The following is a 57,671-nucleotide window of genomic DNA, read 5'->3' on the forward strand; positions in this document are numbered from 1 at the left end:
GGCCGGCAATTCTTTAACCTGTGAGATCGTAGTTTTTAGCGTGCTTACCGGCTTAAGTGAAGCGTCGTGTTTTCCTGTTACTTCCACGCCATAAAGCCCAATACCCAAACGCACCATGTCCATTTGGTAATCAGGATAGCGGATAATTCCTGCGGAGTTTAGGGCATGAATCAGTGGTTTGTAATCTAATATAGACTCCACTTCAGACTTCATGGACATAAACTGATCCAACTGCTGAATTGAAAAATCGTGGTGAACTTCTTCATCCGCTCCCACCAGATGCGTGTAAAGGCTAGCGATGTTCAACTCTGGAAATTCAGAAATCAGTTTTTTCAGATCTTGCAAGTGTTTTTGCTCAAAGCCTAAACGGTGCATTCCTGTGTCCAAATCGAGGTGAATCGAAAGTTGGATCTGATGATGTCGGGCATAGAGTCCAAGTTTTTTGAGAAACTCAGGGCTGAATACCACGGGTTCAAGGTCGAACTCCCTAAGCAAATCGAAAGATTCCTCAACAGGATTAAGCACCATGATGGGAAGGCGAATTCCCTGCTTTCTTAAAGCAACCCCTTCATCTGAAAAAGCCACTGCTAGGTAGTCTGCCCCCATGGTTTGGATGTGGTTGGCGATCTCGGCCGCTCCTCCGCCGTAGGCAAAAGCCTTGACCATGACCATTAGCTTAGTTCCGGGTTTGATTTGCTTTTTGTAAAAGTTGAAGTTATGGGTGAGTGCATTTAAATTGATCTCCAGGGTGGTGCCATGAATTCGTTGTTGCAGGCGATTCACGATTTTTTCGAAAGCAAATGAGCGCGCTCCTGTGATCAGCAGCAGGTCATTTTGGAAACTTTCGGGATCCACATTTTGCAAAAATTGCTCCGTGGAGGCATAGGTTTTTGATTTTTCGGGGAAAAGGTTTTCCAAGCGTTTCACCTCTAAACCTACTCCAATGATCTGGTCCAGGCCATAAGACTGAATTAATTCACCTACTTCTGAGTAAATCTTTTCGGGCAAGCCCTGCTGTAGCAAGTCTGAGATGATCAAGATCTTGGACCGCTTGGGCCGCTGCTGGCTCATGAATTCCAAGGCTACTTTTAGCCCCGCCAAGTCATTGTTGTAGGTGTCGTCAATGAGAAGCGAATCATTTAGACCCGGCTTTAGGGTCAGGCGCATATCCACCGGCTTCAAGTGGTTCAGACCTTCCTGAATTGCCAGTATATCCTCTCCCAAGGTCAGCGCTGCGATGATCACATGGGTGACATTTTCCAAGGATGCCTGATCCATAAATGGAACCTGAAAGGTCATGGTGTTCAGGTCGCTTTTCATTAAGGCGATCCGGGTTTTTCCTTCCAGCGTTTTCCAGGAGACACTGAAATCTGCTCCTGGTTTTTTGGACCAAGAGATCAGTTTTTCAGAAGAGATTTGTGATTCAATTTCTTTAGTAAGGTGCTGATGATCTTTGCAATAGATCAGAAGTTTTGATGCGCTGAATAGCTTCAGTTTTTCTTGGATTTTTTGTTGTAATCCAGAAAAACCTTCCTCATGCGCTGACCCGATGTTGGTGAAAATTCCCAAATCAGGTAAAATCATTTGGGACAGGGTCTCCATGTCTCCGGATTTGGAGACGCCTGCCTCCAAAATCGCCACTTGATGGTAAGGTTGGATACCAAAAATAGAGAGCGGTACCCCTACCTGCGAATTGTAGCTTTTCGGGCTTTTGGCCACCGCAAATCGTTGACTGAGCACTTGGCCCAGCCATTCTTTGATAATGGTTTTGCCATTGCTGCCGGTGATTCCTACGATGGGTTTGGAGAAATTGGATCTTTGAAAAGCAGCAATGTGCTGTAAAGCTTGCCGGGTATCCTTGGTGTAGATGAAGGTGGCACAATCCACCCAATTTTCATTAACCTTCCAATCTTCATGTACCAGAAATACCCGAATACCTTCTTCGATCAGCTCAGGGATAAAATCGGCACCGTCAGCTTTTGCTCCTCTCAGCGCCACAAAGAGGGTTTGCTCGGCATGCAGAATCTGTCTCGAATCAATGCTGATTTGAGAAATCAGCTGATCTCTTCGAGTTCCTTGGGCTTTTCCCCCGGTGATTTCTTCGAGTTGAGCGATGGAAAGTGAAGTGAGCATTTAGTCTTCTGCGTGTTTCTTTTTGAAAAAAACCTGCCGGATCCATCTAGGAAGGAAAATCGCTCCTAGAATCAGGTATGGATAATAGGAAAGTAATCTCCACACGATACTCGTCACGAAAGTGTATTTCCCCAAAAACTCGGCGAAAAACTGACCATAGAAAAATTCAGCGGTGCCACTACTTCCCGGTGTCGGTGAGATCATCATCACGATCCACATGATCACCTGTCTGGCAAATACGATGACGTGGTCAAATACATCCATCGGCACAAAAGCCCAAATCAATGCATTAAGCATCAGGTATCGAGATGACCAAATAAAAATGGTTGCCCCAATAATCGGCAGCCAATACGTATAGCTTTTCCCTGAAAGTTGCTTTGAGGCTTCGATAATTTGATTGCCGTATTCCTGTGCATCATGCTTCCATTTTCTAAGAAATTTGATGGAAAAGATTTTGATTAAAATCCACTTGAATACCCGAGGACGGTAAAATAAAGCAGCCGCCATGACCAAGCTGTACGAAGCATAGAGCGAATAGCTGATCCAGAAAATGGCTTGTAGACTATTGCCCAACTGAGATTCCAATAGTTTACTATCCGGGAAAATATTGCCTTGAGCAAAATAGAGAATAATCGGAGCTCCAATGACAAAGAAAAGGTTGTCCAAAATAGCCGTAACCATCACATAGGCAATTGCTCGGCCCATTTTGATGCCTTCCTTATTTAAAATGAACATGGCCACTGCAGTACCACCCACCACAGAAGGAGTCACTGCCGATGCAAATTCCCAAAGGATAATTACGTAAATCGCTCTGGTCCAAGTCAGCTTACGATCTGTGATTTCTCTGATTCGAAAGACATAACCAAAGTCTCTGAAAAAAATGACCAATATAGCAAGCGAGATGAAAATAGGAGATGCATCTACTACGACCTTCAGATTAGCTGAGGTCAGGTTTGGATCCATGTAAAACATGGCGAAAACGATAGCCAATCCGATAAAGACCGGAACCCAGATTTTGTTTGGGTTGAGAGTTTGAAGGATCTTTTTATTGTCCAATTTCATACTTAGACTGCTACAGGCTCGATTTTTTCCACCCAAAAATTATTATATCCTTCTCCGATAATGATGGTCACTTGAGAAAGTTGGAGGAGTTCGAGGATAGCCAAGAAAGTATAAATCACAAAGATTTTATCTGGTTTGTACGAGATAAACTCAGTAAATGGGACTTGTTGTTTGAAACTTATCTTTTCCAGAACAAAGTCTTTTTGCTGTTCGATCGTGTAGGGATACTGAATGACAGTATGTTTGGTTTCCTCTGATCTGGAGGCCATTCTCGCCATGCATTTCTGGAATACTTTCAAGAGCTTGTACAAATCCACATGCTGCAACTCAGCCTCCACATCTTCCAGCTTGCTCAATTCCTGAAGTTCTTTTGCCAGATTACCTCTTTTTTCTTTAGACATCCGATCGGACTCCAGCTGAGCGAGTTCTTCTACCACAGATTTGTATTTCTTGTATTCCAGAAGATTTCTGACCAGTTCTTCCCTGGGATCAACTTCTTCTCCATGCTCGTTGATTTCAGGCCGAGGTAAAAGCATCCGTGATTTGATCTTCATCAGGGTAGCTGCAAAAAGTATAAACTCACTTGCAACTTCGATTTCCATTTTTTCCAATTGATGGATATAATCCAGGAAGTCATTGGTAATCTTGGAGATCGGAATGTCATAAATATCCAGTTCATCCCGCTCGATGAAGAAGAGCATCAGGTCGAATGGTCCTTCGAACAAGGGTAATTTGATCTCGAAACTCACCGGATATTTAATTTAATGGGTTAATTTTGCCACCTCGTAGCCAAAGATATTCAATTAAGGTAAATTAATTGGAGGGAAACGAAATATTGGATCTTGACGACATTTCAGGCATTTAGCTTGCATGGCAAACAAACTTTCCAACTTGAAGTTATCCTTCTTTGACACCAACCACATCGAAAATGCAGATCACACCTGGTCCATTACTAGCCCAAATACAGACTCCAGAAGATTTAAAGAAATTTCCTAAAGAGAAGTTGGTCCAAATCTGTGAAGAGTTGCGCCATTTTATCGTGGATAATGTGTCTGTGTATGGTGGCCATTTTGGGGCAAGTTTGGGAGTGGTGGAGCTTACTGTGGCTCTTCATTACGTTCTCAATACCCCTCAAGATCAGTTGGTTTGGGATGTGGGTCATCAGGCTTATGGTCACAAAATCCTGACCGGGAGAAGAGAAAGATTCCATACCAATCGAGTGTATGGTGGGTTGTCAGGATTTCCAAAGCGAAAAGAAAGTGAATACGACACTTTTGGTGTAGGTCACTCGAGCACTTCGATTTCAGCAGCTTTGGGCATGGCTATGGCTTCCAAATACAAGGGTACCGATATCCAACATGTAGCCGTAATCGGAGATGGATCGATGACCGGTGGGATGGCTTTTGAAGCGATGAATCATGCCGGCGTCAGCGGAACTAACTTGCTGATCATCTTAAATGACAATTGCATGTCTATCGACCCCAATGTAGGGGCTCTGAAAGACTATTTGACAGATATCACGACTTCCCACACTTACAATAAGGTAAAAGATGAGGTGTGGAACATTTTGGGCAAGCTGAGCAAGTTTGGCAGCAGTGCACAGGAGATCATTTCCAAAGTAGAAGGTGCCGTTAAGTCAGCCGTGCTTAAGCAAAGCAATCTTTTTGAGTCGCTCAATCTCCGATATTTCGGTCCTGTAGATGGGCACGATGTGGATCACTTAGTGGAAATTCTCAAGGATATGAGAGATATCCCCGGACCAAAAATCCTTCACTGTGTCACGGTCAAAGGAAAAGGCTATGGCCCGGCAGAAAGCGGAAATAAAACCACTTGGCATGCTCCGGGTACCTTTGACAAGGTTACCGGTGAGATTTTCAAGAAAGTGCCAACTACCCCTCAAGCACCCAAATACCAAGATGTTTTTGGTCACACCTTAGTCGAATTAGCTGAAAAAGATTCCCGCATCATGGGAGTCACGCCAGCGATGCCTTCCGGATCATCCATGAATATCATGATGAAAGCGATGCCGGATCGGGCTTTTGATGTGGGTATCGCTGAGCAACATGCGGTGACTTTCTCTGCCGGCATGGCAACCCAGGGACTGGTTCCATTCTGTAACATTTATTCCTCGTTCATGCAGCGGGCCTATGATCAGGTGATTCATGACGTCTGTCTCCAAAACTTACCGGTGGTATTTTGTCTTGACCGTGCTGGTTTTGCCGGTGCAGATGGGCCTACTCACCATGGAGCATATGACATTGCCTATTTCCGCTGTGTGCCAAATCTGGTAGTCGCATCACCAATGAATGAGGAAGAGCTTCGAAATATGATGTTTACCGGTTCTACCTACGGTGGACCGTTTTCAATTAGATACCCAAGAGGAAATGGTGTAATGCCCCAATGGAAGACTCCTCTAAGAGAAATTCCAGTAGGACAAGGTCGTATCATTCGCGAAGGTGAAGACATTGCTATCCTTACCCTTGGACACATGGGCAATTACGCCATGGAAGCTTGTGCATCTCTTGTCAAGGAAGGCTTGAATCCTGCACACTACGACATGCGTTTTGTGAAGCCGTTGGATAGCGACTTGCTGCATGAGGTATTTTCTAAATTCAAGAAAATAGTCACTGTAGAGGACGGATGTCTGATGGGAGGATTTGGGTCTGCGGTTCTGGAATGGATGATGGATCATGGCTATCAAGCTCAGGTTAAACGTTTGGGGATTCCTGATGACATCATCGAGCATGGTGAGCAGATCGAGTTGCACCGAGAGTGCGGTTTTGATCCGGAAGGAATTGCTGCCACAGTCAGAAGCCTCGCTGAGCACGTTCACGTTTCTTAAATTCAATCTTCGTATGATTCATTTTTTTGAAAAAGGCAGCGGTCAGCCTTTAGTGCTTATTCATGGGTTCTGCGAAAGCGGAAATATGTGGAATTACTTTGCAGAAGAGCTATCAGATAATTTTCGTGTGATTTGCCCTGACCTTCCCGGATTTGGAAATTCACCGATTTCTGGAGATCAGATCACTTTGGAAGAAGTTGCGGTGCGGTTGGAAGAATGGATGGAGGAAAATCACATTGCTGATCCGATTGTCATTGGTCATTCCTTGGGAGGCTATGTGACGTTAGCCCTGCTAGAGCTAATGGGCAGTCGAATCAAAGCTGTCGGATTGTTTCACTCTACTGCGTTTCCCGATGATGAAGACAAAAAAGAAATGCGAAATCGAACCATTACTTTTTTGAAGAAAAATGGGGTTGAAAAATTCGTTACTTCCTTTGTACCTCCGCTTTTTCCCGAAAAAAGAAGAGAAGAACTAGCTGCAGAAATAGAATCAGCAATCGAAGATGCCAAGCGCTCCTCTTTGGACGGTCTGATTGCCTATGCGGGAGCGATGCGAGACAGAAAAGATCGACTGGAAATCCTGAAAAATTTTGCTGGACCCAAACTCCTGATCGCAGGAACTGAAGACGGGGCAGTGAAAATAGAAGCGAGTCGAGCGCAACAAGATGCCTTTTCACACTACATCGAACTCCAAGGTGTAGGCCACATGGGAATGATAGAAGAAAGGGAAAAGACCTTGGAGGTAGTCAGGGAATTTGGTGTCTTCTCCAGTTAATCAAAACCAATAAATACTATAAAAAAAGCCCTGCCAGTTGTTGAAAATCTGGCAGGGCCGATCAGTTATGGGGTTTTTAATACCTCCATTACTTTCTATTCTTCACATATTTTTCCAACCAAGTATCCATTTCCCACAGGGTGTGCAGGACAGATTCTTTAGCAGCGTAGCCATGGCTTTCGTGAGGGAGGAAGACCAATCGGGTAGTTGCCCCGTGACCTTTCAATGCATTGTAATAACGCTCGGATTGGATCGGGAAAGTACCTGAGTTATTGTCGGCCTCACCGTGGATCAGAAGGATTGGAGTCTTTACTTTGTCTGCAAAAGAGAACGGAGACATGTTGAAATAAACCTCCGGAGCCTCCCAATACGTACGTTGCTCGTACTGGAATCCAAATGGAGTCAAGGTACGGTTGTAAGCACCGCTTCGAGCAATTCCTGCTGCGAAGATGTTGGTATGTGAAAGCAAATTGGCAGTCATAAATGCTCCATAGGAATGGCCTCCCACGGCGATTCTATTTCTGTCTCCAACTCCCAATTCCACAATATGATCGATGGCTGCCTCGGCATTGGCCACCAGCTGCTCAATGAAGAAGTCGTTTGGTTCCTGATCGCCTTCCCCTACTATTGGCATTTCAGTTTGATCCATGATGGCATAGCCTCGCGTCACCCAATAGATCGGTGAGCCCCAACTCAGTCTGGTAAAGGTATATTTTGACCCGCGAACCTGTGCGGCATCAGCAGCTGATTTGTATTCTCGAGGATAGGCCCACATCAGCACAGGTAGCCTTCCGTCCTTGGCAGGATCGTACCCCTCAGGAGTGTAGACCACAGCCGAGAGATTGAGTCCGTCTTTTCGCTTATAGGTTACCAATTGCTTTTTGATTCCCTTGATCGACTCATACGGATGGGCAAAAGAGGTCAATTGGATTGGGGCAATTCGCTTTTTGGTATTAATCAACCAATAGTTAGGCTGAAGGTCGGTGCCTTCTTTGATGGTAATGAACTCGGTGGCATCAGCAGCCAATACTTTTGACACTCTTTCGTAATAAGGTGCCTGAGATCTCCAAAGGATTTTCTGTTCCTTGGTAGATGTATTAAAGGTTGAAAGAAAAGGCATACTTCCCTCCGGTCCGGCACCTTCGGAAGTCATAAAGACCAACTCACCCTTTCTCATCAAAACATTCCTTCCAAAAGCGTTTCTTGTGAAAAGAGGGTTTCCTGGGTCATTGTACAAGTCATCGGAAGATCGTTCGATGATGACTTTCGGAGCTTGTGCAGGATTGGATGGATTGATTACCGATCGCTTTTCCACTCTGCTTGCAAACCAACGTTCATTCAGGATCGCAAAGGAATCATCTGACCAGTTAATTCCTCCAAATCGAAGGGTTGTTCCAACTAGTTTCTTCTTGTCTCCGGTAAAGGGTGCCGAAAGCGTGTACACGATATCCCGCTCAACTACTTTTACTTTGGGATCACCTTTGTCCTGAGCTTCTGCCCAGTACAAGGTGGCCGCCTGATCTGCTCTCCAACTTATTCCTCTTGGTCCGGTCACAGTGGCATCAAAACCTGTCGGACGAACTTCATCCAAGGGAATCTGTGCCAGTGTTTTTACAATCTCTCCTGAAGTGGTCCAAATTTCTACGGAGTACGGAAATCGGTCAGCGGGCACCAAGTAAGAGAATGGCTTCTGAATGGATTCAATCAATAAATAATTTCCGTCCGGACTGATATCCATAGATTTGATCATGGCTGGTTTGCCAATGGGTGATTTACTCCCGTCTAAGCTCACTTTCATCAATTGGGAATCCATGAAGTAAGCAAAAAGTGTCTCATCATACGGGTTGGCCAGGAGATCTTGGTAGGTTCGGCTTGGGGCTGCATTGCCTGAAGTCTCTTGAATGACTGGTCCCGCTGGGGCCAAAGGAGCTTTCGGCATAGCTCCACGCGATGGATTGACTGCCTTGATGATGATGCTATTATCAGGAAGCCAGGCGACTGAATTTCCGAAAACCTGATTGAGGATAGGTTCAGTCAGTTTTTTCGCCTCATAGGTAGTCATATCTACTACCCAAAGGCTAATGCCATTGCTTTCTGTTTGGGTAAATGCCAAGTACTTTTCATCCAGTGAAAGTGAAAAGCCATTCATTTTGGGATTCGATGGAAGTCCCTTGATTTGGATTTCTTCTCCGGATCGGGTCTTTTTGATTTTGATGTTGGTAAATCCTCCTGCCCGGCTTGGACCGGAAATGGCAGGATTGATACGAATACCACCGATTCTTAGCTCAGGCTGGGCTAAGTCCTCTATCGATGGGGCCTCTGTTCTATCCAGAATCATCATCATCGAACCATCTTTATTGAAGGTCACCGAAGGTGTAGCTGGCGCAGTAAATAAATCAGCAATTGATTTGGGAGGTGTCTGGTAGGTGGTCTGTGCAAAAATTGGCTGCGCAAAAGCCAAGGCCACCAAAACCAATCCTTTGAAGAAGGTCTTGTAGATCATAAATGATTTGGGTTAATTCTATTGGAAGGTAGGAGAATTGATACAAATCCTAAAGCCAAAAATCCTTCAGTGGTCAAACCAAAACGCTAAAACAAAAAAAACCCAGCTGAAAAGCTGGGTTTGAGTAGATTTAATAAAACCTTATTTGCCTTTATTTCCGATAGAGATCATCGCACATCTGAAGCCGATATTGTTGGTGGCCGAATCTTGGTGCATAAATCTTCTTGTACCTGGGGCTAACCAGTAGGCCACATCTTTCCAAGAACCGCCTTTGTACACTCTCATTTCATCTGTGAACAAAGAAGTCTCATAATTTTCCTCCTCGTCATAGACACCGTCTTTTCTCAGCGGATTGAGATCATCTGCATCTTGGAAGGTGAGCGGGCGATACACGTCATACACCCATTCATTCATGTTACCTGCCATGTGGTAAAGTCCAAAATCATTTGGAGCCATATCGTACACGTTGGTAGGAAGGATTTCACCGTCATTTCTTTGGTTACCTGAGATACCGGCGTAGTCACCTCGTCCTCTTTTAAAGTTTGCCAAGAAGTCACCTTGCTTACCTTTTCTTTTCACGTTGTAAGGATTTCTGATGCCTCTTCCGTCCCAAGGATAGATCCGGCCATATTCTTGATTTTCGTCCAAATATTGGGTTCCAATCATTGCTTTTGCAGCATATTCCCACTCTGCCTCATTTGGTAGACGGAAATCAGCCATTACCACCCCACGCTCGATCAATTGAGTTTTGGTCATGGTTGAATCCAATCCTCTGTCTTTTCGGATAAGTTCTTGGACAAATTCAGTTCTCCATTTGGCATAAGCAGAAGCTTGCTTCCAAGAGACACCTGCTACAGGATAGAAATTGAAACCTGGGAATCTGAAATAATAGGACTGATAGAGGTCATTAAAAGACATTGCTCCAGACCAAACATTTTCAGAAGGTTCTAATTTTTTCAGAGAGTCTGCGCTGACTCTTTTTTTCATGTCAAAAAGAAATTCCCGATAGTCATTATTGGTCATTTCTGTTTCGTCCATGTAGAAGGAGGCGATGGAGACTGTTCTTTCTAAGTTATCTCGAAATGCCATCACATCCTCTTCTTGAGAGCCTAATACGGTACGACCACCTTGGATAAATTTCAAGTTTGGCCCGGGGATTTGCTCTGCATTTTTTGACACAAAAAATTGGGTTGTGTCTTGTTCGTCAAAGGAAAAGTCTGCACCTGTTGTCGCACTGCGCTTTCCGGGATCGTTGGCCGTTCTACGACCATATCCAGGAGATTTTTGACAGGAAGACAGAAAGGAGGCAGAAGCCAGCATCATTGCCGTGGCAAATATTCCCCAAGATTTGTTGTTTAGACGCATAGGTTCAAATGTTTTGGTCTATTTCAGTTGCTAATATAGGGTCGTTGGACTCTTCATCCAACGTAATAATTTTAACCTTTTTCGATAAATCCACTTCACGCCAATCAAATGGCTTGGTTTTACAAAATCGGTTGGCTGAAGTACAATATTTATGCCAGTTAAATTTTATTAAAACCCTCAAGATTTCATCTCCTCAAGTACTTTTAGAGATTTTTGAATCGTTGAAACTCCCTCGATGGTCAGTATCAAACGGTTTTTGTATTCTTTTATTTTACAGACCTTAGCATGTACTTGTGCAAACTTCATGATCTTGCCAAAAACAGGCGAAGAATAGAAGTCATCCCGATTGGCAGGCAAAAGGTAACACTTCATTTGCTTTCCTTTAAGTACAAGCTTCTCTATTCCAAGACTTTCTGCTTGCCAACGTAAATGAACCGTTTCCATCAGGTCTTTTACCGGATTGGGGAGTGGTCCAAACCGGTCGGATAGCATCTGTCCAAATTTTTCGAGTTCTTCTTCAGTTTTCAGCCCATCCAGCTTGGAATATAGGCCCAATCGTTCACTGATATTGCTGACATATTCCTCGGGAATAAGTAGCTCCAAGTCTGTCTCAATGGTACAGTCCTGAACCAAAACTTTGACTTTTTCTTTCAGATCTGTTTCAAACAAAGCGGCAAATTCATTCTCTTTAAGTTCCTGAACAGCCTCATCCAGGATTTTGTGATACATCTCAAAACCCAGGTCGGTGATAAATCCGCTTTGCTCCGCGCCAAGGAGATTACCTGCTCCCCGAATGTCCAAGTCCTTCATTGCTACTTTGAACCCATCTCCCAAATCAGAGAATTCCTCCAAGGTTTGAAGCCTTTTTCGCGCTTCAGGCGTGAGTCCTGACATCGGACTGGTAAGTAGGTAACAAAAGGCCTTTTTATTGCTTCGTCCTACTCGACCTCTCATCTGGTGCAGGTCCGAAAGACCAAACATGTGCGCACGATTGATGATGATGGTATTGGCATTAGGAATATCCAGTCCTGATTCGATGATATTGGTCGATACGAGGACGTCGTATTCATGATTGATAAAGCCGACCATGATTTTTTCCAGCTTTTCTCCATCCATCTGGCCATGTGCTCCGATCACTCGGGCATCGGGTACCAGTTTCATGATGAGATTGGCGATGCTATCTATTTCTCCGACACGGTTATGTACAAAGAAAACCTGCCCTCCTCGTCTCAATTCATAGGCCACGGCATCCCGGATGACCGCTTCTTGGAAAGTTTGCACCTCTGTAGTGACCGGCTGTCTGTTGGGTGGAGGAGTGGCGATAACTGAGAGGTCTCTTGCGCCCATCAGAGAAAAATGTAGAGTTCTTGGAATTGGCGTTGCGGTAAGTGTCAACACATCCACATTGACTCGGAGATTTTTGAGTTGGTCTTTGACTTTCACCCCAAACTTTTGCTCCTCATCAATGATCAAAAGTCCCAAATCTTTGAACTCGATGTCTTTGTTGACAATCTTATGTGTGCCTACTAAAATGTCTATTTCACCGGATTTGACCTGTTCTTTGATCGATTTGATATCCTTGGCTGAGCGGAATCGGTTGATGTAATCCACCTTGACGGGGAAGTTTTCCAATCGCTCCTTAAACGTCTGAAAATGCTGCATGGCCAGGATGGTCGTTGGCACAAGCACGGCAACCTGCTTGCGATCATTTACTGCTTTGAAGGCAGCCCGGATGGCTACTTCTGTTTTTCCAAAACCCACATCCCCACACACCAGACGATCCATAGGATAGGTTTTTTCCATATCCGACTTGACATCCGCGGTTGCCGAAGCCTGATCTGGGGTGTCTTCATAGATAAATGAAGATTCCAATTCCACCTGTAAAACTGAATCCCTAGAAAATGCAAATCCGTGTGCAGATCTTCGTTTGGCGTACAGTTGGATTAGGTCTTTGGCGATGTCTTTGACCTGCTTTTTTACTCGTGATTTTTTATTCTCCCATTCCGGTGAGCCAAGTTTGGACATGGAAGGAACTTGACCTTCCTGACCCGAATACTTGGAGATTTTGTGCAGGGAATGGATATTGACGTACAGCAGGTCGTCATCCCGGAAAATCAGTCGCACAGCTTCTTGCATCTTGCCGCCGACATCGACTTTTTCCAAGCCTGCGAAACGCCCCACGCCATAATCCACATGGACGATGTAGTCACCGGGATGCAGGGCTTTGAGTTCTTTGAGGGTTAGGGCTTTGGATTTGCTTGCCTTAGCGCGAGTTTTATAGCGATGAAATCGCTCAAACAACTGGTGGTCGGTGTAACAAACGAGTTTGGACTGTCTGTCAACAAATCCTTCTCTCAGCCCCAAGAGCATACTTTGTACCTGAAGCGTCGGATCAAGTTCCCGGAATATTCCCAATAGACGGTCGATTTGCTTCTCGTTTTCCGCCGTGATCAGATTGACAAATCCCTGCTTCTCATTCTCTGCAAGGTTATTGACTAAGAGGTCAAAATTCTTATTGAACGATGGCTGAGGCTGGCTTTCCCACACGAATTTCTCTTCGGCTTTCAAGTAAAACTGCCGGCCAAACTCCACAATTGAAAAGGGTTTGATGGCATTGGAAAAATCCTTTCCTTGATCAAAAAGATGCTCCGGCTTGAGAACGAGCTTATCGGTTTTAGTCTGGGCGACGATTTGTGCAAAGGCTTGCTCCGCCTTGTGAAAACACTCATCCATCACGTCCAGAGTCAGCTGATAATCTTTGATCCAAAGGGTGGCATTTTCAGGAAGAAAGCTCAAAAAGGATTGCCTTACTTCCTGAAGCAGCTTGGTCTGTACATTGGGAATGAGGGAAATAACTTCCACGCTGGCAATGGATAGCTGCGTCTCAGGATCAAAGGTTCGGATGCTTTCGATCTCTTTTCCAAAAAGCTCCAGTCGGTACGGATGCTCATTAGAAAAAGAAAATACATCCAAAATCCCCCCACGAATGGCAAATTGACCCGGTTCGTAGACAAAATCTGTCCGCTCAAAATCATAGGAAGCAAGTACCTCTGCTACAAATTCCATGTCTACTGATTCGCCCACTCTGGCAGAAAACGTGTTTTCGACCAGCGACCGTTTGTTGATCACTTTTTCATAAAGTGCTTCCGGGTAGGTGATGACGATTCTGGGTTTCCCTTTTGTTTCCAGGATTTGATTGAGCATTTCTGCCCGAAGGAGGACATTGGCATTGTCTACTTCATCGTATTGATAAGGTCTCTTGAAGCTACCCGGAAAAATCAGGTGATCTTCCTTTGCCAGCAGGTTTTGGAGATCCGAATTGAGGTAGGCTGCTTCTTCTTTGTCTTGTGCTATGATCACATGAAATCCACCTTTTTGCTCAAAAAATGCGGAAAACAGCACCATGTCCAAACTGCCCGAAAGACCTTTGATCTGAAGTTGGAAGTTTTTGTCCGAACTCAGCCGATGGGATAGCGTCTGAAAAATCGGATCAGATTGGTAGATGGAAAGAAAAGACTGCCTGTCCAAGAGGATTGGGGTTTGGGGAAATTAGGCTGCAAATCTAGGTTTTTTTGCGCTTTTTGAGGGCTAGCCTTCTTGATTTGGCATTTTTTGAACCAAGCAGCTTACAAAATGTTTTGGAGACGATGAATCGTCAGAATACCCAACAGACCTGGTTTCAAAAGCTGGAAAACTTCCATCCTTACGAAACGCTGCTCTACCTAGCTATGGTAAGTAGTGGATTGATTTTCCTTTTTTTAGTTGTCGCATTTCTTTATTCGGGCTTGAATCAGCTCGAAGGTCTCAATCACCGAATGCCCATCGCGTTTTTGATTTCTACATTCATGTTGGTCCTTTCAGGATACACCGCTACCAAAATGAGGCTCCACTATCAGGAGGAAAACATTCCCAAGCTGGAATCCTCCCTTCGCAACACTTTTGTTTTGGGTGTGGCATTTACCATTCTCCAGTTTGCAGGATGGAAGGAACTCACAGACATGGGAATCAATTTCACAGGAATTCCGAGTGGTTCGTTTCTTTATTTATTATCCGGAATTCACATTTTCCACCTCTTGGGAGCTATGGTTTTCGCCTTGATCTTGTTGGTTCAGTTGCGTAGAACCCAAGAAGATGGAATCCGAAAATTGATATTGGTTACTAATCCTTATGAAAAGATGAGAATTCGTCTTTTCACCGTGTATTGGCACTTCATGGATGCGATTTGGTTGATTTTATTTCTTCTCTTTGTCCTCAGCTTTTGATGAATATCACGATTGAAACTCCTGTCGAACAGGGCTATTTGGAGGTGAAAGCAGGTTTTACCGAGACCTTGTTTAAAAAACTCGCACCACCGTTTCCACCGGTCAATGTGATCCGATTTGATGGTTGCAATACCGGAGATGAGGTCGCATTGGAACTGAATTTTATTTTTTTCAAACAAAAATGGGTGAGTCTCATCACTGCGGATCAGACATCAGAAAAAGAGTTTTTCTTCGTCGATGAAGGCACGCGGCTTCCTTTTTTTCTGGGAAAATGGAAGCACAAGCACCGGATCATTTCCAGAGGAAAAGGCGCGGTAATCCGAGATGAAATAGATTTTGAAGGGCCTTTTGCTTGGATGACGCCATTGCTTTATCCGGTGCTGTGGCTACAGTTTTGGTACCGAAAGCCCATCTATAGGAAGATTTTCAAAAAGCAGGGACAGCGTTGAGATTTTCGCAGTTTTCGATTTTACAATCTCCATAGAGTACCAAAGAGTGGCTTGTAATGCCTGATTGAAATTCCCGCCCCATGGCTTCTTTGATCTCATTGATTTTTGGATCGGAAAATTCCCTGATTTTTCGGCACTGATTGCATACATGGTGGTCATGATGCTTGTAAGTAAGTGCCTGCTCGTAGAGTGCGACCTTATCTTTGAACTGGTGCTTGACCGCCAAGCCACTTTCTACCAAGAGATCCAAGGTATTGTAAATCGTAGCCCTGCTGATGGTGTAGCCTTTGTTTCTCATTTTGAGAAAAAGGCCTTCTACGTCGATATGCTCATCTTCTGGCAGGAGATAAAGCTCATCAATGACCGAAAAACGCTCCGGGGTTTTGCGGTTTCCTTGCTTGATCAGGAAGTTCTCAAAGATTTTTTTTGCTTTTTCTATCAGGGCTGTATCCGCCATTTTTTTAATGGATTGAAAAATAAAGATGATTTATTCTGGATTTTTTGACAACCCGGTATCCTTCACCTTGCTTAATTTGATATCAATCTAATTAAAGAGAAAGCAAATTGTCTGCAACAATTTTAAGGGTCTTTGGTGTTTAAGGCTAAGTAGCTCAACAAAACTGCTTAACTTAAAAAGAGAAAACACCCCGCCCAATGATCCTTAGGAGGACCCTGACTTTTTGGTTTTTTGTGTTGGCTTTTATGGCAAAAGCCCAAGTACCCGGGTTTTTTATAGAGGGGGATCATAGAAAAGTCAAGATTCCTTTTTACTCATCCAATAGTCTCATCATCCTTCCCGTATCCATCAACGGAAATTATAAACTTAATTTTTTGATAGACACCGGAGTCAAATCCAATATCCTATTCAGTAAAAAATTGGGTGACGCTTTAGGCTTGAATTACACCAGAAGAATCAACATCGTCGGGGCAGATGGTGCTACCAGCATTTGGGGGCAGGTATCTCCCGTCAATACCATAGATCTGGGTGGGGTCAAAGGTGAAATGCAGAGTTTGCTAGCCTTAGAGGAGGATTTCTTCGAGCTCGAATCGGTGATTGGAGTGCCTGTGTATGGAATTATTGGCTATGAGTTTTTCAAATACAATCCCATCAAAGTCAATTACGATGAGGGCATGATCGAATTTTATAAACCTGGATCTCTCAAATGGAGGCCGCCGTTTTATCGGAAAATGAACATGACGGTAGAAGACGGTAAAGCCTATATCGATGCCAAGATAAAGCAGATGACTGGTCCCAAGCTGGACGCCAAACTATTGATAGATACCGGAGCCAATCACGGGCTACTTCTCAATCGGGAGACTTCGGATGAGATTACCATGCCGCTTAACTTTATAGAATCTGAGCTAGGTCAGTCTTTAGGAGGAGTCCTGTACGGCTTTATTGGGAGAGTTAATGCGCTAAAGATCAAAGGACTTACTATGAGGGAGGTTCTTACTTCTTATCCGGAGGAAAATTCTTACAGTTCAGTAATTAAAGCTACGGGCAGGAAAGGTAGCTTGGGTTCGGAAGTTTTAGGTCGCACCCGGATGATATTGGATTATCCTTCCAATACTTTTTACATCAGAAAAGGATCTACTTTTTACAATCCCTTCGAATTTGACATGAGCGGGATGGTGGTCAAAAAAGTGCCGAATGATGAAAACCGCTACTACATTGGAGAAGTGAGGGCAGGATCCCCTGCCTATAAATCAGGCATTTTACCTTTTGACGAGATCCTTTCCATCAATAAAATTCCCATGTTTCTATGGGAAATGACCGAGCTTTTTAAATTATTCAGATCTGAAGAGGGAAAAGAAATTCAACTCGAAATGCGCCGGTATATCAATAATGATCTGGAAAATTACAGTGACTACAAGGTGAGCATCTTTCTCAAAAAGCAGATTTAATCTTTCGATTTACGAAAGATAATTTGGATAACTTTGGCCTTGGAGACAACACTCAGGCGAGATCTTCCGTGTATGTTCTCGTTTTTAAAACAAACATCCAACTATGAAAAAACTCTTGATTCCCATCCTCATCATTGCAGTAGTAGGTATCTTCATCTATACCAAAGCTGTTGGGACTTACAATCAATTTGTTCAAACAGAAGAAACCATCAATGGTCAGTGGGCTGAAGTACAGACTCAATACCAGCGACGGGCTGACTTGATTCCTAACTTGGTAAATACGGTAAAAGGTTATGCCGAATTTGAGCAGGAAACCCTCACAGGTGTGGTTGAGGCCAGATCCAAAGCAACCTCTGTGCAAATCGACGCCAGCAACTTGACTCCTGAAAAACTTGCTCAGTTTCAACAGGCTCAGGATCAGCTTTCCGGTGCATTGAGCAGATTGCTTGTCACTATTGAAAAATACCCTGATCTGAAAGCCAACCAAAATTTCCTGGAACTTCAGGCTCAGCTGGAAGGAACGGAAAATAGAATTTCTGTGGCCAGAAGAAACTTCAATGAGTCAGTTCAGGCGTATAACTCCAATCTGAGAACATTCCCTAACAACATCTTTGCGGGTTGGTACAACTTCGAGACTAAGGGGTATTTCGAAGCAGCAGCAGGCGCTGAAGCAGCTCCAACTGTCCAATTCTAATACGACCCATGGCAGAAAAGTTATTTTCTCCCGAGCAGAAAGCACAAATCGTCTCAGCCATTCAAAAGGCTGAGACGCTTACTTCCGGGGAAATCCAAGTGCATATCGAAAATCACTGTAAGGGAGACGTACTCGACCGGGCGGCAGAGGTGTTTGAGACGCTCAAGATGTACCAAACCAAAGACCGCAATGGCGTGCTTATCTACCTAGCTGTGGCAGACCACAAGTTTGCTATCTTGGGTGATGCCGGAATCAATGCTGTCGTACCAGCTGATTTTTGGGTAAAGACCAAGGATCTGATGGCAGATCTTTTTCGTCAGGGAAAATTTACAGAAGGCCTTATTGAAGGCATCCATCACGCCGGTGATCAGTTGGGGGCACACTTCCCCTATGATGCGCAAGGCGACAAAAACGAACTTTCGGATGACGTATCATTTGGCTAAAAATTCACTTCTTCTCCTCACGCTGTTTTTCTTGAGCTTGTCACATGTGACGGCACAAGACTTTCCGCCTGTACCCAATCCTCCCCGATTGGTGAATGATTTTACAGGAACTCTCAGTGCAGAAGAGGCTGCCCAGCTGGAGCAGAAGCTGGTCGCTTACAACGACAGTACTTCTACCCAGATCGCCATTGTGATTATGAGATCAGTAGGGCAATATGATATAGCAGATTACTCTATCCAACTTGCAGAAAAATGGGGTATTGGAGGTAAAGCTAATGACAATGGAATCCTGATTTTGGCGGCTATGGAAGACCGCAAAGTTTTCATAGCAACAGGATATGGCCTTGAAGGAGCAGTCCCTGATGCCTTGGCAAAACGAATCGTGACCAATCTGATCCTTCCCAATTTCAAGATGGAGGCGTACTACCAGGGATTGGACCAAGCTACGGATATGATTATCAAGTTGGCTTCGGGTGAATACAAAGCCGAGGAAGTCACCTCTGACGGCAACTCCGGTGGAGCGATTTTCTTGCTGCTGCTCTTCATATTCCTGTTTGTGATTTTGCCCCTGATCAAAAACAGGAAAGACAACGACAATCACATGGGCGGTCGAGGCGGAGGAATAGATATCTGGACCACCATCATGCTAGCCAATATGCTCAAAGGCTCCGGTGGAGGTAAATTTGGAGACTTCTCTTCGGGAAGAGGTTCCTTTGGCGGTGGTGGAGGCTTTGGCGGCTTCGGAGGAGGCTCCTTTGGCGGAGGTGGCGCAGGGGGTAGCTGGTAAAATCTATTACAGGTTAAAACTATTCAGTCCTAAGATTGGCAAACCCTAGGTTGGCTATTCTTGGGACTGAATGCTTTCCAAGGCTTCTTTGATTAGATCTTGCTCAAATCCCTTACTGACCAAATACTGAAGTACCAAATAGCGTTTTTTATAGGGATCCTTTTCCTTGGTTTTTTCCCATTTCTTTTCCGCTTGGGTCAACAGCGTATCGTAGTATTCCTCGGGGTCAATTTCTGAAAGTCCGGTTTTAATATGGCTTGGGCTGAATTCACGAAGTTTTAATTCCCGGATGATTCTGGCTCTTCCCCACTTTTTCAGTCTAAACTTACCCCTTGCAAAAGACTTTGCGAATCGCTCCTCATTCAAAAATCCATCTCGGAACATTTCTTCAATGAGGTCATCTGCGGGTTTACCCTGGATTCCTTTTTCGTAAAGCTTCCGCCTCACTTCCCAAGCACATCGCTCCTGATAGGCACAGTAGGTTTCCAGTTTTCCCTTGGCTTCTTCCTGAGTCCAATTCTTTTTTGGTGACTGATCCGGGTTATTTTTTCCCCAAGTGGACATTTTTGGTAATTTTGAGCCAAAATACCTTCTGCTCAAGTTTTTTCAAACCTAAAAAATTTCAACCCCTCTCATGAGAAAGAAAATCGTAGCCGGAAACTGGAAGATGAACCTGACCTTTGATGAAGGTCAAAAACTCACTTCTGAGATCGTCAATATGTATAAAGATGAGGCCATCAAAGATGTCATTTTGGTGCTCAATCCTCCTTTTCCCCATATTCATCCTGTCAAAAAGCTGATCGGAGATACTCCCGGTGTATGTCTAGGCGCTCAAAACTGCTCAGACAAAGAAGCTGGAGCCTTCACAGGTGAAGTATCTGCAAAAATCCTCGCTTCTTTTGGAGTAAACTATGTGATCCTTGGTCATTCAGAGCGTAGAGAATATTTCAAAGAAAGTAATGAACTGCTTGCAGCTAAAGTAAAGCAAGCTATTGCCCATGGCTTGATACCAATCTTCTGCTGCGGAGAATCTCTGGAAATCCGTACTGCAGGAACCCATGAATCCAATGTGAAATTTCAGTTGACAGCAAGCTTGTTTGACCTTTCACCTGAAGATTTCTCCAAGGTGGTCATTGCTTACGAACCTATCTGGGCTATCGGTACGGGCAAGACAGCCACTGCAGATCAGGCGCAGGAAATGCACCTGGCACTTCGTCGCCACATTGCCTCCAAGTATGGAAAAGAAATCGCGGAAGCGACCTCAATCCTTTACGGCGGCAGTGCAAATCCAGGTAACGCCAAAGAGCTTTTCTCCAAACCCGATGTGGATGGAGGATTGATCGGTGGAGCGTCGCTGAAGTCCAGAGATTTCTTGGACATCGCCAAATCATTCTAATCAAGGATCTGTGATCTCACAGACTAGTTTCCCATCAGGCTTGTGATCCCACAAGCCTGACTATTTTCTACCCATCTATTTTCACTTGCTATGGATTACCTTGAGTTTAAAATCACGTGTCTGGAAGAATTCAGAGAGATTCTCATCGCCGAGTTGGCGGAGATTGGCTTTGATTCTTTTTTGGAAACCGAAACCGGCATCGATGCCTATGCGCCGGAGTCAGACTTTGACCGTGAAGCCTTTGGTCAACTCATCGAATCCTACAGAGAAGCTGCGGAAATTTCACTTACTGAGGGAAAAATGCCCAAAGTGAACTGGAACGAAGAATGGGAAAAAAACTACGACCCCATTGCCGTAGATGATTTGGTGTATGTCAGGGCATCTTTTCACGAACCGCAGCCAAACTTCAAGCATGAGATTGTGATCAATCCAAAGATGTCTTTTGGCACAGGTCATCATGCTACCACTTTCCAAATGCTCCGTCATCAGGGTGAATTGGATCATCAGGGCAGAAGAGTACTGGACGTTGGTTCAGGCACAGGAATCTTGGCTATTATGGCCCATTTGCTGGGAGCTCGGGAGGTCGAGGCCTTTGACATTGATGATTGGTGTGTGGACAATGGCAATGAAAACTTCGATCTGAATGGCCTCCATACCCGGATGGGATTGGGAACCATCAGACAGGTAAATCCACAGGGACCCTTTGAGATCATCTTGGCCAATATCAATAAAAATGTCTTGCTCGATGAGATGGCGATTTATGCAGGATTGTTGCCTTCCCAAGGGCATCTTTTACTGAGCGGTTTCTATACGCAGGACATCGATGACTTGGTGAATGCTGCAAAACCATTGGGTTTGAATCTGATCAAATCTTCGGAAAAGGACAATTGGGCAGCTTTGATTTTACAAAAGGAATAAGATGAAAGAGCTTATTATCTATTTAGTATTGCTTTTGGCTATTTTGGGGCATTTGGTTGTTGCCTCCAAAATGTACAAGGAGGTAAATGCTGACAAAGGCTTGACCTTCAAACAAAAAAATGACTGGAAACTGAAGGCTTTACTATTTCCTGCACTGTTTTGGTTTTATTACCGTCAGGAAAAAAAGAAAAGAGCTACCTAGAATTCAGAACTTTTTACCTTACATGTACGCTTAAAGGCTATCACTCAAATCAAAAACAGGGAAGTAGGCTTCCCACTTACTTTTGTAATTTTAACTCATGGAGTACGTCTGGAAACAAAAACCTAAAACCTCACAAGCAGCCATAGAAAAGCTGGGTAAGGAAATCAATGTGAATCCTACCTTGGCCAATATGCTGATCAACCGTGGTGTAGAAAGTTTTGATCAGGCCAAGGATTATTTCCGTCCCAGTTTGAGCCAGTTGCATGACCCATTTTTGATGAAGGATATGGATGCCGCGGTCAACCGGATCGAAAAGGCAGTGAAAAATCAAGAGAAGATTTTGGTCTATGGGGATTATGACGTGGATGGTACGACTGCGGTGGCACTCATGTACAGCTTTTTGAAGGGCTTCTATCCTCAGGTAGATTTTTACATTCCCGATCGCTATAAGGAAGGCTATGGAATCTCTGAGCGGGGAGTCCGCTTCGCCGCAGAAAATGGCTTTTCTCTGGTCATTGCACTGGACTGTGGGATCAAAGCCATCGATAAGGTCAAGCTTGCCAAAGAGTTGGGAGTAGATTTTATCATCTGCGATCACCATACACCCGGCGATCAACTGCCCGAGGCAGTAGCGGTGTTGGATGCCAAAAGGGAGGATTGCATGTATCCGTACAAAGAACTCAGTGGCTGCGGGGTAGGCTTTAAGCTTATTCAAGCCTACGCTAAAACCCACGGAATTGAAGAATCCAGCCTCTACCCTTACCTCGACCTGCTCGTGGTAAGTATCGCAGCGGATATCGTGCCTATTACCGGAGAAAACAGGATCCTTGCCTATTACGGATTAGATCGAATCAATAATACTCCCGGTCCGGGATTAAAGGCATTGATCCTGCAGTCCAAGGTGGAGAAGGAAATCCAGATTTCGGACATCGTCTTCAAAATCGGTCCACGCATCAACGCCTCCGGCAGACTCGAACACGCTCAGGCATCCGTGGAGCTCCTGATTGCACCTAATCTGGATGATGCCATCGAGCGCGCCAAATTGGTAGATGAGGTCAATTCTACCCGGAGAAATTTCGATGAAAATATCACCAAAGAGGCTTTCGAAATGCTAGCGATCCGTGAAGAAGAAGCCCAATGGAACTCCACGGTACTTTTCAAAGAAGACTGGCACAAAGGAGTGATCGGAATCGTAGCTAGCCGATGCATAGAAAAATACTACAGACCCACCATCATCCTTACCGAGTCAAATAATAAAGCTACAGGAAGTGCAAGGTCTGTGGTAGATTTTGACATTTATGAGGCTATCGCCGAGTGTTCAGAGCTGTTGGATCAGTTTGGTGGGCATAAATATGCCGCAGGACTTACCCTTAGCGTGGAAAATGTACCTGCTTTTCAAGCAAAATTTGAACAGGTCGTACGGAGTCGTATTGAAGAAACGCATCTCAAGCCGGTCATTGAGATAGATGACATTCTGCTTTTAGATCAGATCAATTACAAGTTTTACAATATCCTAAAGCAAATGGCTCCGTTTGGACCGGGAAACACCGAGCCGGTATTTCGGATAAATAACGTCTACGCCGACGAAGTCACGGTGCTCAAAGACAAGCACCTTCGCTTTAAAATCATCCAAGACGGACAAGTGACGACTCCTGTTTGCCTCGGATTTGGGATGGCCGACCGAGCCAAAGATCCCGATCTGACCACTGTCAACATGCTGCGGGGCAAAATGCGCTTCGATATCGTGGCCGAAATGCGGGAGAATTTCTTCCGGGACAAAAGCAGTTTGCAACTCTACGTGAAAGACATCAAATTTGACTGATATGATGCTCCGTGCCGAACACCTCGTCAAAATCTACAAAGGCCGCCGTGTGGTCAATGACATCTCTGTGCAAGTGGAGCAGGGTGAAATCGTGGGGCTACTTGGTCCCAATGGAGCCGGGAAGACCACTTCATTTTACATGATCGTGGGTTTGATTCAGCCCAACGAAGGAAAAATTTTTCTGGAAGATCAAGACATCACCGGCTTACCCATGTACAAGCGCGCAAAGCTCGGGTTGGGATATTTGGCTCAGGAAGCATCTGTTTTCCGCAAGCTTTCTGTGGAGGAAAATATCCTGGCTGTGTTGGAAATGACCACCATGCCCAAGGCTCAACAAAAAGAGAAAATGGAAAGCCTCTTGGAGGAGTTCAGCTTGACTCATGTGCGCAAAAATCTCGGCATGGTGCTTTCCGGCGGAGAAAGAAGGCGAACTGAGATCGCAAGGGCGTTGGCGGTGGATCCTAAATTTGTCCTATTGGATGAGCCATTTGCAGGGGTAGATCCTATTGCAGTGGAAGAAATCCAAACCATCGTTGCCAAGCTCAAGACCAAAAATATTGGCATCCTGATCACCGATCACAATGTCAACGAGACACTTTCGATCACTGACCGTGCCTATTTGATGTTTGAAGGAAAATTGCTCAAAGCAGGAACCGCTGAAGAACTGGCTGCTGATGAGCAGGTCCGAAGGGTCTATTTGGGAAGTCAATTCGAGCTCAAACGAAAAGTTTTTATTTGATGGAAGTGCTCAACAGCTTCATGACCTGGATTTTTAAAAGCAGGCTGGGTCAAATCGATTATTTTAGACATAATCCTATTCAGGTTCAGGAGGAGACTTTTCAATCCTTGATTGAAGCTTCCCGCAAGACAGAATTTGGAAAGCAATTCCATTTTGATCAAATCAAGGCTTATCAAGACTTTTCGAAGCTGGTCCCTCTTTTTGATTACGAGACCTTCAAGCCGTTCATTGAAAAGACCATGACTGGAAAGCAGAATGTCATTTGGCCCACAGAAATCGAATGGTTTGCCAAGTCCTCCGGCACTACGTCCAGTCGCAGTAAGTATATCCCCGTGACTGAAGAAAGCCTAGAGGAATGTCATTACAAAGGCGGCAAGGATATGGTCTCCCTTTATGTCAATAACTTCCCGGATACCAAACTTTTTACAGGAAAAAGCCTGTCTATAGGAGGAACTCTGGAGAAGAATCCGCTCAATCCTCAAGGTACGGCACGTGCCGGGGACGTGTCGGCAGTGATCATGCAAAACCTACCCATTTGGGCACAGATTGCTCGAACACCATCCTTAGAGACAGCCTTGATGGGCGAGTGGGAAGCGAAAATCGAGAAAATGGCCCGTGAGACGATGAACGAAAATGTGACTTCGATCGCCGGCGTTCCCACTTGGACTATTGTCTTGCTTCAGCGGATTTTGGAATTAAAAAAGGCCAAACACATTCTGGAAGTGTGGCCTAACCTGGAAGTCTTTTTCCATGGAGCGGTGGCTTTCGGCCCATACCGTAACTTGTTTAAAGAGCTGATTCCGTCAGAGAAAATGCGATACATGGAAACCTACAATGCCTCAGAAGGCTTTTTTGGCATCCAAGATCAGCCTCACTCAGATGAGCTATTGCTTCTGCTAGACTATGGGATTTTTTATGAGTTTATCCCCATGGAAGAATGGGACAAAGAAAGCCCAAAGGTGATCCCGCTGTCTGACGTAGAAGTGGGAAAAAATTATGCTATCCTCATCACCACCAATGGTGGTCTTTGGCGATATAAAATCGGAGATACCGTCAAGTTTACTTCGACTCAACCCTACCGATTCCGTATTTCGGGACGGACCAAGCACTTTATCAATGCTTTTGGAGAGGAAGTCATTGTCGAAAATGCCGAGGCTGCAATCGAATATGCTTGTGAGCAAACGGGCGCGATGATCAGCAATTTTACGGCAGCACCGGTCTATTTTGAGGACAGTCAATCCAAAGGTGCCCACGAATGGGTGGTCGAGTTTCAAAAAGAACCAGAGAGTTTGGAACAGTTTGCCAAGTTGATGGATCAAAAGTTGAGAGAAGTTAACTCCGACTATGACGCCAAGAGACACAAGGATTTGGCCCTGCGACAGCTGATACTACATGCGGCTCCACATGGGCTCTTTGAGGCCTGGCTTGGAAAGAAGGGCAAATTGGGAGGACAGCACAAGGTGCCACGACTTTCTAATTCCAGAGAATATATCGATGAGATTTTGGAGATGATGTTATAAGAGATGAAAAAGGGCATAATGCTTCTGTTTTTTGCCGTTTTTTTAGCTTTTTCTTCAGAGGCATGTGAGTGTATTTTTGGAAAGCATACTCTTAGGGAGTGGGCAAAAGGCTACAAGTATATCTTCTATGCTGAGGTGACAGAAATTGTTGATCCAAAAATCAGAGGTTTTGAAAATACGATGACTTTTTTGCGCGATGCCTCCTATGTTCAAATAGGAGGCTACCATCCTAAATTAAAGGTCAAGGAGATTTTCAAAGGAAATGTTCAGGAATATATTCAGGATGGTTATCTGACAATGAATAATGGCTGGTCCCTTTGTGGTGATTTTTTCAAGCCTGGAGATAAGATTCTATTTTTTGCCTACGAGGGCAGTGAGGGGACCCTTGCTACCAGTACTTGCTCCTTGAATAGAAGATATTTAACAGATGAAGATTTTTTAATTGAAAGAAGAGAAGTAAAAAAAGCCACTCGAGGAAAGTTTATAGGGATTTTTTGAGAAGACAGGTATCTTGATTAGGTCTTTTTAGTAAATGTTTTATGTCCCGGTTTCATTTGATCTCACTTTACTCTTTGGCGCTTGTTGCTGTTTTTTTCGCAGCCTTTTCTTTTTGGTCAATAACCCAACGGGTTCCATCCGAGGTCTTCCAATACCAGGATCCGGCAATTGAGTCCTACCCTTCTTTTACTCGCGATTCGATTCGGCTGTTTGAGTTACCCACGGAGTTGGATTTTGCGGGGGAGAACGTTCCCTTGGAAAATGGAGACATTATCGAGCGACTAGAGCGGGAGATCTATGTCAATGCCTATTGGGAGTCTAACATGATCCTGTTACTAAAGCGTTCTGCCAAATACCTACCGGACATTGAGCGGATTCTCAAGGAACAGGGAATCCCGGATGATTTTAAATATGTAGCTGTGGCAGAAAGTGGGCTGATGAATGTGGGTTCTCCCGCTGGCGCAAGAGGCTATTGGCAAATCCTTGAGGATACAGGCAAGGAGTATGGCCTCGAAATTACCCCAACTGTAGACGAGCGCTACCATTTCGAAAAAGCGACCATCGCTGCTTCCCAGTATTTTAAGAAAGCACATGCCAAATTTGGGGATTGGACAGCAGTGGCAGCCAGCTACAACATGGGCCAAAGTGGATTTTCCAAAAGACAGGAAGAGCAACTGCACCGCAACTATTACGACCTTTATCTAAACGAGGAGACCAGCAGGTATTTGTTCAGGATTTTGGCATTTAAAGTAATTTTTGAGAATCCAGGGAAGTTTGGCTACCATTTGGAGAAGGAAGACTTTTATCAAAATCCGGAGTTCAAGACTTTCAAAGTTCAAGGAGACATCAAGGATTTGCCTCAATGGGCAAAAAATCAGGGCAGCAATTTCAAATACCTCAAGCTCTATAATCCTTGGCTGAGAGATCGAAACCTGAAAGCCAAAAAGGGTAAAGTGTACGAAATCCGACTTCCAAAATGAGGATTTTTTCATCTTTTTCGTGGAAAAAGGCTTAAGCCTTCAAACTACTTTTCCAAAAGCAGGTTAACGATCTATTACCTTTGCAGGGCATTTCTTGCAAGTTTAATCACCCCATCCAATTTGGTCTCTTTACAGCGTAAAGGGATTAGAGTCATTTATGCTTCCACTTCCATTCGATTTGCTTCAAAAGGCAACAGATTTTCTTCAGGTTTTCTATGAGGAAAATGACTTGCAAGATCTCTCCCAGCGAGTAGGGCAAGTTCAAGACGAAATCTCTGCCACAGGAAGCTATACGCTCACTGAGGAAGAGCTGATCTATGGGGCAAAAATTGCTTGGAGAAACAGCAACCGATGTATTGGAAGACTTTTTTGGAAAAGTCTGAAGGTGAGGGACAGAAGAGCCATTTCCCGAGCAGAAGATATCTTTTCCGATTTGATGGAGCATTTGGATTTTGCTACTAATGGAGGCAAAATCAGATCTACAGTATCCATTTACCCAGCTGCCAATTCCGAATCAGGCGAGATCCGAATTTTGAATAAACAGCTCATTCGATATGCAGGATATTGTTTACCGAATGGTAATGTGGTAGGAGACCCGGATTCCGTGGATTTTACGAGACTTTGCCAGGATCTAGGCTGGGAGTCGGAGGGTACTGCTTTTGATATCCTTCCCGTGGTAATCCAGGTTTCTGATGAGGATCCAAAGTGGTTTTCTATCCCCGAGGAAAAGGTCTTACGAGTACCTATTTCCCATCCGGAATATGCTTGGTTGGAGAGCATGCAGATTCAATGGTATGCTATTCCGGTGATTTCAGATATGAGACTGGAGATCGGTGGACTTTCTTTTACCTGTGCGCCATTTAATGGGTGGTACATGCTCACGGAGATAGCTGTGCGCAATCTTGCCGATGCCCAGCGCTACAATTTACTTCCCCAATTGGCCGAAAAAATGGGATTGGACACCAAGCATCCTCGGACTCTTTGGAAAGACAAAGCTTTGGTAGTTCTTCAGGAGGCTGTGCTTTATTCTTTCCAAGAAAAAGGAGTAGCAATAGTTGATCATCACAGTGCTTCCGAGCAGTTTTTGGAATTTTGCAATATAGAGCAATCAAAAGGAAGGACAGTTCAGGCTGAATGGTCTTGGATCGTACCTCCGACTGCCGGCTCGACCATGGGTGTTTTCCATCGGGATTGGGGAAATGAGATCCTGAGTCCCAACTTTTTCTATCAAGAGCATCATTGGCAAATTCAGCCTAGAAAAGAAGTGGAGACTAAAAGCTGTCCATTCCATCACGGATAAAATTTTCCAGCTATTACGAGCCGAACTTTATTGGAAGATTTCTTTCGATGGAATGGATTGATTTTGCTCCAACTTTCCCAGGCTGGAGGAGTTACAATCTTCGCAGTTTTCCCCGTCTTACCACCCAAAAAAGTGTACTTTTGCCGATTAATAATTTCCCTTCGTCCATGACTCAATCCCCTGCTTCACAGGAAGAATATATCGAGATTTTTGGTGCCCGAGAGCATAACCTGAAAAACCTGGATGTCCGTATCCCACGCAACAAGTTGGTGGTGGTAACAGGACTTTCTGGGAGTGGAAAAAGCTCACTTGCCTTTGACACGATCTATGCGGAGGGACAGCGGCGGTATATGGAGAGTTTTTCGGCCTATGCCCGATCTTTTCTTGGAGGGATGGAGCGTCCTGATGTGGACAAGATCAACGGACTTTCTCCGGTGATTGCCATCGAGCAAAAGACAACTTCCAAAAATCCACGATCTACGGTAGGCACAGTCACAGAAATCTACGATTTCATGCGATTGCTCTATGCCCGTGCCGGAGAGGCATACTCCTACCTGACCGGAAAGAAGATGATCCGTCAGACCGAAGATCAGATCATCGAGCAGTTGTTCACCAAGTTTTTGGGGAAAAAGCTCTACATCTTAGCTCCTATCGTCAAAGGGCGAAAAGGACATTACCGGGAACTGTTTGAACAGATCCGCAAGATGGGATTTTCCAAGGTGCGAGTTGACGGGGTGGTGATGGATATCGTGCCCAAAATGCAGGTGGATCGATACAAAATCCACGATATCGAAATCGTCATTGATCGGATAGTGGCGGATGAATCGGACCGTTTTCGAATTACTCAATCGCTCAAATCCGGCCTTCAGCATGGCAAAGGAGTGATCATGATCCGCGAGGAAAATGGAGAAGTTCATCATTTTTCCAAATACTTAATGGATCCAGAGACTGGGCTTTCCTATGACGAGCCTGCGCCAAACACCTTTTCCTTCAATTCTCCTTACGGTGCCTGTCCGACCTGTAATGGACTGGGAGTAATCGAAGAAATCACCCGTGAAAGCATCATTCCCGATCCAAGTCTCAGCATCACGCGTGGAGGAATCGCTCCTTTGGGAGAGTACCGAGACATTTGGATTTTCAAAAAAATTGAGGCTATCCTCAAGCATTACAAGTGCTCCATGAGTACACCGATCAAGGACCTTCCAGCCGAAGTAGTCGAAGTACTTTTGTATGGCGACAAAATCGAGGTTGCTGTCGATTCGGTGAAATATCCCGGTACGCAGTGGAACACTACCTTTGAGGGGATCGTCAACTTTCTCCAGAAATACCAGGAAGGAAGCTCCGATAAAATACAGGATTGGGTTTCTGAATTTACCATAACCCAGACTTGCCCCGATTGTCAGGGGTACCGTCTCAAAAAGGAAGCCCTGCATTTCAAAATTGACGAGAAGCATATCGGTGAACTTGCCATGCTCGACATTCGAGGATTGGCAGATTGGTTTGAAGGTTTGGAGAGCCGAATGACGGAAAAGCAGCAGATCATCGGAGTGGAAGTCCTGAAAGAAATCCGAAAACGAATAGGCTTTCTGGTGGACATTGGCTTGGATTACTTATCGCTGAATAGACCGCTTCGGACACTTTCCGGTGGTGAAGCCCAGCGAATTCGATTGGCTACTCAGATCGGGACTCAGCTCGTGGGAGTCTTGTATATTTTGGACGAACCGAGTATCGGCCTGCATCAGCGAGATAATGTCAAGTTGATCAAGGCGCTGCAAAGCTTGCGCGATTTGGGCAATTCCGTATTGGTCGTGGAGCATGACAAAGACATGATGCTAGAGTCGGACTTTGTGCTCGATATGGGGCCTGGAGCAGGCAGACATGGAGGGCATATTGTTGCTGCAGGTAGACCAGAGGAGATATTGAAGAATAATTCTGTCACCGCCCGATACCTCAATGGAGCGTTGGGTCTGCCGATCCCTGAAAAGAGAAGAACCGGAACGGGGGAAAAATTAATCCTAAAGGGTGCCTCAGGCAACAATCTAAAAAATGTGACCCTTGAGCTTCCTCTTGGCAACCTGATCCTCATCACCGGAGTATCTGGAAGTGGAAAGAGTACCTTGATCCATGAGACCTTGTTCCCGATATTAAATCGTGAGTTTTACAACTCCAAGAAAGAGCCGATGCCCTATGAGAGTATCGAAGGTCTTAAAGCCTTGGATAAAGTCATTGAAGTAGATCAAAGTCCGATTGGCCGAACACCCAGATCTAATCCTGCAACTTACACAGGGGTGTTTTCAGACATCAGAACCTTGTTTACAGAGCTGCCGGAGGCAAAAATCCGCGGCTACAAGCCCGGTCGGTTTTCATTTAATGTCAAAGGAGGACGATGCGAGGAATGTGAGGGTGCAGGTATGAAGCTGATCGAAATGGATTTTCTTCCCGATGTCCATATCCCTTGTGAAACTTGCAAAGGAAAGCGATACAATAGAGAGACACTGGAGGTGAGGTTTAAAGGAAAGTCCATTTCGGACGTCCTCGATATGACCGTAGAGCAGGCGGTGGAGTTCTTTGAGTTTCAGCCTAAGATTTTGAGAAAAATTCAAACGCTGAGCGATGTTGGATTGGGGTACATCACCTTGGGACAACATGCTACCACACTTTCAGGGGGTGAAGCACAGCGGGTCAAGCTGGCCACAGAGCTTTCCAAGAAAGATACCGGTAAGACGTTTTACATATTGGATGAACCCACGACAGGGTTGCACTTCCAAGATATTGATTTGCTCATGGGTGTATTGAACAAACTGGTCGAGAAAGGTAACACGGTATTGATCATCGAGCATAATCTGGACGTGATCAAAGTGGCTGATTACGTGGTGGATTTGGGGCCGGAAGGCGGAAATAAAGGAGGAACTATTTTGATCCAGGGCACACCTGAGGAAGTTGCCGCACATCCTCAAAGTCATACAGGTAAATTCCTCAAACAGGAATTATATCGCTGATTTTGGGGCTGAAATCAGGTGACTCGCCCTTTTATCAAAATAGAAAAGTCCATACTTCGTACTTAGCTACCTTTGGGTCAAATATGAACAGAGTCAAGCTGTATTGGATCTTACAACTTTTGGGGTGGGGAAGCTTTGCCTTTGTCAATGTTTTTTTTGCCTCACTTTCGGAGGGTATTTCGCCTATCCAAGCCTGGGCATTTGTGGCTTTGGCTGCCTATTACCTGCTTTCTACCCATGGATTTCGCCATGTAGTCAAAGTGTATGGCTGGTTTAAACTCGGGATTTTTCGGTTGCTTATTCAGGCTATTTTTGCCCTACTGGCCTTGTCGGTGGTCAACGTCCTTGCACAGATTGTCATTAATATTGCCTTTGGCACACTCAATCCAGGTCAAGACTTTCGATCTCTGGTGATTGCGGTTAACCTCTTTGTTAGTTTTCTCTACTATGCCTTTTGGTTTCTCCTTTACTTCTTATTTCACTTCCTTGATAATTACAACAGCAGCCTGAAGTATGAAGCCAAAATCAACGAGATTCGACTCAATCATTTGAAAAGTCAGCTCAATCCTCACTTCATCTTCAATGCACTGAATTCAGTGAGAGCTCTGGTAGACGAAGATCCGGATAAGGCAAAAACAGCCATCACCCGGATTTCTAATATGCTACGATTCTCCTTGATGATGGACAAGAAGCAGGTCATTGACTTTTCGGATGAGTTGGCTACGGTCAAGGATTACCTTGCGTTGGAATCCATCCGATTTGAAGAACGGCTGGAGGTGGTATATCAGATAGAAGAAGAAGCCTATGGCTATAAAATACCTCCGATGATGCTACAGACTATTGTCGAAAATGCCATCAAACATGGAATATCCAATCTGGTGAAGGGAGGGCTGATTGAAATCAAATGTAGAGAAGGGCTTCAGGAAGAGTTATATATTCAGGTAAAAAACAGCGGATACCTCAATCCCAATCCTTCCAAAAATAGAAAAGACGGTGGAGGGCATGGTTTGGAAAATACCAAGCAACGCTTAAAACTGCTCTATGGCGATCGTGCCACTTTTCGGATTTTCAACTCCGGAAATCAATTTGTAATCACTGAAATCAAAATACCGAAACAAAGAGTTACTTTAGACTAACAAACTCACAAAAAATGAGAGCCATTGTAATTGATGACGAAAGACTAGCAAGGAAAGAACTGATCAATCTATTGAATCAGTTGGAGACCGTGGAAGTGGTAGGCGAAGCAGTAAATGTGGAAGATGCCAAAGAAAAAATAGAGCAGCTTCAGCCTGATGTGATTTTCCTGGATATTCAGATGCCGGAAAAAACAGGTTTTGATCTCTTGGAAGAGCTGGACCAAGTACCACATGTCATCTTCACCACCGCCTATGATGAGTATGCCCTGAAGGCATTTCAAGTCAATGCGCTGGATTATCTGCTAAAGCCGATTGAACCAAAAAGGCTGGAAGAAGCGATTCAAAAGCTTCAAGGCAAGATAGAAGGAATCAATCGAGGCAGTGAAGGAGGTTCCCTTGCCAATCAGAAAAAACTTACTCTGGAAGACCAAGTATTCGTCAAGGATGGCGACCGCTGCTGGTTTGTCAGGTTATCCAATGTTCGTCTCTTTGAATCAGACGGTAATTACATCAAGGTGTACTTTGACAATTTCAAGCCTATGATTCACAAATCTCTCAATGCACTCGATGAGCGATTGGATGAAAAGTCTTTTTTCAGGGCAAGCCGCAAGCATATTATCAATTTGGGTTGGGTTGAAGCTATTGAGCCTTGGTTTAATGGAGGTCTGGTCGTGACCTTGCGCGGTGGAGATCGCATCGAAGTCAGCCGAAGACAAGCAGCCCGATTCAAGGAAATGATGAGTTTGTAATTTTCGTAGTCAGAAAAAAGCATTTGGTTTTACCAATAAATTGAGGAAATTAGGAGCTGAGTTAGGCTTAAAGTAATGTTTTACTTTGTTCAGTTGCCCTAAAAACCACCTAATCAAGTGCTTAGACTATGAAAGAAGAAAGGATTCTGATTGTAGAGGATGATATTAACATCGCAGAGAATATCCAAGAAATCCTTGAACTACTGGGTTTTGTCAATATTGATGTAGCAAACTCTGCCAATCAGTGCATAAAGACCATCAAAAAAAATCGTCCTGATTTGGTCTTTATGGACATCAAACTCAAAGGTGATAAAGATGGGATTGAATTGGGAGAAATCATTCACCAAATGTTTGATGTTCCTTTGGTCTTCGTGACTTCCTATTCTGATCCTACCATCATCGAAAGGGCGAAGCGAATCAATCCGGCAGGATTTATCGTGAAGCCGTTCAATACCAATGATATCCATGCCATTGTGGAGATCGTCCTTTACAACAAAAGAACTAAGCCTACGCAGGAGGTAGCAGTTGCAAAGACGGTCAATGAAAGCCCTTACCTTGTCAATGATGCGGTTTTTATCAAAGCAGACAATGCTTTCGAGCGAGTGCAATATGAGGATATTTATTACGTGGAGGCCAATGGAAATATGGTGACGATTTTCACTAAAAACAGAGACTACCACATTCGTAAATCCATGAAGGAGATCGAAGAAATTCTTCCTTCCAATGATTTTCTTCGAGTGCAGAAGTCTTATATCGTACACCTCGGACAAATCGAAAGCTTCAATACCAAGGAGATCACTCTTAAAAAAGGATCGGTGGTCCAAGTAGGAAGGCAGTATTACAACAGTTTCTTAGCCAAATTGAATACCATCACTGAAAGTTAAGTAAAGGGAGATAAGTCAGAAGCGAAATACAATAGTAATACGCTTCGCGAAATAAAGTGGAAATAAGATTCCCGAGGTGAAATGTAAAGTCAGAAGTTGATTTTAGAATTCTTAAGCCGAAATTTTAAAATTCGATCACATAAAAAGAGGCGGGCAAAACCCGCCTTTTTTGATAACCAAACAATCAACCAAATTAACCCTTACGGATAGTTTCATTAGCAAGTCCCGGGATTCTGGGACTTTTCATTTTTGTAGATGTTGATCTGATGCAGTTCAACTTCTGGATTGGAATTAAAACCGATTTGTGGAGTTGGTTTAGTAGTTTCAAATCGGGCAGTATGCTTTTCTATGCTGGATTCAGCTTTTGCTTTGAGGACGATGGTGATTGCCATTGCGAATCCCAGCGCCGCGCAGACATTTTTTTGGGAAAAGAATGAAGTAGTCATGGCAGTAATAATTTGTTGGTTTGTTTTTGTGATATATGCCAAAAATTGACCCAACTTGAAAAAATGCCCAAATCTATATTTTTAAGCGGGTTTGGGTATTTTCAATGTACATATTCGAACACTCTTTTGCCATGTTCGAACAAATTTACCGAACAATATTTGGTTACATTTTCTAAGAAGATTTAATAAATTTCTTCGGACACAAAAAAAGCTGCCCATCTAGGCAGCTTTTTACTCCAGTTTTTTTATTTATTACAACAACTCATTCGCCAGATTAGCCAACTCGGATCGTTCCCCCTTCTCCAGCTTGATGTGGGCATAGAGTGGATGATCTTTGACCCGGTCGATCAGATAAGACAAGCCATTGGACTGTGAATCCAAGTAAGGCGTATCAATCTGGAAGACGTCACCCGTGAAGATGATTTTGGTGTTTTCCCCGGCCCTTGAGATGATCGTTTTGATCTCATGCGGAGTTAGGTTTTGCGCCTCATCCACGATAAAGAAGATATTGGAAAGTGAGCGACCTCGGATATAAGCCAGGGGTTGGATGACCAACTTTTCCTGATTGACCAGTTCGGTGATTTTCTGATATTCTTTATCGGTCTCTTTGTATTGGTTTTGGATAAATTTCAGGTTGTCCCAAAGCGGCTCCATGTAGGGATTGAGCTTGGACTTGATGTCTCCCGGCAGGTAGCCGATGTCTTTGTTGGAAAGTGGTACGATCGGTCTGGCCAGGAATATCTGCTTGTAATCGCGTCGCTGCTCCAAAGCACCGGCCAAAGCCAAGAGCGTTTTCCCGGTTCCGGCCACACCTTGAATCGATACCAGTTTGATGTTGGGATTCATGATGGCATGCAGGGCAAAAGTCTGCTCGGCATTTCGTGGCTTTACATTATACGCCAGTCTTTTGTCTACTCGCTCGAGCACATTTTGGTCGGAATTGTAATAGGCAAGGACAGAGTTTTTATCGCTTTTCAGAATGTAAAATGCATTGGCTTTCCGCTTCCTTGTACCCAAAATAGCCTTTGCCTCAATGTATCCTTGGTCGTAAAGTGAATTGATCGCTTGTGGATCCACATCGTCTAGGAAATACTTACCCGTGTTTTCAAGCTCGGAGATATTCTTGATTTTACCCGTTTCGTAATCTTCTGCGTGAACATTCAGCGATTTGGCTTTGAGGCGGAGGTTGATGTCTTTGGAGACCAAGATAACCTTACGAGACTTCTCGGTTTCCATGAGATGCACCGCGACATTGAGGATTTTGTTGTCATTTTTCTCCTCCCCAAAAATCTTGATGGCATTGTTTTCGTTTTCGGGATGATGCATCATCACTTTGAAAAATCCCTTGGTCTTCCCATTGAGCGGGGTCCACTGATCGATACGCTGATCTTGGGATAGCTTATCCAATAGTCGGATAAATTCCCTTGCCTCAAAATTTTTGGTGTCGTTGCCTTTCTTGAACTGATCAAGCTCCTCGAGGACCGTGATGGGAATCACCACGTCGTGCTCAGCAAAATTCATAATGGAGTTGTGTGCGTATAGGATCACGGAGGTGTCCAGCACGAAGATTTTCCGATCTTTATCGGACTTGGCTCTAGGCATGCGCAGGAAAATTGTAGTGGTGTACTGTTGAAATAATTTAAATAATTATCTCCTTGAAAAATGATTTTCCCACAAGAAATTACGGTTAAGAATTTTCAATCAAGGGGATAGCCTTGAGAATCAATTTGATAAAAAAAGTGTGGCAAGGTGGCAAAGTTCAAAAGTTGCAAAGTTCGTTGAATCAACTTTTCAACTTTACAACCTTGCAACTTTCAAACTCCAAGTATTAATCTAACAACGCCCGGATATCCTCGTTGTCCAAGCTCTTCATAAAGCTCTCTTCATTGGAGATCAGCTCTCCTGCAAGGGCCAGCTTGCGATCTTGAAGAGCCATGATTTTCTCCTCCACAGATCCTCGGGTGATGAATTTGTAGATGATGACCTTGTTTTCCTGTCCGATTCGGTGTGCCCGGTCGATCGCCTGTGCTTCCACAGCAGGATTCCACCACGGGTCGAGCAAGAATACATATTCCGCTTTAGTGAGGTTGAGTCCGACACCACCTGCCTTGAGCGAAATCAGGAATACTTTGATATTTGGATCGTTTTGGAATTTTTCGACTTGTGCCTGACGGTCTTTGGTAGATCCGTCGAGATAGGCATAGGGGATTTTTTCCCTATCCAAAAACTCCCGAACAATAGTCAAATGACGGACAAACTGACTAAACACCAGTACTTTGTGATCCTCCGAGATGGTCTCTTGGAGCATGTAGGTGATGTCTTCCTGCTTGCCTGATTCCCCTGTATAATCCTCCCGAACTAGCTTTGGATGGTTGGCGATCTGGCGCAGCTGAGTAAGACCGCGGAGGAGCATGAATTGCTGACTACCCCTACCCATCCCATCGAATTCGCCGATGATTTTTTCTCTGTAGTAGGTTTTTACTTCCTCGTACACTTTTTCCTGCTCGGCCGTCATGTCCGAATATTTCACATTGGTCAGTTTCTCAGGGAGATCTTTGGCCACTTGAGATTTGAGTCGGCGTAGGATAAATGGCTTGATCATCGCGTGGAGGCGTGATGCCTTGCTCTTATCGTTTTGCTTTTCGATGGGCTGCAAAAACTGCTTTTTGAAAATCGTCTGATTGCCTAGGAGACCTGGATTCACAAAGTTCATCTGAGACCAAAGGTCCATCGTGCCATTTTCCACTGGCGTACCGGTCAAGATCAGTCGACGCTTGCTTTTCAGCTTATTGACAGCCATGGCAATATTGGACGTAGGATTCTTGATCGCTTGCGATTCGTCTAGGATCACATAGTTGAAATAGAAGTCCTTTAGGACATCGATATCCAATCTGACGATCCCATAGGATGTCAAAATCACATCATAACCTCGGAATTTCCATGGATCTTTGATTCGTTGCGTGCCGGAATAAACAAGGATTTTGAGGTCAGGGGTAAATTTGCGGGCTTCCAATTCCCAGTTGTAAATCAGGGAGGTCGGCATGACTAGCAATGATGCAAAGCCCGGATTTTCTTCCTTTTCATGTGCCAAAAGGGCCAAGGTTTGTACCGTTTTTCCAAGACCCATGTCATCTGCGAGGCAGCCTCCAAATTGGTATTCATTCAGAAAACGCAGCCAGTTGTAGCCAGCCTGCTGGTAAGGTCTGAGCGAGCCTTGGAAAGATGCCGGGATGGAATAGTCATCGATGGCATCAAAATTTCGTAATCGCTCAAGCTTTAAGCTCAGATTGAGTCGGATCAACTCTCCATTTTGGAGCTCTCTGGCAAAAGCCAAATGGTGTTTTCGGAGCACAAGCTCATCTGCAGAGCGCTCTTCGATAAAGTTGAACAGCTCCGAATAATTCACAAACCAAGAGGCTGGAATGACGGCAATTTCTCCGTTTGGAAGCTCAAACTCATGTTTTCCCTGGATGATCAATCGTCTGATTTTAGCAAAAGGAACCAGGTATACGCCGAATTTGATCAAAGCTTTCACATCAAACCAGTCGATGTTTTCATTGACTTCAATGGTGATTTGTGCTTTTCCTATATGGTAGGTTTTTCCGTTAAGCCCACTTTTTTGGACAATTCGGATTTTATTTTCTGTCAGGTAGTCTTCATGATTTCCCAGCCATTCAAAGGCTTGGGTTTTTGGTAGGGCTGTTTTTCCATGAATGAAATTGAGCCCCTTTTTCTTCATAATGGTGACATACCTCTCTTCTACCTTAGCTGTTCTGACGGTTTTGAAAAAAGTAAAATTCCCATCTTTTTCTTCATATCGGCAGGAGTTGCCGCTGCCTTCTCCATCATTGCTCAGCATCCCGAAATCAAATTCTCCATACTTGAACCGTGGCTCCAAGACCATGATTTCCTCCGTGGAGTTTTCTATTTCTTCTCCGAATAGGTTTTCAGTAGGTACCCCTCCTGGCAGTTCACTGATAGCCAAAAGCGCTTCTGGGGTACCTTGCTCGGTGTGGATTTCAAATCCCTTGGCAATTACTTCAAATTGGGTGATCAGCGCAGTTACAAACTTGCGATAGTATTCCGGCTCAAACCTCCGCTCGATCATGATGGAATTTTTATTGAGAAAAGGCTGAAGTTTTTTCCCATCTATTCCTTTTTCAAAATGGAAAAGTTGCTGGTCTACAATCAGCCAAGCCGGATCTTTGCACACCAAATAGCCTCCCCGGTGTTGCCAGGTTAGTTTTTGTCCCTTGAATTTTACGGTAGGATAATACTGGGTATTGAATTCACCTTTGTCAAAATGAAAAATTACCGTGGCCCTTTCCGCATGAATTAAAATCTCCTTTCCTGTAGGATTACCGTCAGATGCAGTTTCAAAAAGTCGCTTTCCAATCAATAGAGGAAGGATTTTGGCTCTCTTAATTTCAAGATTTTTGAATAAAAGTTCCTGTACGGTTTTGTCTTCTGTTTTGGGATCAAAGATTTTTCGGAGGTATTCTTTGGGTTTCAGATTGCCCTTTTTCATGTAAGGCTTCACTACCACGTCCTGCTGCATGGAATCCATGAGCTTGATCAATTCGTAATCGGTTTTATCCAATCCGGAGTCAAACTCAGTTGCGTTTGCCGAACTGATATTTTGATAGGCATAAGTGAGTCTCCCTTTATCGTCCAAGGGTACTACATACGATTCAAAAAGTAACCCTAAAAATTCATGGCTGAATATAGAATAAACAATTTCAAACGGCTGATCCGGATTTACAATCATACTCTTTAGATCAATTTATATAGTATTAGAAATATATATTCAAATACTATATGATGTAGATAAGTTGGTGGATAGATATACAAAAGGAAAATTACTTAAAAACGGACACCAAATTGAAAAATATATTCCTTTTTTTGGCTCCATCCATAAAAAAGGCGGCTTAGGGATCTAAACCGCCTGTAAATCAGCTGTTGGACTAAGGATGGATTAAGCTTCCGGTATTGTTTCCTCAGCTTTTTTTTCAGGGAAAAACCTGTTTTGGAATATCAGGATTATTGCCACACCTATAAATATGGATGCATCAGCAATATTAAATATCGGCCAAAGTGCAGTATAACTTCCGCCCCAAAGTGGAACCCATTCCGGAATATATCCTTCCCAAATATCAAAGTAAAACATGTCTACTACCTGGCCATGAAGCCAAGGGGTGGGAGCATTATATGGCGCATTGTCCAGCCATACCCCATAGAAAACCGAATCTACCAAGTTGCCAATAGCACCTCCCAAAATCATGGAGATACAAAGAATGTACACCGGATGATTTTTCTTATCGATGATGTAGTGTAGATAATATCCTATCCCAACCATAGCCACCAATCGGAAAGAGGTCAGGATCATCTTCCCATATTCAGACCCCAGTTCCATGCCAAAGGCCATCCCCGGATTGGTGGTATAATGCAACTTAAACCAGTCTCCAAAGACAGGAATCTGACCTGGAGTGCCAAAGTCCATTTGAAAATGAACCAGCATTTTCACTGCTTGATCCAGGGCAATCACCAAAAGTGCGATTCCGAAATATTTGATATAGTTGTTCATGATGCTTGGCTTATGCCTTCACTACGTTTACGGACAGTTCAAAATCGTCCATGTCCAAGACAACCGCGTTATGCAAATGTGCTGCCGTTAAAAGACTCAATGCTTGGGTCTCAGATTGAATGTATTCGCCAAAGTTTGAGATGGCCTCATTTACCAGTGGATGGCTGTCTGCTACGGTTACATTGATTTTATCTTGGACTTCCAATCCCATGTCCTTGCGTAGGTTTTGGATTCTGTTGACCAAATCTCTGGCTACACCTTCCTGCTTCAGTTCTTCAGTGAGCGTCACATCCAATGCCACCGTCACTCCTTGGTCTGAAGCTACAGACCAGCCTGGAATATCCTGTGAGCTGATCAATACTTCCTCTAGTAGCAATTCGATGGTTTCGCCTTCTACAGCGACATTGATTTTGCCATCACGTTCGATTTGGGTGATTTCATTTTGGCTCCAGCTGTTGATAGCAGCTACGACAAAGCGCATTTTTGGTCCCAACTTTTTACCCAAAACTGGCAGGTTGGGTTTCACATTTTTCACCAAAATACCGGATGCATCATCCAGGTATTCGATGGCTTTGATATTGACTTCGGTCTTGATCAGTTCCTCTACATGCTCAATTTGAGTCTTAGTTTTTGCCGAAAGTACGGGTATCAAAATGCGCTGAAGTGGCTGGCGTACCTTGAGTTTTTCTTTTTTGCGCAGCGAATGCACCAAAGAAGAAATGTTCTGTGCCAAGTCCATGCTCACCTCCAAATCGGTATTGATCAGCGAAGTATCTGCTGATACCCAGTCGGTCAAGTGTACCGAATCTTTGCCGCTTTCATTGGCTTCTGTGAGGTTTTTGTACATCCAGTCAGCGTAGAATGGTGCAAAGGAGGACATCAGCTGAGAGAGCGAAAGTAGGCATTCATACAACGTTTCGTAAGCTGCCTGCTTGTCCACATTCATGTCACCTCTCCAGAAACGCTTTCTTGCCAGTCGCACGTACCAGTTGCTGAGCTGATCCACAGTGAAATTCATGATCGCGCGGGTAGCCTTGGTCGCATCGTAATTGTCCATGGCCTCTTCCACCTCAGTGATCAAAGTTTGCAGCTTGGAGATGATCCACTGATCGAGCTCGGCACGTTCGCTTACCGGTACTGCCTTGGATTTGTCATAGACAAAAGCATCCAAATTAGCGTAGAGTGCAAAGAAGTTGTAGGTATTCTGAAGTGTACCAAAGAAGCGTCGCTGCACTTCGGTCACGCCATCTAGGTTGAATTTAAGGTTGTCCCAAGGGTTGGCATTGCTCAGCATGTACCAACGGAGGGCATCAGGACCGTATTCTTTCAGAGTCTTGAAAGGATCTATGGCATTGCCCAATCGCTTGGACATTTTGTTCCCGTTTTTGTCTAGCACGAGTCCATTGGCGATCACATTTTTGAATGCCACACTGTCAAAGAGCATCACGGCAATCGCATGCAGGGTAAAGAACCAACCACGGGTTTGATCAACTCCTTCTGCGATGTAATCTGCAGGATAGTTTGCCTCGAAAATATCTTGATTCTCGAATGGGTAGTGCCACTGGGCATACGGCATCGCTCCTGAGTCAAACCACACGTCAATTAAGTCCGGCTCGCGGAACATTTTTTCCCCTTTGTCCGACACCAAAATCACATCGTCCACATACGGTCGGTGAAGGTCTAGCTCTTTTCCTTCGTAGGGAGATTTTACCATGAAGCCTGCCGCAACGGATTTTTCGATTTCCGCATTCAGCTCAGCGATGGATCCAATGCACTTTTCCTCCGTGCCGTCGCTCGTTCTCCAGATCGGAAGTGGTGTGCCCCAGAATCGGGAACGGCTAAGGTTCCAGTCTACCAGATTTTCCAGCCAATTGCCAAAGCGGCCTGTGCCGGTGGCCTCGGGCTTCCAATTGATGGTTTTGTTGAGCTCTACCATGCGGTCTTTGAAGGCCGTGGTTTTGATAAACCAGCTTTCCAGCGGGTAGTACAAAACCGGCTTGTCTGTTCTCCAGCAGTGTGGATAGCTGTGCTCGTATTTTTCGACCTTGAAGGCCTTATTTTCATTTTTGAGAATGATGGAGATGATCACATCGGTGTTCTTGTAATCCGCTGTGCTCTCGTCATCATTCGTGTAGTTCTTGACAAAAAAGTCATTTGCCCCGTAAGCTTTGTGTGCGGTGATGCCGTGCTCCTGCATTTTGGCAGCGAGGTACTCGCCCACGACAGGGAGGAATTTGCCCTGCTTGTCCACTACCGGAATGTCATTCCCAAGCTCGTCCTGCACAAAGACGCCTGGTACATTATTCTGCACCAACGTTCTAAAGTCATCCGCACCAAAAGCTTTGGCCAAGTGAACGATTCCTGTACCGTCTTCGGTAGTCACGTAGTCTCCGGCTACTACAGTAAAGGCTGGATGTGGTAATGCAATTCCTGCTATCGGGAATAATTGCTCGTATTCCCAGCCCAGCATGGTTTTACCTTTAAACTCCTCGATCACCTCATAAGGGATCAATTTGTCTCCAGCTTTATAGTCTTCCAACTTGAGTTCGGCAGCCTTTGGATTGAGGTAAGCCGCCATTCGGGCTTTTGCCAAAATCACATTTGCCGGTTCGTGGGTGTAAGGATTGAAAGTTTTCACTTTCACATAATCCAGGTTTTCACCGATCGCCAAGGCCGAGTTGGAAGGCAAGGTCCAAGGAGTGGTGGTCCAAGCCAGAATGTAGGTGTTTTCCGATCCCTTTAGCTTAAACTGGGCAGTGATCGAAGTGTCTTTGACGTCCTTGTAGGTGCCAGGCTGATTGAGTTCATGGGAGCTTAGTCCAGTTCCGGCCGCAGGAGAATAGGGCTGGATCGTGTAGCCTTTATATAGGAGCCCTTTATCATAGAGTTTCTTCAGCAAGTGCCAAAGCGACTCGATGTAGTTAGAATCAAACGTGATATACGGATCATCCAGATCCACCCAATAGCCGATTTTCTCAGTGAGGTCGTCCCATTCGTTTTTGAAACGCATGACCGTCTCCTTGCACTTTTGGTTGTATTCGGCAACGGAGATTTTCTTGCCAATGTCCTCTTTGGTGATGCCCAATTCCTTTTCCACCTGAAGCTCTACCGGCAATCCATGGGTATCCCATCCGCCTTTTCGCTTCACCTGGAATCCTCGCAGCGTCTTGTATCGGCAGAAGATATCCTTTAGGGTACGTGCCATCACGTGGTGAATTCCCGGAGTGCCATTGGCCGAAGGCGGGCCCTCAAAAAAGGTAAACGTCTCGGCACCCTCACGGTTGGCAATAGACTTCTCGAAGATTTGATTTTCTTTCCAATACTGAAGGACGGACTCTCCGATGTGCGGGTAGTCGACCTGTTTGAATTCTTGGTACGTTTTCACTGCGTGTATCTGGTGAACTTGGTAGAAATGGATTTTTTGGGCGTGCCCCGCCCGAAAAGGGGCGGGTCGGGCTATCCGCTGTATCCCGCCTCCCCGATTTCCATCGGGTTGCCGGGATGCCGCTTCTATCCCTCACGCGGGGCATCCCGCTCAAAACAAGGCACAAAGATAGAAGAAATGGGCTTTTGGGGGAAAGAAATTCAAAATACAAGTAACTGCCCTTGGGGAATCCCGGAAATCTGTTTCTTTTACTCTGTTTCCTAGCTTTCTTTCTTAAAATATAAACTTCCATCTATGTTTCGAGAATGATGCCAAGTGTCTGGAGTTTGGAATTTTGGTTCAGGTGTAAATATTGCCTTTGCCAAATCTATTTCGCATCTCCACGTATTTGGCCTTTCAATGTGTATTTCAATCATAAGGATTCTTAAAGATTTAAATCGCGTTTTCGTCTTGTACCGCTACACCCTAGCACCCTGACTGGTATCTATGCCAAGGTGTGGGATTGTATGTTCAGGCTGGACAAAGGGGATGAGGAATGCGAGATGAGGAATTCAAAAATCCTGAAAGCTCTAATTTTATCCTATGCAGAAGTCAATCTTCAAAATTTCAAAAATGGATTGCCCATCAGAGGAACAAATGATTCGGATGAAACTTGCGGATTTAAAAAGCATTCAGTCCCTTGATTTTGATATTCCTAACAGAAAACTTACAGTTTTTCATGCTGGAGATGTTGCTGAGATTTTTCAACAACTTGATGAGCTAAAGTTTGACACCACAATTCTGGACAACTCAGAAGTAGCGCACATAACCCATTCGATTGATGGTGCTGACAATGAGCGAACACTTCTTTGGGCAGTGTTAATCATCAACGTGTCGTTTTTTTTGATCGAAATCATTACGGGGCTTTTGGCTAATTCCATGGGTTTGGTAGCGGATAGTCTGGATATGCTTGCAGACGGGATGGTTTATGGCATGGCCATATTTGCAGTAGGAGGCTCAATTAAACGAAAAAAGACGATTGCAAAACTTGCTGGGTATTTTCAGATAATCTTGGCTACTCTTGGTTTTTGGGAGGTAATTAGGAGAATTTCCGGAGTTGATGATATGCCTGACCCTGCATTCATGATGTCTGTTTCCTTTTTCGCTTTAATTGCCAATGCTGTCAGTTTGTATTTACTCCAAAAAGGAAAAAGTAAAGAAGCACACATACAAGCAAGTATGATTTTTACTTCCAATGACATCATTATAAACTTTGGTGTAATCCTGGCAGGAGGCTTGGTATATCTGACCGAATCAAGGCTTCCTGACCTTATTGTTGGGATTATAGTCTTTGTAATTGTGTGGAAAGGAGCATTAAAAATATTGAAACTTTCTAACTAGGGATGCACACTGATCTCAGTGTATAATTAATGAGAGACAAGGTGTTTTAATAATACCTTTCTGTTTCTTCTTATCTGGATTTCTTTCTTTCAATTCAACCCCATTTAGGATTAACATATTGATCAACCTATTCTAACATTTATAGGTATACATTTCGCCTTAAATGGAATAAGAATAGATGCAGTTCATTAGGTCATTGCATTTTTCAAAAGACTAGATGGTTTCCTTGTTTGTAGGATTGGATTTTTAATCTTAACCAATAGTCTATTTCATATATATACTTGTCAATAATCTGGAACAATTTCTTTTTATTTATGCTACATACTCCAGATTGAAAATAGATTAACATACAAATAATTTGCTTGTTACCTATTTTAAGCTCAATTTTAAAAGCCTCACTCTGAGCTTCTTACTATGCGATTGATTTTCCTTGTACAGTTATCTATTATCTGTTTATTTTCCTCAATGAATGTATGTATTGGCCAGGTCAAAGCAGATCATAATACATTAGATGCTTTTGATAGCATATTCAAAACAGCGCAAAATTCGCCTGCTTATGTAGTGGCGAGTAAGGCGGATATCCACGCGCTTAAAGAGTTACTAAAATTGGAAAGAGACAGTTTAGATATCAAGCTAAAAACGCAAGAGGAAGAACTTTCCCGCTTAAAAACCGCCACCCCACCAGTAGTAGTCCAAGCCAACCAAAAGGAGGAGCCTTCTCCCGCCAAAGTTCCCTCTCCCTCTAATTACCTTATTTTTCAATTGGTAATTGCCCTTTTGGTGGGTGTGTTGATCTACTTTTTTATGAAAGATTTTACCACAAAAAAGGAAGCAAAAGAAGCCAAAGAAAGCTACAAAAACTTGGTAGTGGAGTTTGAAGACCACAAGAAAAAGGCAATCGAACGGGAGCGAAAACTGATGCGGAAGGTGATTGATTTACAAAATGACTTGACAGAAAAATCCAGTCCTACCACTTGATTTTTTCAATTGCCAAGTCAAATGCTGTAATAATGCCCATTAGATTTTTTCAAAAACCAATAGGGAATTTTGGGTATTGCGCCGTAGGTTGATCTGACTTTCCCGGATAAAATCTTGGTTCCACTCTCCATTGAGATCTTCCAAAATGGTAAAAGAAAGTTCAAGTTTGATTTTTCCCGAATCGATGTAGGCTCGCCAGTTTCCCTGATCTATAAGCTGTGTGGTAAGGTAGGCTTCTGAATTGCCATTGGGATAGAAAACAAAGCTCATCCCTTGGAATTCTTCCGTTTGGATCCTGCCATTTTTATCAATAAAGCTGATTTCCCATACCCCGGAGGTCAGGTTTTGGGATAAATTATCTACTGTTCGAACTTGATTTTCCTCCTGGCAGGATGAAAAGAGGATCCCGATAAAGCATAGAAACCAGAAAAATTTCATGAAGTTTTTTTCAAGAAATTACGAATAATAAAGACTTAGGTTCTCCATCCTACCCTTTCCTACCTCCTCTTTATTAAATAAACAATTGGTAGAGACAAAATTGGGAAGAATAAGAAAGACCTGTGTGCTAGGGTTGAATCATTATCTACCGGAATTAGGAGTATTCCCGAGGATCAACTGGCCCTATTTTTGACCCAAAAAAATCTGCACGCGAAAGGAACCAATTCACCTGATTTGGCTATTTTCAAACCACTCAATCACTAACAACCAAACATCACTTTTATGACCGAACAACAAAAACTAGCCCTTGAGGATGCCATTGCGGCATTGAAAGGAAAACTGACCGGGGACATGTTTGCCGACATGGAAGTCCGTGACGAAATTCACAACCTGGAGATGCAGCTCAAAGGGATTAAGCCTATGGATTCGCATTTTGACTGTGTAGGCTGCGGAAGCTAATCTAAAGGACTTGGCCAAGTATTTCATTATTTACAAGCCCTATGGGGTTTTGACACAATTCAGCGGAGAGGGGCCCACATTGGCCTCTCTTGGCGCTTTTCCCCGTGAAGTTTATCCCGTGGGTCGTTTGGATAAAGACAGCGAAGGCCTATTGCTGATCACCGATGACAAATGGCTAAACCATCACCTACTTAATCCCCGATTTGGCCATCAGCGAACTTACTACGCTCAAGTCGAAGGAATCCCCACGCCTGAAGCCTTGAATCAGCTTAAATCCGGGGTCATTATCAATGTGGACGGCACGGAATACAAAACCAAACCTGCACTTGCCAAAATCTTAGAACCAGCCCCCACGCTCCCCGAACGGAATCCGCCCATCCGATACCGTGCCGCTATTCCTGATACTTGGATTGAACTTACGCTGATCGAGGGTAAAAACAGACAGGTTCGGAAAATGACAGCTGCTGTAGGCTTTCCTACGTTGCGCTTGGTCAGGTTTTCGATGGAGAAGATTACCATTTCGGGAATGGAGGTAGGTGAAATCCGTGAGCTCGATCAAGAGACCGTCTATCGGTGGTTAGGTTTGACAGGATTTATGAAAACACAGTCTTCCAAGCAGTCGGCAAAACCTCCCCGTCGTTCTTAAAAATTCCTAAAATCCTTAGCTGACAGCCGCAGGCTTTACCGCTGTTAAGATTTGGGATTGTGGGTTGGTACAATTTCCCCTATTTTAGCCCAGCCATTTAAGGCCTCAAATTCGCATCGCACATGCATCAGGAAAAAATCGCCGAAGTCATTCAGGAAGTCAAAAAGGTAGTCGTAGGACAAGATAAAATGGTCAATCGACTGTTGATCGGCTTATTTACCAATGGACATATTTTGCTGGAAGGCGTACCCGGCCTAGCCAAGACACTTACCGTAAATACCTTGGCTAAGGTGCTTCATTTGGATTTCAGCCGAATCCAGTTTACACCCGACTTGCTTCCTTCCGACTTGATCGGTACCATGATTTACAATCAGCAGACCTCCAATTTTGAAGTAAAGAAGGGCCCTATCTTTGCCAATGTGATTCTTGCGGATGAAGTAAACCGATCACCGGCTAAGGTACAGTCTGCCCTGTTGGAAGCGATGCAGGAAAAGCAGGTAACCATCGGAGAGACCACATTCCCCTTGGATCGACCATTTTTGGTACTAGCTACCCAAAACCCGGTAGACCAGGAAGGAACCTACCCGCTACCGGAAGCTCAAGTAGACCGATTTATGATGAAAGTCCACATCGACTATCCAAGCAAGGCCGATGAAATGGAAGTCATGCGTCGCATGTCCAATATGCAATACGCCGCTGAGGTACGACCTATCCTTTCCAAACAGGACATCTTCGATATCCGCAACCAGATCAATGCGGTCAATATCGCCGAGCCTTTGGAGAATTACATCATTGAGTTGGTATTTGCTACCCGCTTTCCTCAACAATACGGATTGAAGGAGGAGGCTAAATACATTTTGTTTGGTGTGTCTCCCAGAGCCAGTATTAATCTCAACCTTGCCGCTAAAGCAGTAGCCTTTATGGATGGCAGAGATTATGTATTGCCAGAGGACATCAAAGAGATTGCTGAAGATGTGCTGAATCACCGCATTTTGCTCAATTACGAAGCAGAAGCAGACAATGTCAGCACCAGAAGTCTGGTAAAAACGCTGCTCGAAAAAGTGCCGATTAACAAGTCGGTAACATTAAAATAACACCAATTGCCACTCAGGAAGGCTTCTCGAAAGGGAAGCCCTTTTTTATGCTTTTCCTGTTAATTCAATATTAAATTCTGTCAGCATTTTTAAAAAAACCATAATTCGATTCATTCTATTGGGGCGAAAAATTGAATTCACCTTTGCATCAGAAAAACGCAAAACCACAATTCAATTTTTAACCCATGAGAAAAATTACGAATCTGATACTGATCTTAGCAGCCGGTGTAGCTGGTTTTACAGGGTGTATCCAAGGCAATGAAAAGCCAGGAACTACAGACGGAGGAACTGATTCCAACATCGTGATCAGCTCAAATATCACCACCAACACTACTTGGGAAACTGGAAAGACGTATGTCCTTTCTGGTCGGGTGGCCGTCACTTCGGGAGCAACACTGACCATTCAGCCTGGTGTCATTGTAAAAGGTGAAGTGGGTACAGGAGCCAACGCTTCAGCTCTTGTTATTGCACGTGGAGCCAAAATCAATGCGGTGGGTACGGCTACTCAGCCGATCATTTTTACCACTGTAGCGGATGAGATCAAGCCTGGCCAGATCGCTTCTCCTAACCTTGATCCTACGCTGGAAGGTCTTTGGGGAGGATTGTTGATCATGGGGAGAGCTAGAGGTTCTTTTGCAGGAGATGTACAGGAAATTCAAATAGAGGGTATCCCTGCTTCAGATACGAATGGTCTCTATGGTGGAACCAATGATGCTGACAATTCAGGCGTCTTGAAATACATCTCCATACGTCACGGTGGTGCCAACATCGGTGAAGGCAACGAAATCAATGGCCTTACACTCGGTGGCGTAGGTTCAGGTACCGTAATCGAAAATGTGGAAGTGGTCGCCAACCAAGACGATGGAATCGAATGGTTTGGTGGAACAGTTTCTGTGAAAAATGCCTTGGTGTGGAATTCTGGTGATGATGCCGTAGACACTGACCAAGCTTGGGCAGGTACCTTGGATAACTTCATCGTGATCTGCGGTGTGAATACGGATCATGCCCTGGAAATCGACGGTCCAGAGGGAGCTTACAATGCTGCACATACGGTTAAAAACGGTTCTATCAAAGGCCATCCTTCTTCTGAGTTTGCAGACTTCAGAGCCGGCGCAAGAGGGACTTTCGAAAACCTGTACTTCTTCAACTTCCCCGCTCCTTCTGCCAACAACAACGCGGGCAGAGGAGACCTTTCCCTCAGCGGTGATGCGACCATCGCCAACTTCAGCAGCGGCGCTTTGAAATTCACCAAGTTGGAAGCTACCCTAGCGGACGGTGTCACTCTTCAGCAAGTTTTCCGAAACGGAACAGATGTCCATGGATCTATCGTGGCACTCAAAGCCAATACCATTGGTGCAAATAAAGCTGCCTTTGCAGGTTGGACCTGGGCCTCTGCCGCCAATGCATTGGCAGATTTCAAATAAAATCATTCTAAAGAAGAAGGAAGGTCTTGCAAGGATACTTCCTTCTTTTTCCCCATTAAAATAGAACTAACAAAAAGCTGTATGAACAAGAAAAAACAGGCATTACCAATTAAACCACTGGTAATCCTACTTCTCATCGTTGCCTTTCAATTGATTACCGGGTTCGTTTTTGCACAAAACGGTACCATCCGAGGCGCCATCTTTGATGAAAAAACCGGTGAGCCACTCTTCGGAGTATCCGTCTTGGTTAAGGAAACTTCCACCGGAGCGGTGACAGATTTCGATGGTAAATTTGAAATCAAAGTCAACCCCGGCACCTACACCCTTCAGGTATCTTACATTTCCTATTCTACCCTGACTCTTACTGACGTAGTGGTAGAGACAGATAAAGTAGCTGTACTTCCAGACCTTCTTCTCAAGGAAGAAGCTTCAGAATTGGAAACAGTAACTGTATCTGCAGCTGCCATCCGTACGACAGAATCGGCGCTGATGTCAGTGAAAAGAAATGCTTCAAACCTGATTGATGGAATTTCAGCCAGTACTTTCAGACAAATAGGTGATGGGGATGCAGCTTCAGCAGTAAAGCGCGTCACGGGTGTTTCTATTGAAGGTGGAAAATATGTCTACGTGCGTGGCTTGGGTGACCGATATACCAAAACAGTCTTGAACGGCGTAGATATCCCTGGTTTGGATCCAGACCGCAATACAATCCAAATGGATATTTTTCCAACCAACGTGATTGACAACATCATTGTCTCCAAATCATTTACGGCAGAATTGCCGGCAGACTTTACCGGTGGAGTCGTAGACATCGAAACCAAAGATTTTCCTGAAGAAAAAACATTCAGAGTGAATATCTCAGGAGGACTTAATCCTGCGATGCACTTCAACAAAAACTATTTGGCCTATCAAGGTGGTAAAACAGACTTTTTGGGTTTTGACGATGGTACAAGAGCAAATCCTACCGGAGGCAGAATCAATATTCCCCAGTATGGTGAGGTAGTAGGTAACCCAAGCAGTGCCAAAGGTCAAGAATACCAAAACATTCTTGGAGGGTTTAACAAGACGCTCGGAGCTTCCAATCAGACTTCGTTGATGGATTTTGGTATTGGTCTTTCTTTGGGAAATCAGATCGTGAGACCAAAGGCTACCTGGGGATACAATGCGGCGTTGACGTATAAAAATGATACGGAATTTTACCAAGGCGCTCAATTTAACCTTTTTGCGAAGCCAATCAGTCAATCCGAGACCGAAATGGAAGCCTTGGAAAGACAAGTAGGTAACTATGGGGTAAACAGTGTGCTTTTGGGTGGTTTGGCTGGAATAGCGCTTAAAACTCAACATTCAAAATATAAACTCAATATCCTGCACCTTCAAAACGGGGAATCCAAGGCAGGTACTTTTGACTTTGTCAATACTAACCTTGGGGCAAACTTTGAGGCTAAACAGTACAACTTGGAGTATAGCCAAAGAGGACTTTCCAGTGTATTACTTTCTGGGAGCCATTTTATCAAAGGTGGCGCTTGGGAAGTAAACTGGAAATTGGCACCAACTCGATCTACTATTGAGGATCCTGATATTCGATTTACCAGATTCAGACTTCCTACCAATACCATCTCTACCGAAGTAGGTCTTCCTACGAGGATTTGGAGGAATTTGGAGGAGTACAACATCGCCGGTAAGCTTGATTTGACTAGAAACCTGAAAGCTTTCACCAGAGAAGCAAAAGTTCGAATGGGTGGGGCATATACCTTTAAATACAGAGATTTCGAAATCCAAAGTTTTCAATTTCCAACTGGAAACATTCAGCTAAACGGAGATCCAAATGCCATTTTGAATCAGGAAAATCTGTTTTCAGCCTCCAATCGAAACGGAGTAAGATACAATCCTGACTTCATTCCAATCAATCCAAATGCGTATCAGGGATATGTGACCAATTTTGCAGGATATGGTTCATTTGAATCCAGCCCTATCCAAAATCTCCGGGCCATCCTAGGATTGAGAGTAGAGCAGTACAACCAGTTCTACACAGGTACCAATCAGACAGGTACGATCAACTATGATTTGGTCGAAATGCTTGACGACTTGGATTTCTTCCCAACTGTAAACCTTGTGTATGGTCTTAAAGAAAATCAGAACCTGAGATTCTCTGCTACACGTACCATTGCTAGACCTTCCTTCAAGGAGCTTTCTTTTGCAGAAATTCTTGATCCGATCACCGGTAGAACCTTTATCGGTGGACTTTTCCAGGAAACTACCAACGGAGGTACAGAAGTCCTTTGGGATGGAAACCTTCAGTCTACCCGAATCAACAACTTTGACCTGAGATGGGAAGCTTTCCAGCAAAGAGGAGAAATGTGGTCAATGGGAGCTTTCTACAAGACCTTTGAGAATCCAATCGAAATCGTACAGTTTCTCTCTGATCCGGGATCTTTCCAGCCTCGAAATGTAGGCAACGGTACTGTGCTTGGGGTTGAAATGGAATTCAGAAAATCACTGGGCTTCCTATCTCCGAGTATGGAAAACTTCCTTTGGACGACCAACGTGACCATCACCGAGTCTCGAATCAACATGTCAGCCACCGAGCTGAAGTCCAGAGAACTAACTGCCAGAGAAGGTCAAGTGGTTGGAACGACACGAGATATGGCAGGACAAGCTCCTTACATAGTTAATACAGGAATTTCTTACAATAACTTCAGCAACGGCTGGGAAGCCGGGATCTATTACAACGTGCAGGGTCCAACATTGAACCTAGTTGGATTTGGTAACCGGACAGATACCTACACAGTCCCTTTCCATGCACTTAACCTGAATATCAATAAGACCTTTGGTGCTGATGAGCGAATCCGTACCAGCCTGGGCGTTCAGAATTTGTTGAATGATAAACGTGAGATTGTATTTAGCTCATTTGGGGCCCAGGATCAGATTTTCACCCAATTGGCTCCAGGTACACGAGTGAACTTCAGCGTAGGATTTTCATTCTAATTACATACAGCTTCTAGTTCAGAAAAGCCATTCCATATTGGGGTGGCTTTTTTCCTTTTCATAGTTGGATTTTCATGGAATAGTGGAAGGTATCCCATTCGATTCACTAATTTGGAACATGATAAATCGTTTTACCCTATTTCTGGTTTTGGTGTTCACCCTAAGCCTCAGCCAACATTCAGCTTTCTCTCAAGAGAAAACACCATCACACAAGTTTTGGGAAACCCTAAAAAGCCATTGCGGAAAAGCCTATGAAGGCAAATTGGTGTCTCCAGAATCTGATCCTCGTTTTGCAGGAAAGCTGGTGATGCATGTCAGAGCCTGTGAGGATGGAAGAATTCGGATTCCGTTTTTTGTGGGTGATGATCGATCCCGTACTTGGGTATTGACTAGGGATGAGGCTGGATTGATTCAGCTCAAGCATGACCATCGGCATGAAGATGGTTCGGAGGATCAAGTGACCCAATATGGCGGGAAGGCCACCCATGCAGGATCGGTGACGGCTCAGTTCTTTCCTGCAGATCAATTTACTGCCAACTTACTCCCGGCAGCCGTAGGTAATGTTTGGTGGATCACGGTAGACGAAACCTCCTTTACTTATAATCTCAGAAGATTGGGCACACCCACCTTATTTTCTGTCAGATTTGACTTGACTCAATCTATCGATATCCCCGCTGCTCCATGGGGATGGCAAGACTAAAAACTAAAGCCATGACCAACCCTTCTCTTATTGCACTCTGGGCTGAAGGCCGAACCCGCTTTACCAAGCTTTTGGAAATTGTACAGGAAACTGACCTCTCTAAGAAAAATGGAGACAGTCCCAATTCAGCCGGTTTTCTGATCCGTCACATCGCAGAGGTAGAGTTACTTTTTGCCAAAAATGTTTTTGGATTGGCAGAGGTGAAAATTGTCGCCAAAACCCTGATTGCCGGAAAGGATACAGGGGAGTGGACGGATTTAGCTGAACTGAGAGAAATAGCAGCCTATGCCGCCGAAATGCTGGAAAAGGCTATTTCTCTTCAGGAAAATTGGGATCAAGTGATCGAAACCAAAGAGTTTGGCAAAAAGACCAAGGCAGAAGCATTGGGAAGAATCACCACCCACACGGCATATCATGCAGGTCAGTTGGCCTTGGTTCTGAAGTATGGTAAATGACTTTTTCAGGTCAATTTTCGGATGATTTCTCCTGACTCCGGATAAAGTGGAAGTAACTCCTCGGTGGTAAAAAGCTCAAAATCTCTAAAATCAAACCCAGGAGCTACTACACAGGATACCAATGCATAACTATCGGCGTAATCTACCGAGCTGCCAAAGATGGTATTTGCCGGTACGAGGTGTTGAGGCCTTGCACCCTTTTCAGAAACAGGTCCTAGCATGAGGATTTCATGTCCCTTTTCACCTAATAAGTGAACTGAAAGCGGGCTCCCCTCATGCCAAAACCACAATTCATCACTTTGAATGCGGTGAAAGTGGGAGACATCCTGAGACCGAAGCAAAAAGTAAATAGAGGTGGCTAAATTCCGTTTTTCTCCATTGGGATGAATCATAGACTGATCTGATCGAAATGTCTCAGCATAAAAACCTCCTTCTGGGTGAGCAGTCATTTCCAGCAACTCTACCAGTTCCTCGACGCGCTTTTCGTTTGGGCTCATGAATAGCTATGGATTAAAATGTCGACAATCCGTTCGGCAGTTTTACCGTCCCAGAGTGGAATGCCTTGGTACTGCTTCCATTCACCTCGCATGATTTTTTGAAGGTAAGGTCTGAGTTTGGAAGGATCTGTGCCGACTAGTTCATTGGTTCCAAGATGGATGGTTTCCGCTCTTTCGGTATTGTTTCGGAGAGTCACACAAGGCACATTCATCACGGAAGTTTCCTCGGTCACACCCCCGGAATCGGTGATTACGCCTTTGGCATTTTTCACCAGGTAATTGAATTCCAAATAGCCTAATGGCTCACACATATGAAGGTTTGGAGCGTCTATTCCGAGGTTTTGGAGATTTTTGGCTGTCCTCGGATGGACTGGGAAAATGATCGGAAGACCTTCCGTTCCTTCCAAAATCGCATCGATCATGGCCTTAAGTGATTGCTCCTGATCCACATTTGCGGGGCGATGCATGGTCATGACGAAATAGTTTTTGGGCTCTAACTTTTGGAAGATATCTCCTTCAGGTTTTTTGAAATGGGGGAGCTGTGCCATGAGGGTATCAATCATGGTGTTGCCTACAAAGTGGATTTTTTCTTCCGGGATGCCTGCTTTTCTCAGGTTGTTATTGGCGATCTCGGAGGTGGTGAAAAAGTGATCTGTAATCGAATCCGTGACCATTCGGTTGATTTCTTCGGGCATGCTGAGGTCTCCGGATCTGATTCCTCCCTCGACATGAGCTACATCGATTTGGAGTTTTTTGGCCGCAATCGAGCAAGCTAAGGTGCTGGTCACGTCTCCAACTACGATTACTAGGTTGGGACGATTTTCCATCAACTCTTTTTCGAAAGCGACCATGATAGCCCCTGTCTGCTCCGCTTGAGTCCCGCCTCCGCCACCGAGATTGGCGTCCGGATCGGGAATAGATAGCTGCTCAAAAAAATCACCGGACATCTTTTTGTCATAGTGCTGGCCTGTGTGAACTAATCTGAAGCTCACATCCAATCCTTCTTTTTGCCTTTTTTGAAAGGCATGAATGATCGGAGCAATCTTCATAAAATTAGGGCGAGCACCTGCAACAATGGTAAAAAGAGGCATAACGATAAGATTAAATCTGCCCAAAAATACAGATTGAATTTATCTATTCAGGTCAAAATCTGATTAAAAAAGAGAGGATTAGTAGCTTTTTTGTTTCTTTGTATGACCTTGGTTTTTTGATTAAGCAGTATTGAATGAGAACATTGGATAAATTGGGAGTGAGATGGAGCGTTGGATTTTTTGCTTTTATTTTCGCGTGCTTTTCCTGTATTGAGACCGTAGACAATCAGTCACTGGTGTATTCCAACAATTTTTCCAACTTGGATTTAGCCAATTTTGAAAATGGGAGATTATTTATTTGGCAAAGAGATACGATAGCGGGGTATTACCACAATGAGGAAGTGGCAGTCACAGTCAAAGACCTTCCCACGCATAATTACCTCAAAGTATCTATTGAAATTTTGGTCCATGACAGTTGGGACGGTAATGCCGATGATGGCATTTCAGGGCCTGACTTTTGGTTTATGGGATTGGATGATTCGGAGACCTTGCGCACTACCTTTTCCAATTCCCCTTGTGTGTCAACTTTTTGTTTATATCAGTCCTTCCCGAATCGGTTTTTTAGACAAAATCGTCCAAAAACAGGAGCCACTTCTATCAATTTACCAGGACTATGTCTGTTTGGAGCATCATCTTCCTATACTTCCCGCTATGTCGTGGAGCAGCTCATTGAGCATACAAATCCTGAAGCAAGGGTATTTATGGGAGCAGAACTAAAGCAGACCAATAGTCCGGATCCCATTTGCGATGAATCTTGGTCCATTGCGAGTATTCAAGTGTTAGCAATTCAAACCAACAGAAAATGAGAAATAGGATCATTTACTTGGTTTTGTTCATCCTTTTGGCTGGAAAATCCTTTCCTCAGGGAGTTCCGGTAGGAATGCCTGTCTTTGATGAATATTTGAGAAGACTTCAATTGACGGGCCAGGTCGATTCCTCCTCTTCTTGGATGATTCGACCTATTTTGCCTAAAGAGGCTTTTGGATGGTCCACAGGATACTTTGCCGACAGTATTACGGCAAATGAAAAGGGTCTTTTTGGTTCTTATGGTCGATTTGGTAAAAATGGCAAAGGCAAATTTCTTGTACTTCCTGCCGTTTATCGTGGCCAATTCAACTCCGAATATGCTTTTGGTGTCAATGATGGGGTAATGGTTCCCAATCGAGGATTGCAACAGGTATTGAGTGCTGGTGCTTATGCTGAGTATGGCAGATTTAGTCTTCAATTTCAGCCTGAGCTATTATTAGCCCAAAATAAGCCGTATTTGGGTTTTCCGATAGAGCATCAAGCTACCATCCTTTTTTATTACGAGTACATGAATCGCATTGACATGCCTGAGCGGTTTGGTGACAAACCCCTTAATCGCTTGTATCCAGGCCAGTCTAGCATTCGGTTTAATCTTAACGAGTTCTCAGTAGGTGTTTCCTCCGAGAATCTTTGGTGGGGCCCGGGAAGGAGAAACTCATTGCTTTTAGGCAATAATGCCCCGGGATTTTGGCACGCCACTATCAATACAAGAAAACCTGTGCAGACTCCAATTGGATCGTTTGAAGGCCAGTATATTTCTGGCTTCCTTAACTCTACCAATTTTCTTCCTCCATGGCCAGACTATTCTATCCAGCAAAATCCAGTGATTATCCCAAAGAGAGAAGATGGTAATCGGTACCTCTCAGGCTTGGTATTTACCTATCAGCCAAAATGGATACCCGGATTATTTTTAGGATTCGGTTCGGTCAATCACATGTA

Annotated in this window: 48 protein-coding genes (2 of these 48 running past the window's edge); 32 read left to right on the top strand and 16 right to left on the bottom strand. The window is 44.2% G+C overall.

Going from position 1 to position 57,671, the window contains the following annotated elements:
• The 3 genes in view from ACFPIK_RS07640 to ACFPIK_RS07650 are tightly spaced (at most 2 nt apart) and all read right to left on the bottom strand, a layout consistent with a single transcriptional unit that may run on beyond the window.
• On the bottom strand, positions 1–2,133 hold the 5' portion of the coding sequence (locus ACFPIK_RS07640) for a bifunctional UDP-N-acetylmuramoyl-tripeptide:D-alanyl-D-alanine ligase/alanine racemase (RefSeq protein WP_377913863.1). Its footprint begins 339 nt before the window's first position; 2,133 of the gene's 2,472 nt are visible here — the first part of the coding sequence; the start codon lies at positions 2,131–2,133; the stop codon falls past the left edge of the window.
• Positions 2,134–3,195 carry a lysylphosphatidylglycerol synthase transmembrane domain-containing protein gene (locus ACFPIK_RS07645; RefSeq protein ID WP_377913865.1) on the bottom strand — a complete coding sequence of 354 codons (1,062 nt, stop codon included), beginning with the start codon at positions 3,193–3,195 and terminating at the stop codon, positions 2,134–2,136. It lies immediately after the preceding gene.
• 2 nt (positions 3,196–3,197) lie between these two features.
• Positions 3,198–3,944 (bottom strand): segregation and condensation protein A, encoded by a 747-nt coding sequence (locus ACFPIK_RS07650; protein ID WP_377913867.1) that lies wholly within the window; start codon positions 3,942–3,944, stop codon positions 3,198–3,200.
• A 179-nt stretch (positions 3,945–4,123) separates the two neighbouring features.
• Between ACFPIK_RS07650 and dxs the strand changes: the two genes are divergently transcribed.
• Positions 4,124–6,037: a 1-deoxy-D-xylulose-5-phosphate synthase gene (gene dxs / locus ACFPIK_RS07655; protein WP_377913869.1), complete on the top strand. Its 1,914-nt coding sequence runs from the start codon at positions 4,124–4,126 to the stop codon at positions 6,035–6,037.
• A 13-nt stretch (positions 6,038–6,050) separates the two neighbouring features.
• Entirely contained in the window at positions 6,051–6,812 is a 762-nt protein-coding gene (locus tag ACFPIK_RS07660; RefSeq protein WP_377913871.1) for an alpha/beta fold hydrolase, read from the top strand.
• A gap of 88 nt (positions 6,813–6,900) precedes the next feature.
• On the opposite strand, the gene ACFPIK_RS07665 is transcribed toward ACFPIK_RS07660, so the two are convergent.
• From ACFPIK_RS07665 to mfd, 3 genes are all read right to left on the bottom strand, one after another.
• Positions 6,901–9,315 (bottom strand): S9 family peptidase, encoded by a 2,415-nt coding sequence (locus ACFPIK_RS07665; protein ID WP_377913873.1) that lies wholly within the window; start codon positions 9,313–9,315, stop codon positions 6,901–6,903.
• Positions 9,316–9,456: 141 nt separating this feature from the next.
• A complete protein-coding gene (gene gldJ / locus ACFPIK_RS07670; protein ID WP_377913875.1) occupies positions 9,457–10,680 on the bottom strand; it encodes a gliding motility lipoprotein GldJ in 1,224 nt (407 codons plus the stop codon).
• A 177-nt stretch (positions 10,681–10,857) separates the two neighbouring features.
• Complete coding sequence (mfd, locus tag ACFPIK_RS07675; protein ID WP_377913877.1) at positions 10,858–14,208, bottom strand: transcription-repair coupling factor; 3,351 nt, start codon at positions 14,206–14,208, stop codon at positions 10,858–10,860.
• Between the two features lie 44 nt (positions 14,209–14,252).
• On the opposite strand from mfd, the gene ACFPIK_RS07680 reads away from it, so the two are divergent.
• Positions 14,253–14,942, top strand: coding sequence for a cytochrome c oxidase subunit 3 (locus ACFPIK_RS07680; protein WP_377913879.1), 690 nt, complete (start codon positions 14,253–14,255; stop codon positions 14,940–14,942).
• Entirely contained in the window at positions 14,942–15,391 is a 450-nt protein-coding gene (locus ACFPIK_RS07685; RefSeq protein WP_377913881.1) for an SRPBCC family protein, read from the top strand. The genes ACFPIK_RS07680 and ACFPIK_RS07685 overlap by 1 nt, the downstream gene beginning before the upstream one ends.
• Here the strand turns inward: ACFPIK_RS07685 and ACFPIK_RS07690 are convergent.
• Positions 15,369–15,848, bottom strand: coding sequence for a Fur family transcriptional regulator (locus ACFPIK_RS07690; protein WP_377913883.1), 480 nt, complete (start codon positions 15,846–15,848; stop codon positions 15,369–15,371). The two genes, ACFPIK_RS07685 and ACFPIK_RS07690, sit on opposite strands and share 23 nt — an antisense overlap.
• A 197-nt stretch (positions 15,849–16,045) precedes the next feature.
• On the opposite strand from ACFPIK_RS07690, the gene ACFPIK_RS07695 reads away from it, so the two are divergent.
• The 4 genes from ACFPIK_RS07695 (at position 16,046) to ACFPIK_RS07710 (ending at position 19,220) form a co-directional block, all read left to right on the top strand.
• A complete protein-coding gene (locus ACFPIK_RS07695; RefSeq protein ID WP_377913885.1) occupies positions 16,046–17,296 on the top strand; it encodes an aspartyl protease family protein in 1,251 nt (416 codons plus the stop codon).
• A 103-nt stretch (positions 17,297–17,399) separates the two neighbouring features.
• Positions 17,400–17,990: a LemA family protein gene (locus ACFPIK_RS07700; protein WP_377913887.1), complete on the top strand. Its 591-nt coding sequence runs from the start codon at positions 17,400–17,402 to the stop codon at positions 17,988–17,990.
• 8 nt (positions 17,991–17,998) lie between these two features.
• Entirely contained in the window at positions 17,999–18,433 is a 435-nt protein-coding gene (locus ACFPIK_RS07705; protein WP_377913889.1) for a TPM domain-containing protein, read from the top strand.
• Entirely contained in the window at positions 18,414–19,220 is an 807-nt protein-coding gene (locus ACFPIK_RS07710) for a TPM domain-containing protein (protein WP_377913891.1), read from the top strand. The genes ACFPIK_RS07705 and ACFPIK_RS07710 overlap by 20 nt, the downstream gene beginning before the upstream one ends.
• Before the next feature lie 54 nt (positions 19,221–19,274).
• On the opposite strand, the gene ACFPIK_RS07715 is transcribed toward ACFPIK_RS07710, so the two are convergent.
• Positions 19,275–19,784: a regulatory protein RecX gene (locus tag ACFPIK_RS07715; protein ID WP_377913893.1), complete on the bottom strand. Its 510-nt coding sequence runs from the start codon at positions 19,782–19,784 to the stop codon at positions 19,275–19,277.
• Positions 19,785–19,854: 70 nt separating this feature from the next.
• Between ACFPIK_RS07715 and tpiA the strand changes: the two genes are divergently transcribed.
• The 13 genes from tpiA (at position 19,855) to ACFPIK_RS07780 (ending at position 34,363) form a co-directional block, all read left to right on the top strand.
• On the top strand, positions 19,855–20,616 hold the full coding sequence (tpiA, locus tag ACFPIK_RS07720; protein WP_377913895.1) for a triose-phosphate isomerase: 762 nt from the start codon (positions 19,855–19,857) through the stop codon (positions 20,614–20,616).
• 90 nt (positions 20,617–20,706) lie between these two features.
• Entirely contained in the window at positions 20,707–21,534 is an 828-nt protein-coding gene (gene prmA, locus ACFPIK_RS07725; RefSeq protein ID WP_377913897.1) for a 50S ribosomal protein L11 methyltransferase, read from the top strand.
• Between the two features lies 1 nt (position 21,535).
• The gene (locus ACFPIK_RS07730; protein WP_377913899.1) at positions 21,536–21,736 is read left to right on the top strand and encodes a hypothetical protein; all 201 of its coding nucleotides are present in this window, start codon (positions 21,536–21,538) and stop codon (positions 21,734–21,736) included.
• A 97-nt stretch (positions 21,737–21,833) separates the two neighbouring features.
• Complete coding sequence (gene recJ / locus ACFPIK_RS07735; RefSeq protein ID WP_377913901.1) at positions 21,834–23,558, top strand: single-stranded-DNA-specific exonuclease RecJ; 1,725 nt, start codon at positions 21,834–21,836, stop codon at positions 23,556–23,558.
• A gap of 1 nt (position 23,559) precedes the next feature.
• On the top strand, positions 23,560–24,297 hold the full coding sequence (gene lptB / locus ACFPIK_RS07740) for an LPS export ABC transporter ATP-binding protein (RefSeq protein WP_377913903.1): 738 nt from the start codon (positions 23,560–23,562) through the stop codon (positions 24,295–24,297).
• A complete protein-coding gene (locus ACFPIK_RS07745) occupies positions 24,297–25,817 on the top strand; it encodes a GH3 auxin-responsive promoter family protein (protein ID WP_377913905.1) in 1,521 nt (506 codons plus the stop codon). Before lptB ends, ACFPIK_RS07745 begins: the two co-directional genes overlap by 1 nt.
• Before the next feature lie 3 nt (positions 25,818–25,820).
• Positions 25,821–26,315 carry a hypothetical protein gene (locus ACFPIK_RS07750; protein ID WP_377913907.1) on the top strand — a complete coding sequence of 165 codons (495 nt, stop codon included), beginning with the start codon at positions 25,821–25,823 and terminating at the stop codon, positions 26,313–26,315.
• Positions 26,316–26,356: 41 nt separating this feature from the next.
• Positions 26,357–27,295 carry a lytic transglycosylase domain-containing protein gene (locus tag ACFPIK_RS07755; RefSeq protein ID WP_377913909.1) on the top strand — a complete coding sequence of 313 codons (939 nt, stop codon included), beginning with the start codon at positions 26,357–26,359 and terminating at the stop codon, positions 27,293–27,295.
• Positions 27,296–27,452: 157 nt separating this feature from the next.
• Complete coding sequence (locus ACFPIK_RS07760; protein WP_377913911.1) at positions 27,453–28,595, top strand: nitric oxide synthase oxygenase; 1,143 nt, start codon at positions 27,453–27,455, stop codon at positions 28,593–28,595.
• A 167-nt stretch (positions 28,596–28,762) separates the two neighbouring features.
• Complete coding sequence (gene uvrA / locus ACFPIK_RS07765; protein WP_377913913.1) at positions 28,763–31,594, top strand: excinuclease ABC subunit UvrA; 2,832 nt, start codon at positions 28,763–28,765, stop codon at positions 31,592–31,594.
• Between the two features lie 83 nt (positions 31,595–31,677).
• Positions 31,678–32,730, top strand: a complete 1,053-nt coding sequence (locus ACFPIK_RS07770; protein ID WP_377913915.1) for a sensor histidine kinase — start codon at positions 31,678–31,680, stop codon at positions 32,728–32,730.
• Between the two features lie 14 nt (positions 32,731–32,744).
• A complete protein-coding gene (locus ACFPIK_RS07775; RefSeq protein WP_377913917.1) occupies positions 32,745–33,479 on the top strand; it encodes a LytR/AlgR family response regulator transcription factor in 735 nt (244 codons plus the stop codon).
• A gap of 128 nt (positions 33,480–33,607) precedes the next feature.
• Positions 33,608–34,363 carry a LytR/AlgR family response regulator transcription factor gene (locus ACFPIK_RS07780; RefSeq protein WP_377913919.1) on the top strand — a complete coding sequence of 252 codons (756 nt, stop codon included), beginning with the start codon at positions 33,608–33,610 and terminating at the stop codon, positions 34,361–34,363.
• Positions 34,364–34,578: 215 nt separating this feature from the next.
• Here ACFPIK_RS07780 and ACFPIK_RS07785 read toward each other — a convergent pair whose 3' ends face one another.
• From ACFPIK_RS07785 to ileS, 5 genes are all read right to left on the bottom strand, one after another.
• Positions 34,579–34,809: a hypothetical protein gene (locus ACFPIK_RS07785; protein ID WP_377913921.1), complete on the bottom strand. Its 231-nt coding sequence runs from the start codon at positions 34,807–34,809 to the stop codon at positions 34,579–34,581.
• A gap of 252 nt (positions 34,810–35,061) precedes the next feature.
• Positions 35,062–36,411: a PhoH family protein gene (locus ACFPIK_RS07790; protein ID WP_377913922.1), complete on the bottom strand. Its 1,350-nt coding sequence runs from the start codon at positions 36,409–36,411 to the stop codon at positions 35,062–35,064.
• 226 nt (positions 36,412–36,637) lie between these two features.
• Positions 36,638–39,577: a DEAD/DEAH box helicase gene (locus ACFPIK_RS07795; protein ID WP_377913924.1), complete on the bottom strand. Its 2,940-nt coding sequence runs from the start codon at positions 39,575–39,577 to the stop codon at positions 36,638–36,640.
• A 207-nt stretch (positions 39,578–39,784) separates the two neighbouring features.
• Positions 39,785–40,393: a lipoprotein signal peptidase gene (locus tag ACFPIK_RS07800; RefSeq protein ID WP_377913926.1), complete on the bottom strand. Its 609-nt coding sequence runs from the start codon at positions 40,391–40,393 to the stop codon at positions 39,785–39,787.
• 10 nt (positions 40,394–40,403) lie between these two features.
• Complete coding sequence (gene ileS / locus ACFPIK_RS07805; RefSeq protein ID WP_377913928.1) at positions 40,404–43,778, bottom strand: isoleucine--tRNA ligase; 3,375 nt, start codon at positions 43,776–43,778, stop codon at positions 40,404–40,406.
• 582 nt (positions 43,779–44,360) lie between these two features.
• Between ileS and ACFPIK_RS07810 the strand changes: the two genes are divergently transcribed.
• Positions 44,361–45,158, top strand: a complete 798-nt coding sequence (locus ACFPIK_RS07810; RefSeq protein WP_377913930.1) for a cation efflux transmembrane domain-containing protein — start codon at positions 44,361–44,363, stop codon at positions 45,156–45,158.
• A gap of 465 nt (positions 45,159–45,623) precedes the next feature.
• Positions 45,624–46,136 (top strand): hypothetical protein, encoded by a 513-nt coding sequence (locus tag ACFPIK_RS07815; protein WP_377913932.1) that lies wholly within the window; start codon positions 45,624–45,626, stop codon positions 46,134–46,136.
• A gap of 39 nt (positions 46,137–46,175) precedes the next feature.
• Here ACFPIK_RS07815 and ACFPIK_RS07820 read toward each other — a convergent pair whose 3' ends face one another.
• The gene (locus ACFPIK_RS07820; protein WP_377913934.1) at positions 46,176–46,574 is read right to left on the bottom strand and encodes a hypothetical protein; all 399 of its coding nucleotides are present in this window, start codon (positions 46,572–46,574) and stop codon (positions 46,176–46,178) included.
• Between the two features lie 282 nt (positions 46,575–46,856).
• On the opposite strand from ACFPIK_RS07820, the gene ACFPIK_RS07825 reads away from it, so the two are divergent.
• From ACFPIK_RS07825 to ACFPIK_RS07855, 7 genes are all read left to right on the top strand, one after another.
• Complete coding sequence (locus ACFPIK_RS07825) at positions 46,857–47,033, top strand: hypothetical protein (RefSeq protein WP_377913936.1); 177 nt, start codon at positions 46,857–46,859, stop codon at positions 47,031–47,033.
• 10 nt (positions 47,034–47,043) lie between these two features.
• Positions 47,044–47,679: a pseudouridine synthase gene (locus tag ACFPIK_RS07830; protein ID WP_377913938.1), complete on the top strand. Its 636-nt coding sequence runs from the start codon at positions 47,044–47,046 to the stop codon at positions 47,677–47,679.
• A 122-nt stretch (positions 47,680–47,801) separates the two neighbouring features.
• The gene (locus ACFPIK_RS07835) at positions 47,802–48,773 is read left to right on the top strand and encodes an AAA family ATPase (protein ID WP_377913940.1); all 972 of its coding nucleotides are present in this window, start codon (positions 47,802–47,804) and stop codon (positions 48,771–48,773) included.
• Between the two features lie 185 nt (positions 48,774–48,958).
• Entirely contained in the window at positions 48,959–50,197 is a 1,239-nt protein-coding gene (locus tag ACFPIK_RS07840) for a hypothetical protein (protein WP_377913942.1), read from the top strand.
• An 81-nt stretch (positions 50,198–50,278) separates the two neighbouring features.
• The gene (locus tag ACFPIK_RS07845; RefSeq protein ID WP_377913944.1) at positions 50,279–53,182 is read left to right on the top strand and encodes a TonB-dependent receptor; all 2,904 of its coding nucleotides are present in this window, start codon (positions 50,279–50,281) and stop codon (positions 53,180–53,182) included.
• 118 nt (positions 53,183–53,300) lie between these two features.
• Positions 53,301–53,882: a hypothetical protein gene (locus ACFPIK_RS07850; RefSeq protein ID WP_377913946.1), complete on the top strand. Its 582-nt coding sequence runs from the start codon at positions 53,301–53,303 to the stop codon at positions 53,880–53,882.
• 11 nt (positions 53,883–53,893) lie between these two features.
• Positions 53,894–54,337: a DinB family protein gene (locus ACFPIK_RS07855; protein WP_377913948.1), complete on the top strand. Its 444-nt coding sequence runs from the start codon at positions 53,894–53,896 to the stop codon at positions 54,335–54,337.
• Positions 54,338–54,342: 5 nt separating this feature from the next.
• On the opposite strand, the gene ACFPIK_RS07860 is transcribed toward ACFPIK_RS07855, so the two are convergent.
• Complete coding sequence (locus ACFPIK_RS07860) at positions 54,343–54,834, bottom strand: cupin domain-containing protein (protein WP_377913950.1); 492 nt, start codon at positions 54,832–54,834, stop codon at positions 54,343–54,345.
• Positions 54,831–55,925: a non-hydrolyzing UDP-N-acetylglucosamine 2-epimerase gene (gene wecB / locus ACFPIK_RS07865; RefSeq protein ID WP_377913952.1), complete on the bottom strand. Its 1,095-nt coding sequence runs from the start codon at positions 55,923–55,925 to the stop codon at positions 54,831–54,833. Before wecB ends, ACFPIK_RS07860 begins: the two co-directional genes overlap by 4 nt.
• 134 nt (positions 55,926–56,059) lie before the next feature.
• Here wecB and ACFPIK_RS07870 point away from each other — a divergent pair, with 134 nt between their 5' ends.
• The gene (locus tag ACFPIK_RS07870; RefSeq protein WP_377913954.1) at positions 56,060–56,731 is read left to right on the top strand and encodes a hypothetical protein; all 672 of its coding nucleotides are present in this window, start codon (positions 56,060–56,062) and stop codon (positions 56,729–56,731) included.
• Positions 56,728–57,671, top strand: partial view of a capsule assembly Wzi family protein gene (locus ACFPIK_RS07875; protein WP_377913956.1) — the 5' portion only. The gene runs 745 nt beyond the window's last position; the window shows 944 of its 1,689 coding nt (coding positions 1–944); the start codon lies at positions 56,728–56,730; its stop codon lies off the right edge, out of view. The genes ACFPIK_RS07870 and ACFPIK_RS07875 overlap by 4 nt, the downstream gene beginning before the upstream one ends.

The organism is Algoriphagus aquatilis (genome assembly GCF_042657405.1).
GTDB classification, from domain to species: domain Bacteria; phylum Bacteroidota; class Bacteroidia; order Cytophagales; family Cyclobacteriaceae; genus Algoriphagus; species Algoriphagus aquatilis.

Bases quoted from the DNA above. Each gene is read 5' to 3' on its own strand.
- ACFPIK_RS07645 (WP_377913865.1), bottom strand. From the start codon at position 3,195: ATGAAATTGGACAATAAAAAGATCCTTCAAACTCTCAACCCAAACAAA.
- dxs (WP_377913869.1), top strand. From the start codon at position 4,124: ATGCAGATCACACCTGGTCCATTACTAGCCCAAATACAGACTCCAGAA.
- ACFPIK_RS07660 (WP_377913871.1), top strand. From the start codon at position 6,051: ATGATTCATTTTTTTGAAAAAGGCAGCGGTCAGCCTTTAGTGCTTATT.
- ACFPIK_RS07665 (WP_377913873.1), bottom strand. From the start codon at position 9,315: ATGATCTACAAGACCTTCTTCAAAGGATTGGTTTTGGTGGCCTTGGCT.
- gldJ (WP_377913875.1), bottom strand. From the start codon at position 10,680: ATGCGTCTAAACAACAAATCTTGGGGAATATTTGCCACGGCAATGATG.
- ACFPIK_RS07685 (WP_377913881.1), top strand. From the start codon at position 14,942: ATGAATATCACGATTGAAACTCCTGTCGAACAGGGCTATTTGGAGGTG.
- ACFPIK_RS07690 (WP_377913883.1), bottom strand. From the start codon at position 15,848: ATGGCGGATACAGCCCTGATAGAAAAAGCAAAAAAAATCTTTGAGAAC.
- ACFPIK_RS07695 (WP_377913885.1), top strand. From the start codon at position 16,046: ATGATCCTTAGGAGGACCCTGACTTTTTGGTTTTTTGTGTTGGCTTTT.
- ACFPIK_RS07700 (WP_377913887.1), top strand. From the start codon at position 17,400: ATGAAAAAACTCTTGATTCCCATCCTCATCATTGCAGTAGTAGGTATC.
- ACFPIK_RS07705 (WP_377913889.1), top strand. From the start codon at position 17,999: ATGGCAGAAAAGTTATTTTCTCCCGAGCAGAAAGCACAAATCGTCTCA.
- ACFPIK_RS07710 (WP_377913891.1), top strand. From the start codon at position 18,414: ATGACGTATCATTTGGCTAAAAATTCACTTCTTCTCCTCACGCTGTTT.
- ACFPIK_RS07715 (WP_377913893.1), bottom strand. From the start codon at position 19,784: ATGTCCACTTGGGGAAAAAATAACCCGGATCAGTCACCAAAAAAGAAT.
- tpiA (WP_377913895.1), top strand. From the start codon at position 19,855: ATGAGAAAGAAAATCGTAGCCGGAAACTGGAAGATGAACCTGACCTTT.
- prmA (WP_377913897.1), top strand. From the start codon at position 20,707: ATGGATTACCTTGAGTTTAAAATCACGTGTCTGGAAGAATTCAGAGAG.
- ACFPIK_RS07730 (WP_377913899.1), top strand. From the start codon at position 21,536: ATGAAAGAGCTTATTATCTATTTAGTATTGCTTTTGGCTATTTTGGGG.
- recJ (WP_377913901.1), top strand. From the start codon at position 21,834: ATGGAGTACGTCTGGAAACAAAAACCTAAAACCTCACAAGCAGCCATA.
- lptB (WP_377913903.1), top strand. From the start codon at position 23,560: ATGATGCTCCGTGCCGAACACCTCGTCAAAATCTACAAAGGCCGCCGT.
- ACFPIK_RS07745 (WP_377913905.1), top strand. From the start codon at position 24,297: ATGGAAGTGCTCAACAGCTTCATGACCTGGATTTTTAAAAGCAGGCTG.
- ACFPIK_RS07750 (WP_377913907.1), top strand. From the start codon at position 25,821: ATGAAAAAGGGCATAATGCTTCTGTTTTTTGCCGTTTTTTTAGCTTTT.
- ACFPIK_RS07755 (WP_377913909.1), top strand. From the start codon at position 26,357: ATGTCCCGGTTTCATTTGATCTCACTTTACTCTTTGGCGCTTGTTGCT.
- ACFPIK_RS07760 (WP_377913911.1), top strand. From the start codon at position 27,453: ATGCTTCCACTTCCATTCGATTTGCTTCAAAAGGCAACAGATTTTCTT.
- uvrA (WP_377913913.1), top strand. From the start codon at position 28,763: ATGACTCAATCCCCTGCTTCACAGGAAGAATATATCGAGATTTTTGGT.
- ACFPIK_RS07770 (WP_377913915.1), top strand. From the start codon at position 31,678: ATGAACAGAGTCAAGCTGTATTGGATCTTACAACTTTTGGGGTGGGGA.
- ACFPIK_RS07775 (WP_377913917.1), top strand. From the start codon at position 32,745: ATGAGAGCCATTGTAATTGATGACGAAAGACTAGCAAGGAAAGAACTG.
- ACFPIK_RS07780 (WP_377913919.1), top strand. From the start codon at position 33,608: ATGAAAGAAGAAAGGATTCTGATTGTAGAGGATGATATTAACATCGCA.
- ACFPIK_RS07785 (WP_377913921.1), bottom strand. From the start codon at position 34,809: ATGACTACTTCATTCTTTTCCCAAAAAAATGTCTGCGCGGCGCTGGGA.
- ACFPIK_RS07790 (WP_377913922.1), bottom strand. From the start codon at position 36,411: ATGCCTAGAGCCAAGTCCGATAAAGATCGGAAAATCTTCGTGCTGGAC.
- ACFPIK_RS07795 (WP_377913924.1), bottom strand. From the start codon at position 39,577: ATGATTGTAAATCCGGATCAGCCGTTTGAAATTGTTTATTCTATATTC.
- ACFPIK_RS07800 (WP_377913926.1), bottom strand. From the start codon at position 40,393: ATGAACAACTATATCAAATATTTCGGAATCGCACTTTTGGTGATTGCC.
- ACFPIK_RS07810 (WP_377913930.1), top strand. From the start codon at position 44,361: ATGCAGAAGTCAATCTTCAAAATTTCAAAAATGGATTGCCCATCAGAG.
- ACFPIK_RS07815 (WP_377913932.1), top strand. From the start codon at position 45,624: ATGAATGTATGTATTGGCCAGGTCAAAGCAGATCATAATACATTAGAT.
- ACFPIK_RS07820 (WP_377913934.1), bottom strand. From the start codon at position 46,574: ATGAAATTTTTCTGGTTTCTATGCTTTATCGGGATCCTCTTTTCATCC.
- ACFPIK_RS07825 (WP_377913936.1), top strand. From the start codon at position 46,857: ATGACCGAACAACAAAAACTAGCCCTTGAGGATGCCATTGCGGCATTG.
- ACFPIK_RS07835 (WP_377913940.1), top strand. From the start codon at position 47,802: ATGCATCAGGAAAAAATCGCCGAAGTCATTCAGGAAGTCAAAAAGGTA.
- ACFPIK_RS07840 (WP_377913942.1), top strand. From the start codon at position 48,959: ATGAGAAAAATTACGAATCTGATACTGATCTTAGCAGCCGGTGTAGCT.
- ACFPIK_RS07845 (WP_377913944.1), top strand. From the start codon at position 50,279: ATGAACAAGAAAAAACAGGCATTACCAATTAAACCACTGGTAATCCTA.
- ACFPIK_RS07850 (WP_377913946.1), top strand. From the start codon at position 53,301: ATGATAAATCGTTTTACCCTATTTCTGGTTTTGGTGTTCACCCTAAGC.
- ACFPIK_RS07855 (WP_377913948.1), top strand. From the start codon at position 53,894: ATGACCAACCCTTCTCTTATTGCACTCTGGGCTGAAGGCCGAACCCGC.
- ACFPIK_RS07860 (WP_377913950.1), bottom strand. From the start codon at position 54,834: ATGAGCCCAAACGAAAAGCGCGTCGAGGAACTGGTAGAGTTGCTGGAA.
- wecB (WP_377913952.1), bottom strand. From the start codon at position 55,925: ATGCCTCTTTTTACCATTGTTGCAGGTGCTCGCCCTAATTTTATGAAG.
- ACFPIK_RS07870 (WP_377913954.1), top strand. From the start codon at position 56,060: ATGAGAACATTGGATAAATTGGGAGTGAGATGGAGCGTTGGATTTTTT.